Origin of the sequence: Flavobacterium gelidilacus DSM 15343, from assembly GCF_000422685.1 — a bacterium.
Taxonomy (GTDB): Bacteria; Bacteroidota; Bacteroidia; order Flavobacteriales; family Flavobacteriaceae; genus Flavobacterium; species Flavobacterium gelidilacus.
This window is the reverse complement of the sequence record NZ_KE383904.1, coordinates 183,271-240,941: the sequence shown is the minus strand read 5'-3', so window position 1 is coordinate 240,941 and position 57,671 is coordinate 183,271. Positions and strand designations below refer to the sequence as shown.

Annotated in this window: 65 protein-coding genes and 1 tRNA gene (1 of these 66 running past the window's edge); 32 read left to right on the top strand and 34 right to left on the bottom strand. The window is 29.3% G+C overall.

Annotated elements, in window-relative coordinates:
* The 3 genes in view from G507_RS0113665 to G507_RS0113655 are tightly spaced (at most 54 nt apart) and all read right to left on the bottom strand, a layout consistent with a single transcriptional unit that may run on beyond the window.
* On the bottom strand, positions 1-199 hold the beginning of the coding sequence (locus G507_RS0113665) for a hypothetical protein (RefSeq protein WP_026718014.1). Its footprint begins 1,400 nt before the window's first position; 199 of the gene's 1,599 nt are visible here — the first part of the coding sequence; the start codon lies at positions 197-199; its stop codon lies beyond the left edge, outside the window.
* Between the two features lie 54 nt (positions 200-253).
* Complete coding sequence (locus G507_RS0113660) at positions 254-568, bottom strand: hypothetical protein (protein WP_026718013.1); 315 nt, start codon at positions 566-568, stop codon at positions 254-256.
* A gap of 17 nt (positions 569-585) precedes the next feature.
* Positions 586-885 (bottom strand): thioredoxin family protein, encoded by a 300-nt coding sequence (locus G507_RS0113655; protein WP_035666293.1) that lies wholly within the window; start codon positions 883-885, stop codon positions 586-588.
* Between the two features lie 149 nt (positions 886-1,034).
* Between G507_RS0113655 and G507_RS17405 the strand changes: the two genes are divergently transcribed.
* Together G507_RS17405 and G507_RS0113645 are read left to right on the top strand one after the other, a co-directional pair.
* Positions 1,035-1,415, top strand: a complete 381-nt coding sequence (locus G507_RS17405; RefSeq protein ID WP_051191707.1) for a hypothetical protein — start codon at positions 1,035-1,037, stop codon at positions 1,413-1,415.
* Positions 1,416-1,461: 46 nt separating this feature from the next.
* The gene (locus G507_RS0113645) at positions 1,462-3,558 is read left to right on the top strand and encodes a TonB-dependent receptor domain-containing protein (RefSeq protein ID WP_026718011.1); all 2,097 of its coding nucleotides are present in this window, start codon (positions 1,462-1,464) and stop codon (positions 3,556-3,558) included.
* Positions 3,559-3,582: 24 nt separating this feature from the next.
* Here the strand turns inward: G507_RS0113645 and G507_RS0113640 are convergent, their stop codons facing one another.
* From G507_RS0113640 to G507_RS0113620, 5 genes are read right to left on the bottom strand one after another with little or no spacing between them, the layout of a single operon-like run.
* On the bottom strand, positions 3,583-4,047 hold the full coding sequence (locus G507_RS0113640) for a methyltransferase family protein (RefSeq protein ID WP_084518989.1): 465 nt from the start codon (positions 4,045-4,047) through the stop codon (positions 3,583-3,585).
* On the bottom strand, positions 4,044-4,643 hold the full coding sequence (locus tag G507_RS0113635; protein WP_026718009.1) for a class I SAM-dependent methyltransferase: 600 nt from the start codon (positions 4,641-4,643) through the stop codon (positions 4,044-4,046). The genes G507_RS0113640 and G507_RS0113635 overlap by 4 nt, the downstream gene beginning before the upstream one ends.
* Positions 4,643-4,846, bottom strand: coding sequence for a DUF6132 family protein (locus tag G507_RS0113630; protein ID WP_026718008.1), 204 nt, complete (start codon positions 4,844-4,846; stop codon positions 4,643-4,645). Before G507_RS0113630 ends, G507_RS0113635 begins: the two co-directional genes overlap by 1 nt.
* Positions 4,847-4,848: 2 nt before the next feature.
* The gene (locus tag G507_RS17005; RefSeq protein ID WP_035666291.1) at positions 4,849-5,226 is read right to left on the bottom strand and encodes a rhodanese-like domain-containing protein; all 378 of its coding nucleotides are present in this window, start codon (positions 5,224-5,226) and stop codon (positions 4,849-4,851) included.
* On the bottom strand, positions 5,226-6,209 hold the full coding sequence (locus tag G507_RS0113620; protein ID WP_026718007.1) for a c-type heme family protein: 984 nt from the start codon (positions 6,207-6,209) through the stop codon (positions 5,226-5,228). Before G507_RS0113620 ends, G507_RS17005 begins: the two co-directional genes overlap by 1 nt.
* 130 nt (positions 6,210-6,339) lie before the next feature.
* Between G507_RS0113620 and G507_RS0113615 the strand changes: the two genes are divergently transcribed.
* The 4 genes from G507_RS0113615 (at position 6,340) to G507_RS0113600 (ending at position 9,395) form a co-directional block, all read left to right on the top strand.
* Positions 6,340-6,936, top strand: a complete 597-nt coding sequence (locus G507_RS0113615) for a Crp/Fnr family transcriptional regulator (RefSeq protein WP_026718006.1) — start codon at positions 6,340-6,342, stop codon at positions 6,934-6,936.
* Positions 6,936-8,156 carry a hypothetical protein gene (locus tag G507_RS0113610; protein WP_035666289.1) on the top strand — a complete coding sequence of 407 codons (1,221 nt, stop codon included), beginning with the start codon at positions 6,936-6,938 and terminating at the stop codon, positions 8,154-8,156. The genes G507_RS0113615 and G507_RS0113610 overlap by 1 nt, the downstream gene beginning before the upstream one ends.
* A 74-nt stretch (positions 8,157-8,230) precedes the next feature.
* Positions 8,231-8,788, top strand: a complete 558-nt coding sequence (locus G507_RS0113605; protein ID WP_026718004.1) for a fasciclin domain-containing protein — start codon at positions 8,231-8,233, stop codon at positions 8,786-8,788.
* 166 nt (positions 8,789-8,954) lie between these two features.
* Complete coding sequence (locus G507_RS0113600) at positions 8,955-9,395, top strand: OsmC family protein (RefSeq protein ID WP_026718003.1); 441 nt, start codon at positions 8,955-8,957, stop codon at positions 9,393-9,395.
* 57 nt (positions 9,396-9,452) lie between these two features.
* On the opposite strand, the gene ric is transcribed toward G507_RS0113600, so the two are convergent.
* The 9 genes from ric to G507_RS0113555 form a co-directional block, all read right to left on the bottom strand.
* Positions 9,453-10,175: an iron-sulfur cluster repair di-iron protein gene (ric, locus tag G507_RS0113595; protein WP_026718002.1), complete on the bottom strand. Its 723-nt coding sequence runs from the start codon at positions 10,173-10,175 to the stop codon at positions 9,453-9,455.
* Positions 10,176-10,282: 107 nt separating this feature from the next.
* The gene (locus G507_RS0113590; protein WP_026718001.1) at positions 10,283-10,654 is read right to left on the bottom strand and encodes a group III truncated hemoglobin; all 372 of its coding nucleotides are present in this window, start codon (positions 10,652-10,654) and stop codon (positions 10,283-10,285) included.
* Between the two features lie 17 nt (positions 10,655-10,671).
* Positions 10,672-11,439: an ABC transporter permease subunit gene (locus tag G507_RS0113585; RefSeq protein WP_026718000.1), complete on the bottom strand. Its 768-nt coding sequence runs from the start codon at positions 11,437-11,439 to the stop codon at positions 10,672-10,674.
* Positions 11,440-11,566: 127 nt separating this feature from the next.
* Positions 11,567-12,286 (bottom strand): ABC transporter ATP-binding protein, encoded by a 720-nt coding sequence (locus G507_RS0113580; RefSeq protein ID WP_026717999.1) that lies wholly within the window; start codon positions 12,284-12,286, stop codon positions 11,567-11,569.
* Positions 12,283-13,512: a nitrous oxide reductase family maturation protein NosD gene (locus G507_RS0113575; protein WP_026717998.1), complete on the bottom strand. Its 1,230-nt coding sequence runs from the start codon at positions 13,510-13,512 to the stop codon at positions 12,283-12,285. Before G507_RS0113575 ends, G507_RS0113580 begins: the two co-directional genes overlap by 4 nt.
* Before the next feature lie 6 nt (positions 13,513-13,518).
* A complete protein-coding gene (locus G507_RS0113570) occupies positions 13,519-13,938 on the bottom strand; it encodes a nitrous oxide reductase accessory protein NosL (RefSeq protein WP_026717997.1) in 420 nt (139 codons plus the stop codon).
* Positions 13,938-14,522, bottom strand: coding sequence for a hypothetical protein (locus tag G507_RS0113565; RefSeq protein WP_026717996.1), 585 nt, complete (start codon positions 14,520-14,522; stop codon positions 13,938-13,940). The genes G507_RS0113570 and G507_RS0113565 overlap by 1 nt, the downstream gene beginning before the upstream one ends.
* A gap of 67 nt (positions 14,523-14,589) precedes the next feature.
* A complete protein-coding gene (gene nosZ / locus G507_RS0113560; RefSeq protein ID WP_026717995.1) occupies positions 14,590-16,572 on the bottom strand; it encodes a Sec-dependent nitrous-oxide reductase in 1,983 nt (660 codons plus the stop codon).
* Positions 16,573-16,593: 21 nt separating this feature from the next.
* Positions 16,594-17,073 carry a c-type cytochrome gene (locus G507_RS0113555; RefSeq protein ID WP_026717994.1) on the bottom strand — a complete coding sequence of 160 codons (480 nt, stop codon included), beginning with the start codon at positions 17,071-17,073 and terminating at the stop codon, positions 16,594-16,596.
* A gap of 259 nt (positions 17,074-17,332) precedes the next feature.
* Here G507_RS0113555 and G507_RS0113550 point away from each other — a divergent pair, with 259 nt between their 5' ends.
* From G507_RS0113550 to G507_RS0113540, 3 genes are all read left to right on the top strand, one after another.
* On the top strand, positions 17,333-17,701 hold the full coding sequence (locus G507_RS0113550) for a hypothetical protein (protein WP_051191702.1): 369 nt from the start codon (positions 17,333-17,335) through the stop codon (positions 17,699-17,701).
* A gap of 88 nt (positions 17,702-17,789) precedes the next feature.
* Positions 17,790-18,635 carry a hypothetical protein gene (locus tag G507_RS0113545; RefSeq protein WP_026717992.1) on the top strand — a complete coding sequence of 282 codons (846 nt, stop codon included), beginning with the start codon at positions 17,790-17,792 and terminating at the stop codon, positions 18,633-18,635.
* 106 nt (positions 18,636-18,741) lie between these two features.
* On the top strand, positions 18,742-20,736 hold the full coding sequence (locus G507_RS0113540; RefSeq protein ID WP_026717991.1) for a TonB-copper family protein: 1,995 nt from the start codon (positions 18,742-18,744) through the stop codon (positions 20,734-20,736).
* A 74-nt stretch (positions 20,737-20,810) separates the two neighbouring features.
* On the opposite strand, the gene G507_RS17000 is transcribed toward G507_RS0113540, so the two are convergent.
* Positions 20,811-21,608 carry a hypothetical protein gene (locus tag G507_RS17000; RefSeq protein WP_051191700.1) on the bottom strand — a complete coding sequence of 266 codons (798 nt, stop codon included), beginning with the start codon at positions 21,606-21,608 and terminating at the stop codon, positions 20,811-20,813.
* 312 nt (positions 21,609-21,920) lie between these two features.
* On the opposite strand from G507_RS17000, the gene G507_RS0113530 reads away from it, so the two are divergent.
* The gene (locus G507_RS0113530; RefSeq protein WP_026717990.1) at positions 21,921-22,628 is read left to right on the top strand and encodes a peroxiredoxin; all 708 of its coding nucleotides are present in this window, start codon (positions 21,921-21,923) and stop codon (positions 22,626-22,628) included.
* Positions 22,629-22,684: 56 nt separating this feature from the next.
* Here the strand turns inward: G507_RS0113530 and G507_RS0113525 are convergent, their stop codons facing one another.
* The 5 genes from G507_RS0113525 to G507_RS0113505 form a co-directional block, all read right to left on the bottom strand.
* Complete coding sequence (locus tag G507_RS0113525) at positions 22,685-24,199, bottom strand: MBOAT family O-acyltransferase (RefSeq protein ID WP_084518988.1); 1,515 nt, start codon at positions 24,197-24,199, stop codon at positions 22,685-22,687.
* A gap of 3 nt (positions 24,200-24,202) precedes the next feature.
* A complete protein-coding gene (locus tag G507_RS16995) occupies positions 24,203-25,732 on the bottom strand; it encodes a LysM peptidoglycan-binding domain-containing protein (RefSeq protein ID WP_051191698.1) in 1,530 nt (509 codons plus the stop codon).
* Complete coding sequence (locus tag G507_RS16990; protein ID WP_035666286.1) at positions 25,725-27,191, bottom strand: SGNH/GDSL hydrolase family protein; 1,467 nt, start codon at positions 27,189-27,191, stop codon at positions 25,725-25,727. The genes G507_RS16995 and G507_RS16990 overlap by 8 nt, the downstream gene beginning before the upstream one ends.
* A 14-nt stretch (positions 27,192-27,205) precedes the next feature.
* Positions 27,206-28,981, bottom strand: a complete 1,776-nt coding sequence (gene argS, locus G507_RS0113510; RefSeq protein WP_026717988.1) for an arginine--tRNA ligase — start codon at positions 28,979-28,981, stop codon at positions 27,206-27,208.
* Positions 28,982-29,165: 184 nt separating this feature from the next.
* A complete protein-coding gene (locus G507_RS0113505) occupies positions 29,166-30,173 on the bottom strand; it encodes a 3-oxoacyl-ACP synthase III family protein (RefSeq protein WP_026717987.1) in 1,008 nt (335 codons plus the stop codon).
* A gap of 179 nt (positions 30,174-30,352) precedes the next feature.
* On the opposite strand from G507_RS0113505, the gene G507_RS0113500 reads away from it, so the two are divergent.
* The 3 genes from G507_RS0113500 (at position 30,353) to G507_RS0113490 (ending at position 34,571) form a co-directional block, all read left to right on the top strand.
* Positions 30,353-32,761, top strand: coding sequence for an alpha/beta hydrolase family protein (locus G507_RS0113500; RefSeq protein WP_026717986.1), 2,409 nt, complete (start codon positions 30,353-30,355; stop codon positions 32,759-32,761).
* 109 nt (positions 32,762-32,870) lie between these two features.
* The gene (locus G507_RS0113495; RefSeq protein WP_026717985.1) at positions 32,871-34,166 is read left to right on the top strand and encodes a DUF389 domain-containing protein; all 1,296 of its coding nucleotides are present in this window, start codon (positions 32,871-32,873) and stop codon (positions 34,164-34,166) included.
* Between the two features lie 3 nt (positions 34,167-34,169).
* Complete coding sequence (locus tag G507_RS0113490; protein ID WP_026717984.1) at positions 34,170-34,571, top strand: DUF2721 domain-containing protein; 402 nt, start codon at positions 34,170-34,172, stop codon at positions 34,569-34,571.
* Here G507_RS0113490 and G507_RS0113485 read toward each other — a convergent pair whose 3' ends face one another.
* The 6 genes from G507_RS0113485 to G507_RS0113455 all read right to left on the bottom strand — a co-directional run bounded on the left by G507_RS0113485 (position 34,572) and on the right by G507_RS0113455 (position 40,094).
* Positions 34,572-35,195: a murein L,D-transpeptidase catalytic domain-containing protein gene (locus tag G507_RS0113485; RefSeq protein WP_026717983.1), complete on the bottom strand. Its 624-nt coding sequence runs from the start codon at positions 35,193-35,195 to the stop codon at positions 34,572-34,574.
* Between the two features lie 62 nt (positions 35,196-35,257).
* Positions 35,258-36,226, bottom strand: a complete 969-nt coding sequence (locus G507_RS0113480) for a sodium-dependent bicarbonate transport family permease (protein WP_026717982.1) — start codon at positions 36,224-36,226, stop codon at positions 35,258-35,260.
* A 10-nt stretch (positions 36,227-36,236) separates the two neighbouring features.
* Positions 36,237-37,199, bottom strand: coding sequence for an L-threonylcarbamoyladenylate synthase (locus tag G507_RS0113475; RefSeq protein ID WP_026717981.1), 963 nt, complete (start codon positions 37,197-37,199; stop codon positions 36,237-36,239).
* Positions 37,200-37,202: 3 nt separating this feature from the next.
* Positions 37,203-38,039: a DUF6671 family protein gene (locus G507_RS0113470; protein ID WP_026717980.1), complete on the bottom strand. Its 837-nt coding sequence runs from the start codon at positions 38,037-38,039 to the stop codon at positions 37,203-37,205.
* Positions 38,039-38,323, bottom strand: a complete 285-nt coding sequence (locus G507_RS0113465; protein WP_026717979.1) for a hypothetical protein — start codon at positions 38,321-38,323, stop codon at positions 38,039-38,041. The genes G507_RS0113470 and G507_RS0113465 overlap by 1 nt, the downstream gene beginning before the upstream one ends.
* A 334-nt stretch (positions 38,324-38,657) precedes the next feature.
* A complete protein-coding gene (locus tag G507_RS0113455) occupies positions 38,658-40,094 on the bottom strand; it encodes an NADP-dependent isocitrate dehydrogenase (protein ID WP_026717978.1) in 1,437 nt (478 codons plus the stop codon).
* Between the two features lie 182 nt (positions 40,095-40,276).
* On the opposite strand from G507_RS0113455, the gene G507_RS0113450 reads away from it, so the two are divergent.
* The gene (locus G507_RS0113450; RefSeq protein ID WP_026717977.1) at positions 40,277-41,203 is read left to right on the top strand and encodes a LysR family transcriptional regulator; all 927 of its coding nucleotides are present in this window, start codon (positions 40,277-40,279) and stop codon (positions 41,201-41,203) included.
* A gap of 33 nt (positions 41,204-41,236) precedes the next feature.
* On the top strand, positions 41,237-41,710 hold the full coding sequence (gene rlmH / locus G507_RS0113445) for a 23S rRNA (pseudouridine(1915)-N(3))-methyltransferase RlmH (RefSeq protein WP_026717976.1): 474 nt from the start codon (positions 41,237-41,239) through the stop codon (positions 41,708-41,710).
* A 46-nt stretch (positions 41,711-41,756) separates the two neighbouring features.
* Here the strand turns inward: rlmH and G507_RS16985 are convergent, their stop codons facing one another.
* Both G507_RS16985 and folP read right to left on the bottom strand, forming a co-directional pair.
* On the bottom strand, positions 41,757-42,473 hold the full coding sequence (locus tag G507_RS16985; RefSeq protein ID WP_051191696.1) for a hypothetical protein: 717 nt from the start codon (positions 42,471-42,473) through the stop codon (positions 41,757-41,759).
* 34 nt (positions 42,474-42,507) lie between these two features.
* Entirely contained in the window at positions 42,508-43,344 is an 837-nt protein-coding gene (gene folP, locus G507_RS0113435; protein WP_035666284.1) for a dihydropteroate synthase, read from the bottom strand.
* A gap of 113 nt (positions 43,345-43,457) precedes the next feature.
* Here folP and G507_RS0113430 point away from each other — a divergent pair, with 113 nt between their 5' ends.
* From G507_RS0113430 to G507_RS0113350, 17 genes are all read left to right on the top strand, one after another.
* Positions 43,458-43,997: a DUF1599 domain-containing protein gene (locus G507_RS0113430; RefSeq protein WP_026717974.1), complete on the top strand. Its 540-nt coding sequence runs from the start codon at positions 43,458-43,460 to the stop codon at positions 43,995-43,997.
* 107 nt (positions 43,998-44,104) lie between these two features.
* Complete coding sequence (locus tag G507_RS0113425) at positions 44,105-45,184, top strand: MauE/DoxX family redox-associated membrane protein (RefSeq protein WP_026717973.1); 1,080 nt, start codon at positions 44,105-44,107, stop codon at positions 45,182-45,184.
* A gap of 6 nt (positions 45,185-45,190) precedes the next feature.
* Positions 45,191-45,688 (top strand): TlpA disulfide reductase family protein, encoded by a 498-nt coding sequence (locus tag G507_RS0113420; RefSeq protein ID WP_026717972.1) that lies wholly within the window; start codon positions 45,191-45,193, stop codon positions 45,686-45,688.
* Positions 45,689-45,760: 72 nt separating this feature from the next.
* A complete protein-coding gene (gene tpiA / locus G507_RS0113415; protein ID WP_026717971.1) occupies positions 45,761-46,510 on the top strand; it encodes a triose-phosphate isomerase in 750 nt (249 codons plus the stop codon).
* 112 nt (positions 46,511-46,622) lie between these two features.
* A complete protein-coding gene (locus G507_RS0113410) occupies positions 46,623-47,522 on the top strand; it encodes an EamA family transporter (protein ID WP_026717970.1) in 900 nt (299 codons plus the stop codon).
* Positions 47,523-47,554: 32 nt separating this feature from the next.
* Positions 47,555-47,908, top strand: a complete 354-nt coding sequence (locus G507_RS0113405) for a DoxX family protein (protein ID WP_026717969.1) — start codon at positions 47,555-47,557, stop codon at positions 47,906-47,908.
* Positions 47,909-47,911: 3 nt separating this feature from the next.
* On the top strand, positions 47,912-48,514 hold the full coding sequence (locus tag G507_RS0113400; RefSeq protein WP_026717968.1) for an alpha-ketoglutarate-dependent dioxygenase AlkB family protein: 603 nt from the start codon (positions 47,912-47,914) through the stop codon (positions 48,512-48,514).
* A gap of 137 nt (positions 48,515-48,651) precedes the next feature.
* Positions 48,652-48,933 carry a DUF2805 domain-containing protein gene (locus G507_RS0113395; protein ID WP_026717967.1) on the top strand — a complete coding sequence of 94 codons (282 nt, stop codon included), beginning with the start codon at positions 48,652-48,654 and terminating at the stop codon, positions 48,931-48,933.
* 118 nt (positions 48,934-49,051) lie between these two features.
* Positions 49,052-49,324, top strand: coding sequence for a DUF2089 family protein (locus G507_RS0113390; protein ID WP_026717966.1), 273 nt, complete (start codon positions 49,052-49,054; stop codon positions 49,322-49,324).
* Between the two features lie 12 nt (positions 49,325-49,336).
* The gene (locus G507_RS0113385) at positions 49,337-49,816 is read left to right on the top strand and encodes a hypothetical protein (RefSeq protein WP_026717965.1); all 480 of its coding nucleotides are present in this window, start codon (positions 49,337-49,339) and stop codon (positions 49,814-49,816) included.
* Positions 49,809-50,393, top strand: a complete 585-nt coding sequence (locus tag G507_RS0113380; protein WP_026717964.1) for a YIP1 family protein — start codon at positions 49,809-49,811, stop codon at positions 50,391-50,393. Before G507_RS0113385 ends, G507_RS0113380 begins: the two co-directional genes overlap by 8 nt.
* A 2-nt stretch (positions 50,394-50,395) precedes the next feature.
* Positions 50,396-51,319 carry an alpha/beta hydrolase gene (locus tag G507_RS0113375; RefSeq protein ID WP_026717963.1) on the top strand — a complete coding sequence of 308 codons (924 nt, stop codon included), beginning with the start codon at positions 50,396-50,398 and terminating at the stop codon, positions 51,317-51,319.
* 53 nt (positions 51,320-51,372) lie between these two features.
* Positions 51,373-53,235 (top strand): M61 family metallopeptidase, encoded by a 1,863-nt coding sequence (locus G507_RS0113370; RefSeq protein WP_026717962.1) that lies wholly within the window; start codon positions 51,373-51,375, stop codon positions 53,233-53,235.
* Between the two features lie 131 nt (positions 53,236-53,366).
* A complete protein-coding gene (locus G507_RS0113365; RefSeq protein ID WP_026717961.1) occupies positions 53,367-53,579 on the top strand; it encodes a hypothetical protein in 213 nt (70 codons plus the stop codon).
* Positions 53,564-53,881 carry a type II toxin-antitoxin system RelE/ParE family toxin gene (locus G507_RS0113360; RefSeq protein ID WP_026717960.1) on the top strand — a complete coding sequence of 106 codons (318 nt, stop codon included), beginning with the start codon at positions 53,564-53,566 and terminating at the stop codon, positions 53,879-53,881. The genes G507_RS0113365 and G507_RS0113360 overlap by 16 nt, the downstream gene beginning before the upstream one ends.
* A 65-nt stretch (positions 53,882-53,946) precedes the next feature.
* Positions 53,947-55,251, top strand: a complete 1,305-nt coding sequence (locus G507_RS0113355) for a DUF819 family protein (RefSeq protein ID WP_026717959.1) — start codon at positions 53,947-53,949, stop codon at positions 55,249-55,251.
* Between the two features lie 111 nt (positions 55,252-55,362).
* Positions 55,363-56,079, top strand: coding sequence for a DUF4369 domain-containing protein (locus G507_RS0113350; RefSeq protein WP_026717958.1), 717 nt, complete (start codon positions 55,363-55,365; stop codon positions 56,077-56,079).
* Between the two features lie 152 nt (positions 56,080-56,231).
* On the opposite strand, the gene G507_RS0113345 is transcribed toward G507_RS0113350, so the two are convergent.
* The 3 genes from G507_RS0113345 to G507_RS0113335 all read right to left on the bottom strand — a co-directional run bounded on the left by G507_RS0113345 (position 56,232) and on the right by G507_RS0113335 (position 57,669).
* Positions 56,232-56,305 (bottom strand) — tRNA-Thr (locus G507_RS0113345).
* Between the two features lie 77 nt (positions 56,306-56,382).
* Entirely contained in the window at positions 56,383-56,652 is a 270-nt protein-coding gene (locus tag G507_RS0113340) for a hypothetical protein (protein ID WP_026717957.1), read from the bottom strand.
* A 57-nt stretch (positions 56,653-56,709) separates the two neighbouring features.
* Entirely contained in the window at positions 56,710-57,669 is a 960-nt protein-coding gene (locus G507_RS0113335; RefSeq protein ID WP_026717956.1) for a type I phosphomannose isomerase catalytic subunit, read from the bottom strand.
* Positions 57,670-57,671: the final 2 nt, after the last annotated feature.

The following is a 57,671-nucleotide window of genomic DNA, read 5'->3' as shown; positions in this document are numbered from 1 at the left end:
AAGGCTGACGAGCGTGAATTCCGTCTTTTCTTCCACCTATTATTAACCATTTTCCGTTGTGTTGTCCAAATGCGTATGAATGCAAACCCGGCAAACCTGAAACAGTCACAGGTGTTAAAACTACATCATATGGAAAATTGTTTTGTCCTTGAATTAGTTGTGTTAAAACCAAGACAAGAAAAAATATAAACTTTTTCATTTTGTTATAAGTTATGTTAACTGCAATTTATGCAGCATTAAATTTAAGTCGTTTTTACAACAAAAATTTTGGAGGATGCCAAATGGTAGTCTGATAAATTGAAACAAAAAAAGTTTCATAAAACGAAGTTTCTTTTGTCAATTTAAAATCTGAAATTATACTTTTAAGTGAATAATGAATTTCATGTATCACTTGTACAGGACTAAAATTCAACCCCATTACAAACTTATAATGTTCACATTCTTTTTCTTCAGAATCATCAAATGATTGTTCACAGTTACTCCCAAATTGAAGTTTAATGGCACGCACAGAAGGCAATGCCGTTAAAGCAATCAAGTAGATAAAAAGTATGTAAACTTTAAATTTCATGGTGTAAATATAAGATTTTAAACTATTGCTAATATTTTTTTTACGATTTGTTGTTTGGATAATATTTCAGTGGTTCTCCAAATTAATTTTTCACTTTGAAAACAAACTATTGTGGGAGCCGTATCAATTTTATAAATTTTCACGAATTCAGGCACTTCTTTCAAAGAAACAACATTAATTTCTACTCTTTTTCCAAGAGTATTTTTGACTTGTTGCAAAATTGGCTTATTCATTGCACAAGGTCCACAATTTGTATTAATAAATTCAATCAATACAATTTCTTCTGATTTTATAATTTGAAATAAATCCTTTTCCATGTAAAAAATAGTAAATAAATGTACAGCAATGAAGAATATACATTTTTATTAGTTTACGCTAATTTAAGAATTCTTTCTATGCTACTCTGTAACAATTATCACTTTCTACATAAAAGTTTATACTGAAATTTGAACAATTTTTAAAATGAATGAACAAATCGATTCAAAATAGTTTTATTTTTCTTATCACAATTAGCATTTTATGTTTTAATTTAAAAACTACTATTTTACAATTTGAATATTCTTTTTTTAATGATAGTTTTACAGAACAATTTTGCGAAAACAAAGCAAAACCAGAGCTTAAATGTAACGGTAAATGTCATTTAAAAAAGGTAAATAAAGAACAAGACACTCAAAACTCTTCAAAAAAAATAGTTACAGATAGTGAAGTTGTTTTTTTAAATGCAACTCAGAATTTTAATTTTTCTATTGTCACTGCTTTAAAGAAAAAAACAATATGTGTTAAAAAAGATTTATTTAAATCTGATACTTATTATCCCATAGAACATCCACCACAAAATTTGATTTAACATCTTATAAGCTAAATAGCTACAATGTTTAATCAAATTTATAAAAATGAAAAAAATAATTTGTGTCCTAACAATGATAGGCACGTTAGTTGGATACGCTCAAGAACCAACAAAAGCAATAGATACAACAAAAGTTACACTTTTAAATGAAGTAATTGTAACAGATTCTCAAATTAAAAATCCTGCCCAGATTATTGTTAAGCAAGATTTTATGGAAAAAGTAGTGCAGCCTAAAAATTCAGGGGAATTATTTAAAGACATCAATGGTTTTCATCTTATAAAAAGAGGAAATTATGCTGTTGACCCAGCCTTTAGAGCTTCACAATACGAACAATTAAATGTTCAAATTGATGGCGGAACGAAAGCTTTTCACGCGTGTCCAAACAGAATGGATCCAATTACAACATTAGTTAATCCTGAAGAAGTTAGTAAAATTGAAATTATAAAAGGTCCGTTTTCAGTTCGTTATGGAAATACTTTTGGCGGACTTATTAATCTCGTTTCAAAATCTCCAGCCAACAATACCAAACTTATTAGCGGAAGTGTTTCTTCTGGTTATGAAAGCAATGGAAACTCTGTTGTCAATATGATCACATTAGATAGTAAAATTAAAAAGTTTGACTTTTCTGGAAATATTAGCCATAGAGATTACGGAAACTATAAAGACGGAAATCAAAACGAAATACCTTCATCTTTTAGAAGTTTAGGTTATGGGTTAAAAACAGGTTATCAAATTTCAGACAAGCAACGTTTACAAGCTACTTTCCGTCAAAATTTTGGTCGTGATGTATTGCACGCAGGTTTACCAATGGATACGGATGAAGACAATAGCACATTGGCAAATTTGGATTACAAACTAGAGAAAAATGGTGATTATTTTAAAGGATTGACTGCAAAAGTATATTACTCGTTTGTAGATCATATTATGAGCAATACTAATAGAGCAACATTTGCAACATCAGAAGCTGTTTCTGCAGTAGAGGCTACAACTTATGGTGGAAAATTAGAAACCGAATGGCGTTTAGGCTCTAAAGTCAACCTTTTTACCGGAGTTGATATGGTAAATTTATCAAGAGAAGGTGATAGAGATAGGTTAGTAAAACGTAATATGATGGGAAATCCATTACCAACACCTTTAGCTTTTACTGATAAAGTTTGGCAAGATAGTTACTCCAATGACTTTGGATATTTTGCAGAAACTAAAATAAAAGCATCTAATAAATCTTGGTTAACTGTTGGTTCGCGTTTAGACTTTGTTACCTCAGATGCAACTGATTTAGATGCAACTTTTGCAACTTTATATCCAAATTTAGAAAAGAGAAATGAAACCGTTTATAGTGGAACTGTTTCCTACAAATATCTTTTTAATCCAAAGTACAAAATGGAAGCTTCTTTTGGTAGAGGTGCAAGACCTGCTAATATTGAAGAGCGTTATATTTCGTTTTTTAATATTGGAAGGGATGCTTATGAATATGTAGGAAATCCAAATTTAAAACCCGAAGTCAACAATCAATTTGAGGTAAGTTTTGATGGTAAGAATGACTTAAAAGGATTCTTTAATTCAGTTCAATATGGAACATCTGTCTTTTATTCTATTTATGAAAACTATATTTTAGGAGTTGTTGATGAAACATTAACTCGAAAATACAATGCAACCACACCACCTATTCATCCGAAGGTTTTTAGAAATATTGACAATGCTTTAAAAACAGGATTTGAAGTATATGGAAATGTGAAATTTTACAACAATTTCAATTTTGGAACAGAAGTATCGTACACTTATACAGAAAATAAAGATTTTAACGAAAGCTTACCTTTAACACCACCTTTAGTAACAAGGTTGAAGTTAGGTTATGATTACAAAAAGTTTTGGGCAAAAGCACTATATACTTTAACAGCCAAACAAGACAAAATTTCAACTAGTTATGATGAAATTGCAACAGCTGGTTATGAAGTAATGGATTTGAATATCGGTTATAAACCTGTAGAATCATTATCAATCGGAATGGGACTTTTAAATGTATTTGACCAATATTACAACAACCACTTAACTTTTGCTTTCAATAATGTGGCTGGTTATGGAAGAGTTCCTATCACAGAACCTGGAAGAAACTTTACTTTGTTTGTGAATTATAAGTTTTAAAACTCTCAAAAAAGCCTCAAGTTATTATGCTTGAGGCTTTTTTATTTTTGGGAAAAATCGGTTTACTTTTTTCTTGTAATCGTTATAATTTGAAAACTTTTGAAGTAATTTTTGCTCTTCATAATTGGTTTTGAAATAAAACAAAAGCAATAAAATTAAAGCAATTGCTATTTTAAAATAGGACGCTTTAAAAAAAGCATATCCAAGAGTAAATAAGATAAGTCCACTGTAAATCGGATGTCTACTGAATTTGTACATTCCAAAAGTGATTAATTCAGAATCCGTTTTAGGTGTTGGAAAAACAGTTAGATTTTTATTGAGTTGTAAAACCGAAAGTACAGAAATCACAACACCTAAAATTGAAATTACTAAAGCTATATATTTTAATAATTGCGGAATTTCAAATTTGGGTAAAAAATCAAAAGCATAGATTCCAAATAATAGAAATTGTATGCTTACAAATAGATAATCTTTCCAAGATTTCATCATTTTTTCTTTCCTGTAAATCGAACTACAGAACCTTTTCCTTTATGAAAAGCTCCTTCGCTTAATTCGATAATTTCTGTTTTTAAGAAATCGAAATCTACATGCTGAAATTCATCTTTTACTTCTTCTTCAGAAAAAAGCATTTCACTATCTTTTGGTCCACCTGATGTATATTGCAATTGCTCTTTACTAAATGCTTCAAAAATTATAATGCCGTTAGGTTTCACTAATCGCAAAATTTGTTTATGCATAGCTTTTCGAATGGCTTTTGGAAAATGAGCATAAATTAATACAACTCCATCAAATGAAGCTTCTTTATACTTTAAATCTTCTAAAACACCAACTTGATAATCAATAATAACGTCATTATCTTGAGCTAATTTGTCAGCTTTCTTTTTACCTTCACTACTCGTGTCAAAAGCTACAACTTTAAAACCACTCTTTGCGGCAAAAACAGCATTTCGACCTTCCCCTTCCGCAGGAAATAAAATTTTTCCGCTTTTAGGTAATTTAGAAATAGATGCTTCTAAAAATTGATTGGGCTGAATTCCGTAAGTATATTCTTTTTCAGCATATCGTTGATTCCAAAAATCGCTCATTATTTCTCTTTCTTTTTAGGTGAAGTTACAAACATATTGAACAACAATCCACCCATTAGTCCACCATATAATGTACTATTTAGAGGTTTTGATGTTATGGCACAAGTTCCTGAAGCACAACCCACATAATGATAATAAGCATAGCCTGCAATTAAGCCAACCACTACTCCAATTCCGGTTAAAATATATTGTTTTTTTGTCATAATTACTTACAATTTGAATGTTCCCCACAACATAATTTTTCTTGAACAATTGATTCTCCTTTAATTGGATATTCTTTTTGAGCCCATTTTGAAAGACCTTTTTTCATATTCAATAAATTGGTAAAACCATATTCATTTAAAAATTGAACTGCTCTTAGACTTCTTTCGCCAGTTAAACAAGCCAAAATAACTTTTTCATCTTTAGGAATTTCGTTCATTCTTTCAGTCAACTGACTCATTGGAATATTCAAAACTCGAGGCACATCAAATGAAAATTGATTGAATTCATTTTCTTCACGAACATCTAACAAAAGATAATTACGTTTTATTAATTCTAAAGTGCTTGTTGGGCAAACTTCTTTTATTTTTATAGTTTCCATTATTTCTTCTTATCAAAAGTGATACTCCAAATTCCTCTAACTTCATTTTCTCCATAACCCACGGCTAAATCTTTTGGATATAATTTTAAAATTTGTTTAGCAACTTCTGGTTTAATATTTTCAGGTTTTCCATGACATTGCAAACACATTGTGTTGGTTGGAATTGGATAATAAAAATGTACTTTATCTCCTTTATCAATGGTAACCGGTTTTGGTTCTCTTTTAGCTACTAAATCTTTTTTAAATTGTTCTATATAAACTAATTCTTCAGCATTTGCTTTATTATTTGGATTTCTATTTTTGTCGGAAACTCTTTTAATAGTTGCATTATATTTGACAGACATACTATCCGTTAATGGCATAGCCTGAATATTACAAAAAGCTAAGGCTTCTAATGTTCCTTTCTTTTGAATCGCTCCCATTAAGTTTTGACCTAACAATTTTTTGGTTGAAAGCGCATATTCCAATCCGATTTCTTCATAGGTTTTTTGTTTTTCAACTACAATTACTTTTTTTCCTGGTTGTGTCCAATCATCATTTCCGTGTCCTTGCCAATGTTCTTTGAACCAATTTGGTTCTTCAATTTGATAATCAAACATAAAATCGGCAATTTGAGCTACTGTATTTTCAGGGAAAACTTGTTTGGGCATTACCCCAAATTTTTTAACAGCACCGTGCATTTTAGTATTATCTTCTGTTGGATTTTCCACAAAATTAGAAATAGCTTTTATGAAATCTTCTTTTGAATCATAATCCATTAAATATCTCGCTTTTATCGCAATCATTGGTGGAGCAATTCTACCTTCATTTTCTTTAGCACTTGGACTATGGCACAAATAACAATGCGTTTCCATTAGTTTTTTACCGTTGTGTTCAATGGTGTCTAATTGAGCCGTTTCGTTTTGAATTGGTTTATACTTTTCCTTCTTTTCATTGCAAGAAAAAAGGAAAACTGAAAGTAAAAGTAAAAGCAGGTTTTTCATAAGATAGTATTTAAAGCAAATTTACATACTTCATTACTTTTTAATTGTAACGATTGTTACAAATATGACAATTATCATATTTTAATTCCCTGATAATTAGCATTTTTGTATAGTACAAATTAGGTGTGTTATGCAAATAGATGTAGATATCTTATTCACTTGGGGAGCAGTAGCTAAGAAATATTTAAAAGATGAAATTATCTTTTATGAAGATGATAGTGCTTTATTTTATTATCAAATAGTAGAAGGTGCGGTTAAGATGTTTTGCTCCAATGAGGATGGAAAAGAATTTACGCAAGGTGTCTTTGAAAAAGGATGTAGTTTTGGTGAACCACCCTTATTCATTGATGAAATTTACCCGTGTACTGCTATAGCTACACAAGATAGCGTAGTTATTAAAATATCAAAAGACAAATTTTTGACAATAATTGCAGAATATCCTGAAATTAATAAGAGCATTATGAAACTTTTAGCTTTGCGAATTTTTAAAAAATCGTTAACCAATAAAAATATTGTCAATCAAAAGCCTGAATATAGAATCCATGCTTTTTTAAGAGATTATAAACAAAAAAATGGTGTTTCAGATTCTGAAAAACTTCAAATACCCTATACAAGACAAGAAATTGCAGATTTTACAGGATTACGTGTAGAAACTGTAATTAGAACTCTATCTCTAATGAATAAATGCAATAAGGTCGAAATAAACAATCACAAATTATTTTATTAATGAAATTAAATTTTTCATGCTGGATTAAATTTTCCTTATTTAATTTATTGTTAGTCGCGTCATTAGGTCTTTTAATGCGTTATAAAATTGCCTTCGAGTTTCCATTTCTAAATCAAAAAAACATTCAACATTCGCATTCACATTTTGCCTTTGCGGGTTGGGTTTCTCAAACTTTAATTGTTTTGATGGTTCATTTCTTATCCAAACAAAATAGCGCTATAAATCTTGAAAAATATAAAAACGTTTTTATCGCTAATTTAATTTGTGCTTACATAATGCTTTTTAGTTTTATCTTTCAGGGTTATGGATTAATTTCAATATTATTCTCAACTTTATCTATATTCGTTTCATTTTGGTTTTCAATTTTATACTTCAAAGATTTAAAACAAATTCCAAAAGACAATTTATCAATAAACTGGTTTAAAGCCGCCTTAATTTTCAATGTTTTATCTTCTTTAGGAACTTTTGCATTAGCTTATATGATGGCTACTAAAAATATAACGCAAGACTTCTATTTATCATCCATTTATTTTTATTTACACTTTCAATATAATGGATGGTTTTGGTTTGCTTGTTTAGGTTTATTCATGAATCAACTCACACCAACCTTAGGTATTGAAAAAGCGAATAAAAATATTTTTCTTTGGTTTTTTATCAGTTGTATTCCAGCATATTTATTATCTGTCTTATGGCTTGAATTACCCATTTGGATTTATAGTATAGCGGTTATAAGTTCGGTTCTTCAGGGCTTGGCTTGGGTGAAATTCATACAAGTTATAGTTCCAAATTTCATTAAAACCTTTTCATTGGCTCCTTTCTTTAAATGGATTTATGTTAGTATAATAGTGTGTGTTTCTATTAAATTCATATTGCAATTCGGTTCAACCATTCCGATAATCGGAAAATTAGCTTTTGGATTTAGACCTATAGTTATTGCTTATTTGCATTTGGTTTTACTAGCCATTATTTCTGGATTTTTATTGGTTTACTTATTTACAAATCACTTAGTACTTCAAAATAACAGTATCAAAAAAGCATTAGCTCTATTTATTATTGGTATTTTTTTAAATGAATTGGTTCTAGCTATACAAGGAATTGCTTCTTTCAGCTATACATTAATTCCTTATGCAAACGAGATGCTTTTTGCAATAGCCATTATTCTATTTTCTGGAGCTTTTAGCATGCTTTATTTAAATGCAAAAAAGTTTAAAAAAGCATAGTTTTATGATTTGACTCATAAAATAAATTGTGGTTATGATGGTACTTTGTAGTATAATATTAAAGTATAACCATTATGAAAAAAACGATCTCATTTTTAGTCCTTACATCTTTATTCTTTTTAGGAAGTTGTAAAGAGAACAATGAAGCAACACAAGAAACAACAACTACAGAAACTAGTACTGATTTAAGTGTTGGACAAGAAGGTGTTCAAGATGATGCTTCAAACCCAAATATTGTGCAAGTTGCATCTGGCAGCAAAGATCATTCAACATTAGTTGCAGCATTAAAAGCAGCTGGACTTGTAACTTCGCTAAGTAATGCAGGACCATTTACCGTTTTTGCTCCAACAAATGCTGCTTTCGACAAATTACCAGCTGGAACTGTTGATGATTTATTAAAACCAGAGAAAAAAGGTGATTTAGAAAATATTTTAGGCTACCATACTTATGTTGGTGTTTTAAAAACTGAATACATGCAAGACGGTCAAGATTTTGATATGGTTTACGGTGGAAAAGTAAAAATCACTAAAAAAGATGATAAAACGTTTGTAAATGGTTCTGAAATTGTTGCTACAATTGAAACTTCAAACGGAATTATTCATGTAATTAATGACGTTTTATTACCCAAATAAAAGATAATTATTAATTCAAAAATTGTTCTTTTTAATTGAGAAAAGCATAGGCTGTCGTAACCTATGCTTTTTTTATATCTTGTAAAAAATGATGTAAAATGACTAATGTCATATAATTAATTAAAAATAAATAGTCTATTTGTGTATAAATTAAAACTTATTCATAATGGAAAATCACGTATACAATGTAAACTTAAAATGGACTAATGATAGAAAAGGAACTATATCTTCTCCTGAATTACCCATAAGTATTGAAGTTGCAACACCACCAGAATTTGACAAAGGAATGCCTAATATTTGGTCTCCTGAACATTTATTTACTGCTTCAGTTGTAAGTTGTTTTATGACGACTTTTTTAGCTATTGCTGAATATTCAAAATTTGATTTCATTTCATTTAAGTGTGATTCTGAAGGAATTTTAGAAAAAATAGAAGGTAAATATTTAATAACTAAAATTATATTGAAACCTGAAGTAGTAATTTCTGATCCAGAAAAAATAGAAAGAGCAAAACGTATTTTAGAAAAATCAGAAGCAGCTTGTTTAGTTTCTAATTCTATTAAAAGTGAAATAGTATTAAAATCAATAGTAACTATTGAAAATTATTAATCAAAAAAAAGCATAGTATTTTGAACTATGCTTTTTGTATGGATCACTTCTTAAGTTTTAGCTAAACTTCTTTTGCATTTCAATCGCTTTTGGAAATAAAATATTGTTTTCTAAATGAATGTGTTTGTGTAAATCTTGTTCAAATTCTTGCAACATAGAAAACGTAACTTTATAAGTATTACAAGCATCAGTTGGTGGCGTGTAATTTTTAGTTAATGCTGCAATTTTAACAAAACGATCTCCTTCATTTTCGTGTTCATGTTTCATCATGGCAATTGGATTTTCTACAGTTCCAAAATGAGGTTGCTCAATTAAATGTCCTGTTCTACTAGCAGATTCCAATTTTTTGATGAAAGGAAATAAAATCAATTCTTCTTTTTTCATATGTTGTGCTAAATCTCCTGCGCATCCATCAAACAATTCTTTTATTTCAAATAATTCAGGATGATTATGTCCATGAACTTTGCATAATTTATCTAAAAATGCGACTAAAACAGCTGATTTTTCTTCCACATAACGATGATGTGTTTTTTCGATATAATCAATTAATAAATCACTTGGCCATGATTTAAAATCTATTGCTCCATCTGATTTTGTTTCTAAAAGTTGCGTAACTTCATTTTCAATTTGAGAAAAATCCATTCCTTTTTTTTCACAAGCTTCTTCGATAGTTCTGTTTCCTTTGCAACAAAAATCAATTCCGTATTTTGAAAAAACTGCTGCAGTTCTGAAATCTTTGGCTACATATTCGCCTATTGTTGGTTGTTCTAAAACATTCATATAATTTGAATTTAAATTAAAAAACAGCTCGTAAACTTTTTACGAACTGTTCAAAATTATTGATAAAACAAATAAATTTTTATGCTTTAAATCATACTTAACAAAATTTAACTTAATGCTTTATCCATCATTGCTTTTGAAATATTCATAGCTCTATTTTTAATTTCTTCGGCTTTTTCTCCTTTAAATAATGCATCTACAGTTTCATTAAACAATGTGTTCCAACGGTTAAAATGTGTGAAATTCATTGGTGCTTTTTGATTTAACTCTTTGTGCGTTTTCATGGGATTTCCATCAAAATTTGCGGTAGAAAAAAGTATATTTTCCCAAAAATCATACATTCTTGGCAAATGTAATTCCCAATTAACATGGGCTACATTTGTAAAAATATGCCCAATTAAAGGATCGTTTTTAGTTTTATTATAAAAAGTATCTACTAATTTAATAATGTCTGCTCTATTTTGAATATCTTTCTTCATAACGCATTTTTTTAAGGTTATAAATCTTTGCTTTTAAACATTTTTAAGGAAATAGAAAAAGGAATAATTGCCCATAAACACAATAGTAGAAAAGAAACAATTAATCCTAATGAAGTACCAAAAAAGTCTTTAAAAATAGCTCCTGTGTAACCCATCATTGCAGAAACATCTAGATGTAATAAAATTTGAATTCTAGCTAAATCTATTGGACTTAATGCTGTTATTCCAACCATGGCTTTTTCTATTGGATAATCTGCAAATTGGAATAATAAAAACAAAACCAATCCGTCAAAAAGCAAAGCAAAAAACAACCAGATCATAATTGCAATTCCGATTCCTTTGGCTTTATCTCTTGTCACAATTGAACTTAAAAATGCCAAAGCCACAAAAACTATCGAAATAATACTTCCAACGCTAATCATCATAAAACCAACAGCATTTGGACTATAAATTAATAATGGAATTCCGGCCCCAAGTAAGAAAGCAATGACCATTGATGTGGATAATCCTATGAATAAACTCATCCAGATTTTGACTCTTTTTATGGGCTGACTTAATAAAAGTTCAATAAATTCAGAACTGTTATATAAATATATGGTTGCAAAAAGTATTGAAACTAAAGGAACTGTAAATAAAATTACATTCAATATAGTTAACAAACCTTTTGATGAATTATCTTCTAAGGCAAACGAACTCCAAGATAAAATAGCTAATATTAATGTAAAAGCTAAAACTATTTTGTTCTTTAAAATATCGGATAATATAATTTTTATAATTCTATTCATTTTTTTAATTAGTTTAAAACACATAGAAACATAGTTTCATTGATTGTGTTAAGATGCTTCACATTATATAGATTTCAGAGCTATGTAAAAACAGGAAGCTATTTAAAAATATTATAATTCTATGATTCTATGTGGTTAAATTCTTTTTTGATTTCAATATTGATGCAATAGCCTTAGAAATTTTAGTTTCATTAGTTTCTTCTAAAAGTGTAGCTACTTTTTTATGAAAATGAACTTCACCTTCTTGCATGAAAACAATTTCGGTAATTAAATCATCTAATTCACTCAATAAATGTGATGTAATTAGAATTAATTTTCCTTTTTCTTTTTCTTTGATGATTTTTTCTTTTAATACTTCTGATGCCAATGGATCTAGTCCAGCTGTTGGTTCATCTAAAATCAAAACATCTGGATTGAATAAAAAAGCTAATGTGGCACTTACTTTTTGCGTTGTTCCTCCAGAAAGCGTTCGCATTTGTTTGTCGAACATTTTTTCTAATTCAAAGGCTTTTATCAAATCTTCATCTAACACTTCATTTGAACTTCTAATGGTTTTAATCATTTCAATTACTTGTCCGATTGTCATTGTATCCGGATAACGGCCAATTTGTGGCATATATCCAATATTATTTCGGTACAAATATTCGTTTTTTATTGATTTTTCGTTAAAAATAATGGTTCCATTATCAGGTAAAACCATTCCTAAAATAGATTTTATTAAAGTGGTTTTTCCGCAACCGTTTGGACCAATTAGCGCAATACATTCTCCTTTTTTACAAGTAAGATTAACGTTTTTTAATACTTCTAATTTTCCAAATTTTTTGTTTACTTGGCTTACTTCAATCATAGTGGCAATGGCTTCATTAATGGTTTATTATCTACAAAATTATCGGGTGTTATACTGGGTAACACTTTTTCAGATTTATCTAAAAGAGTAATCATAAAACTCCTATATAACAACATAGTTGATGGGTTACTTTCGACCAAAACTGCAAATAAGCTTAATGGGTGATAAGGTACATCGCCAACTCCATCTCTATTTAAATCATATCCTTCATATTTATCCCAATAGTTATTGTTAAAAGTATTTAGAACAAGACTTCCGTTGGTGCTTATATCGAAAGTATTTTTTAAAAAATTATTATTTACAATTTCATTATCCATACAATTAGCCTGAATTTTCATTCCCCAACCGTTTGAAATGAATTGGTTTTTCTCAATTTTATTACGACTTCCACCTTCTAAATAAATTCCAGAAGTGTTGGATATAAATTTATTATTAAAAATATAACTGTCTGAAATGTCTTTTAAAAGTAGTCCATAAGCAGAATCACCCCAATTTTGTTCGAAGGTATTATTAAACATTTTAACACCTTTAGTGTACATAACCGATACTCCTGCTCCATTATTTCTAAAAATATTTGTTATATAAGTATCGCTGTGAGAAAACATAAAATGCAATCCATATCTAACGTTATTTGTACTGATGTTTCTCCAAATTAAAGAGTCAAAAACAAATTCAAAATAAATACCATCTCTATGGCCATCTATTCTATTTGCAATTATTAAGATATCGTTTGATTTCCAACAGTGTATTCCGTTTCCAAGTTGTTGTTCTTCCTTACCATATGCTTTTAAACGATTATTTTTTATGGTACACTTCTGGCAATTCTGAAGGTAAATACCAAAAAAATTATCATCTAAAACATTATTCTGAATTATAACATACTTAGCGTTATATACTTTGATGCCGCACGGATCTGTTATAGTTGCATAAGCCGATTTGATTACTTTAAAACCATCTACTACGACACTATCTGATTTTATCGATAAGACTTCATGTTTCTTTTCACCGTCTAAAACGGGTAAACCTTTGCCTATAAACACAATCTTTTTATCAATTATTATATTTCCTTCTTTGTACCATCCTCCATGAACCATTAATGTATCACCATCTTTTGTTAAAGCGATTCCTTCTTTTACCGACTTTATAGGATAATTTTTTCCTACGTGAATTGTGGTTGCATTCAGAGAAAATGAAAAAAGAAGCAGTATAATTAAAAAATATTTCATTTACTTTTATTTAATAATTTCGGTCCAAGAAATAGGACTTGCATTATATTTTTCAGCCATTTGTTTGGCTTCTTCATTAGTTTGAACAGCAATAGTATTGCCATGCATTGGGCTATTAATATTGCCTCCTTTTACATAAAAAGCAGTTTCTGCAGGAATAAGTATATTGTTCTGATTAAAATCGTGAATGTAAAAAGATTGAATCTTTGGATTTGGATTTTCTTTTTGATAATTCACCATACAATGTATATCATCAAATTTATAAATTCTTCCTTTAGTGGTAATTAACTCAGCACCAAATTTTCCATCAGCGATTTTCATTTTACAAAATTCGCATCCATCTGTATTTAATTTGATTACTTCTGCTTCTTTTTTAGCGCATGAGAAAATCAAGGTTAGTAATAAGAAGTAAGATACTATTTTCATTATGTCGTTTTTTTATATTTGTATTCTACCCATACAATTGTTGCTAATAATAATCCAGCACCTGTAAGCAACCAACCTCCAACATCTGGAATTGAGTAAGCACCAAAGTTTAATAATTGTTTGAATCCTAACAACGGAGGTTGATAAGCCATTCCTGGAACAATAATAGCTGCATTTGGATCTAAATTATGTCCGTATTCGTAATTCCATCTGTAAAAATCAACTGCTGAAAGCGCTATAAAAAGTACAAAAGTGATTAAAAAAACCAAAACAGCTTTTCTACGATTTATAAAAATCAAAGCAAATGCAATTAAGCCAAAAGCTCCAAAAATATAAGGTAAAATTTTAAACTCAAAAAAGTTTTCTGTGTGCAATGTTGCCATACCAATGTAATGATTTAATCCATTGATAATATTAACATCACCAGCAATTTTATTGGCATGTAATTGTAATGTTAATCCTTCAGGATATTGAGGTGCATCTAATTCGATTCTCCATAAGGGTAAAAATAAAGACGCTATAAAAAGTATTCCTACAATCAAAAGCATAACTTTTGAAACTAAAGACAAATTTGTTGTTTTCATTTTAATGTTTTTTAAAAAAAATAAGGGAGCATTTTTAAGTTGCTCCCTCGTTTTTTTTTGTTTATTATTATTTTGAAGAAGCTGGTAAATTAGTACCTAAACTATATGAAATTGGAACATTACTTCCTGCTGGTGATACTCTTAAGTAACCTGACATTTCTTGGTGTAAGGCACTACAGAAGTCTGTACAATAGAAAGGTACAATACCTACTTTAGTTGGTTTCCAATATAGAGTTGATGTTTCACCTGGCATAATTAATAATTCGGCCGCGTTAGCTCTTCTAATTGAGAATCCATGAGGTACATCCCAATCTTGTTCAAGATTTGTTACATGGAAATATACTTCATCACCCACTTTAATTCCTTCAATATTATCTGGAGCAAAGTGTGAGCGTATCATTGTCATATAAACATGTACTTTGTTCCCTTCTCTTACTACTTTAGTATCTTTTTCACCTTTTGAAACTCTTGGGTGATTATTTTTCTTAATATCGTAAATTTTTAATTGACCATTATTACGAATTAAGTCTGCTGGAGCTGATTGTGCATAGTGAGGTTCCCCAATTGTAGGGTAATCTAATAATAATTGCATTTTATCTCCACTAATATCAAATAATTGTGCAGATTGCGTTAATTCTGGACCAGTTGGTAAATATCTGTCTTTGGTAATTTTATTATAAACTACCATATATTTTCCAAAAGGTTTTTTACTATCTCCACCTGGAATAGAAAGGTGACCTGGAGAATAGTAAGTTGGATGTCTATCTAACACCTTAAGTGTTTTAATATCCCATTTTACTACTTCAGATGAAACGAACATCGTTGAATATGCATTTCCTTTTCCATCAAATTCAGTATGTAATGGTCCTAAACCTGGTTTTTGAACTTCTCCATGTAAAACAGAGTTGTATTTTAATACAGGAATTCCTTCATAATCTCCTTCGAAATCTTTTTTGTCAATTGCTGCTAACATTTTAGTGTAGCTAAATACAGGGATTAAAGCTGCTAATTTTCCAGAACCTACAATGTATTCTCCCGTTGGATCAACATCACAACCGTGAGGTGATTTTGGACATGGCATTAAATAAACAATATCTTTCAATGCTGTAGCATCTAATACTAAAACTTCTTCTTTGATAACTGATTTCCCAGTATGAGTTTCGTCATCCCAAGTATTATGTGCATATCTTGCTTTTTCGATTTTACCTTTACCAGCTTTAATATACTCTTCAGCTTTTTTCCAGTTAACTGCCATGATAAAATCTTTATCATTTTGAGAAGCATTTACTTCTAAAAGCGTATTAGCTAATTCGGAGTTGTAACAAGTAAAGAAGAACCAACCGTGCGATTTTCCTTTTCCTGCGTGAGAAAGGTCAAAGTTAACACCTGGTAAACGCAATTGGAAAGATAGATCCATTTCACCCGATTCTTTGTCTACTTTAATAAAACTGATGTGAGCCTTAAAGTTTTTCTTATATGTATTAATTGGCACATCACCATCTTCATAATCACCTGGTACACCAAAACGTGTTCCTGCAACTACATATTCTGTGTTTTCTGTAATAAATGGTGATGAGTGATTACCTGCTGAATTAGGCAATTCTAAAATTTCTGCTGTTTTAAAACGTTTTAAATCTACTCTCGCAATACGAGGTGTATTGTTGGCGTTTGCAAAAATCCATCTTCCGTCTACTTCTCCGTTAGTTTGAGATAGTTCCAAGTGATGTTGATCATCCCACGGGATATATCCTTCTGAAGTATTTAACATTGGTTTTGTTTCTTCACTATATCCCCATCCACTTTCAGGATCTTGAGAGAAAATAGGAATAACTTTTAACATTCTACCACTTGGAAGTCCGTAAATACTCATTTGACCACTAAATCCACCAGAAACGAAGTTGTAAAATTCATCATACTTTCCTGGTGCAACATATACTCTTTGAGCAGCGTCACCTACTGCAACGTCACTTGTGTTTTTTGGCTTACATGAAACAAAATATGCTCCAATTAAAACGATAGCAAAAGTTGCTTTTAAAAATCTATTTTTCATATACTTTCGATTTTAAATTACTTATTTTACACCATCATTTTTACGCATGAATTCCAAAATCTCGCGAGCTTCTGTGTCGTTTAGCGATTGGTTTGGCATACGTACTAAACACAATTCTAATTGCGCTTGTAATTCTGGATCTTTGTCGATCATTGGATCTGGATTTGTAATGAAGTTCATAATCCATTCTGGTTTTTTGCGTTCTGTTACGCCTTTCCATCCTGGCCCTACTAAACGTTCATCGGTCATTTTGTGGCATGAAGTACATTTTACACCAGCTACTTCTTCTCCTTTTGAGGCCATAGCTCCATCTAAAGCTGCACCCAATTCAATGTTACTGTGTTTTCCTTCTCCTCTGTTTGGATCGTAAGAAGAAGCATCAGTCGCTGCAGATTCTTCAGACGCTGCTGGTGCTGAAAAATCTTCTCCTGATTCTGATTTGCTTTTTCCACAAGAAAGGAATAAAACAAATACTACTACTAATAAAGATAATTTGTTCATAAACTTTGTTTTTAATTTATGATACAAATTTCTGATTTATTTAACATTTGCTTTATGACTCAAATCATACATTAAAAATTATTATTATTATTAGTTTTAATACTCAACTTAATAAAATTAATTTCTATTTTTGCAAGCGAATTATTTTTTCTTCGTCTAAAGAAAGAGAAATTAAATTCTACTTATTTATGATTACAATCATATTGATTTTATAAATCAAGTATTAATTTTGTGCTGTAAATTATTTCATACTATAAAATTGAAAATTATAACCTTCATAGTAGTTGCTTTTATGTTAATCAAACCGGTTTTTCCTGTTGTTGATTACATAATTAACTATGATTATATTTCAACTCAATTATGTGAAAACATTGAAAAACCAGAATTAGAATGTAATGGTAAATGTCATTTGAAAAAAGAATTGGCTAATGAAGCTAAAAAAGACAATTCAAAATCAAATGAACAAAGAAGTAATACTATAATTTTTGAAATTTTGTATTGTGAAAGCATTACTTCTTTTGTTTTTAACCCTAAAATTTATATCGATAAAAAGGTTCAACCTTTATACACTTGCATATATTTTCGATTAAATAGTACTTCTATTTTTCATCCTCCCATTTTAGCATAAACATCCTCTTTTATTGATATTTCTATCAAATCATTGGTTATTCTATAGCCAACACATTCAACTTATGTCTAAAATAAATTAAACCAAAATGAAAATTTTAAAATATACTTTCCTATTCTTATTAGGAACAATGCTTTCTTGCTCTTCTGATGATGATACTACGATAGAACAAATTGTTACAGAACTTGATGGATTAAACAAAGTTCAAGAAATTGCTAACGATACACATGTTATCGAATTATATAGTTCTACCGGAACTTTAGAACAAGGTTTTAATGGTATTTCATTACGTATCAAAAATAAAACTACAAACGAATACGAAAAAAACGCAACTATTACATGGACGCCAGTAATGCACATGGCTATGATGATGCATTCTTGTCCAAAATCTGAAATTGCAAAAATAGCTTCAAAAGAAACATTATACAATGGATATATCGTTTTTCAAATGGCTCAAAATGATACTGAATACTGGGATTTACAAGTAGATTATACAATTGCTGATGTTGCATATACTGCAACTGCTGTAGTAAATGTTCCTGCTTCTGCAAAACAAAGAGTAACTTCTTTTACGGGTTCTGATAATGTAAGATACGTTATAGCTATGATTGAACCTACTACTCCTAAAGTTGCTACTAATGATGTTACATTTGGGTTATACAAAATGGAAAGTATGATGAGTTTTCCTGTAGTTGATAATTTTAAAATCAAAATCGACCCAAGAATGCCAAGTATGGGAAATCATGGTTCTCCAAACAATGTAGATTTAACACAATCTGCTGATAAATTATATAGAGGAAAACTATCTTTAACCATGACGGGTTATTGGAAAATCAACCTTCAATTATTAAACAATATAGACGAAGTTTTAAAAGGAGAAACAATTACTGAAACTACTACAGCAAGTAGTATTTATTTAGAACTAGAGTTCTAATAATACATCTTTAAAAAGGTTAAAAAACAACTTTTTAACCTTTTTAATTTTTTCAAATCTTACAATAATTGATTTTTATTTCATAGAAAATCTTTATATCAAAAAAATGAAAAATTTATATTTCATCGCTATTTTATTTTTTAGCATGACTTCTCTTTTTGCCCAAGATATCGAAGTTGACACTTTAAAAAAAATTAATTTAAAAGAAGTTATCCTCATTGGTAAACAAGCACAATTAGAACAAAAACAATTTAAACCATTAGCTACAATTGACGAATACCTACAACAAGCAGGAACCGTTGAAATGATAAAAAGAGGTGGTTATGCTTGGGAACCAAACATCAATAATATGAGTACAGAACGAACTGTAATCACAATTGATGGAATGCGAATTTTTGGCGCTTGTACAGACAAAATGGATCCCATTACTTCTTATGTAGAGGTTTCAAATCTTTCTGAAGCTGAAATTTCTTCTGGTCAAAGTGGAAGTTGCCACGGTCCAACAATTGGTGGTTCTTTAGATTTAAAAAGAAGTAAAAGTACATTCGCTAAAAAAGGAATTAACGGTTATATCAACTCGGGTTATGAGTTTAACAACCAACAAAAAATTATTGGTGCAGCTTTAAATTATGTAGGTAATTCGTTTTTTATTGACAACAACATCATGTTTAGAGATGCCGAAAATTACAAAGCAGGCAATAACAATGAAGTTTCATTTTCGCAATTTAGAAAGCTAAACATGTCAAGTACGGCTGGTTATTTGTTTAACAAAAATAAATATATTGAAGGAGCAGTTATTTATGATAAAGCTACAGATGTTGGTTATCCTGCTCTACCTATGGATGTTTCTTTGGCTGAAGCTTTAATTACATCTTTAAAATTTGAGTATTTACCTTTAAATTCAATTGTAAGTAAATTTGAAACTAAAGTATATTACAATACGATAACTCACACTATGGATGATACAAAACGACCAAACGTTGCTATTCACATGGACATGCCTGGTTGGAGTGATACTTACGGAATGTATTTAAACTTGAATGGGAAAGTTAAAAAAAATTCGTTTTTAGCTGCTTTCAATTCGTTTTATAATCTTTCAAAAGCTGAAATGACTATGTATCCAAGTGATCCAAATGAAAATATAATGTTTATGTTGACTTGGCCTGATGTTGTTACGTTTTATAACGGAATTTATTTAGATAATACGTATGTTTTCAATCCTAATTCAAACTTAAAAGTATCAGCAAGTTTGGGAAATCACTTTAATGAAATTAAAAGTACCTTCGGATTAGAAAGTTTACAGATTTTTTACCCAGATATGGAAGCTGATAAAAGTAGAATGCTTAAAAGTTTAGCTTCAAATTACAATTGGAAAAAAGGAAACTTTGGTTTTAATTTCGGATTAGCTTATGGAGAAAGAGCTCCATCAATTTCTGAAGCTTATGGATTTTATTTATTCAATAGTTTTGATAGATATGATTATGTTGGGAATCCTGATTTAAAAAACGAACAATCAGTTGAAGGCTCTTTTGCTATTAGTTACAAGCCTTCAAAATTTAAAACTTCTTTGACTACTTCTTATTTTCATATTTCAAATTACATAATTGGAACGCCAGACGCTTCTATTTTACCTATGACAATTGGAGCAAGTGGTGTTAAGATTTACAGTGCTTTAGACTACGCTACGTTAATAAAATCAGTGTTAGATTTTGAAACTTATTTTACTAATGATTTAAAATGGGTAAATCAATTTACATATAGCTACGGAAAAGGAAGTGATGATGAAAACTTACCTTTCATTAGTCCATTAGCTTATAATTCTAAATTTCAATTCAAGAAAAGAAAATTTGCTTCTGAAATAGGTCTTCAAGGAAATTTGATTCATACTAATTATGCTCCAACTTACGGAGAAATTAAAAAACCAGATTATGCAATTCTTAACTTTGCTTCAAATTATACTTTTGATTTAAATCAAAACAAATTAAACCTTAAAGCCGGAGTTGAAAACATCTTAGATAGCGAATATTCAACTTTTGCCGATTGGAATACAATCCCAAGAATGGGTAGAAATGTGTTTTTGAATGTAAATTATGGTTTTTAATAACTCTAAAACTATTACAAATAAAAAAGGGATAACTTATACGTTATCCCTTTTTTTATATATTAAAATATGAATTATTGTATCGAATCTAATGAAAGTGTCGCTGCATTTTCAGATTCTGTAACTGGTTGTACAATTTCGTCATTTGCTTTTTTAGCTCTGTTTTCACATCTATCACATAAGTCCGTAATGTTTTTCATTTCATGAGCTTTTGCAACAGTTCCTTCAAAGATTTCTGTAGTTCTGTCACCATTAATATATCCACAATCGTTATATAAATGATAACTTTTTCCTGATTTTGTCCAAAACACATTATTTGAACCACCAGTTAAATCCTCAACCTGTCTTGTTTGTTCTGTGTATTGTTCCACTGAAGCCATGTTTGATTCAAAACCACCGATGCCTGCAATCAATAAAGCAACTCCAGCTATACTTCCTAAAATAGCTTTACTTTTTCCATCAACTTTTTTATTCGTTAAAATAAAAATAATTAAAGGTAAGAAAGCTACAAAAGCCATAATTACTCCTAATTGATTTTGCATATAGAATAAAAACTTGTTCTTCTCTGAAGGAGGATCTAATCTGTTTGATTTTTTCCATAAAATTGAACCTGCAAAAACAAGAATTAAATCTAAAACAATAAGTCCAATTACCCAAACATTGATAGGTGATTCTCCAGTATTAACAGCTTTTAGAAACATTCTAATAGCAAAAACTTGAGCCACTATTGCGCCAAGCCATAATAAGACAGCAAACATTCTAAATTGATTGGCTTGAGACTTACTTTCCGCTGTAGGAACAAAAGTATAGTCAGAATTACCAGTTGGTTTATTTTCACTATTAACTTTTGTGATTTTTTTATTTGTACTCATACATTTATTTTTTTTCAAAAGTATTATTTTTTTTTGTACAATACTTTTTTTCAATAATTTTTTATTAACCTATTTTATCCAATAAATGTTAATATCTGATTGTCAATACAATATCATTTTAAAAAAGATTTTAAACGAATAAAAACACCGATAATCGGTTTAAATAAGGAAATACTATTTAGCTATAACTAAATACTATTACGATTAATTATACGATAAATAAAATCAATACACAAGCACATGCGTAACATATTTACATTTTATATTATAGGAAATTTGTATCAGAAATAATAACACAAAAAACATATAATTATGGAAGATCAAGTAATAAACGTAATGCCGAGAATTGGAGATAAAGCTCCAGAATTTACAGCTGTAAGTACACAAGGACCAATTAATTTCCCTAAAGATTATGAAGGAAAATGGGTAATTTTCTTTAGTCATCCAGCTGATTTTACACCTGTTTGTACATCTGAGTTTATGACATTTGCTAATATGGAACAACAATTTAATGATGCAAATTGTGAATTATTAGGATTATCAATCGATGGATTATATAGTCACATTGCATGGTTAAGAACCATTAAAGAAAAAATTGAATATAAAGGAATGAAAAACATAGAAGTGAAATTTCCTTTAATTGAAGATATTTCTATGAAAGTATCTAATAAATATGGTATGATTCAACCTGGTGAAAGTAGTACACAAGCAGTTAGAGCGGTTTTCTTTGTAGATCCAAAAGGAATAATTAGAACTATTTTATATTATCCTTTAAGTATTGGTAGAAACTTTCAAGAAATATATAGAGCCTTACTTGCTTTACAGACTGCTGATGCGTTTCAAGTTGCTTGTCCAGCAGATTGGCAACCAGGTGACGAAGTAATAGTTCCAACAGCTGGTTCTTGTGGAGTGGCTCAAGACAGAATGGAAGATACTGAAAACTTAGATTGTAAAGATTGGTTCTTCTGTACCAAAAAATTAGACAAAGATTTAGTGCTAAATACCATTTTAAAAAAATAATACATAGTATGTAAAATTAAAAATGGCAAGTGAAATACTTGCCATTTTTTTTATTTTTAAAACTGAAAATATATAAAGGGTTGTGGTCCTGCAGAAGCAGTAGCATAAATTAACCAAAAGATTAATCCAAATAAAACTGCTTTTAAAGGTAATGGTGTTTTGTTGAAAGCTATTCTTAATCCATCAATAACTTTCGTTGGTAAAAAGTGCCAAACAAAACCTATGGCTAAAAGAATAAATACATTTTTATAACCTAAAATTATAGTTTGCCATTTGTTCAAATCAAAAGTTAAATTACTAATATTTTCTGCAATTTGAAAAGCTGTTGTAAAATCTTTGGCTCTAAAAAACAACCAAGCAAAAACAACAAAATGGAATGTTAAAACCACTTGAATAAAACGAACAAAGTAATTTTTAGGTAATTTAATAAATTTACTAAAGAATTTTTCTACAACTAAAGCAGTTCCATGTAAAACTCCCCAAAAAACAAATTTCCAATTTGCACCATGCCATAAACCTCCTAATAACATAGTCAAGAATAAGTTAATATATGTTCTAAAATTTCCTTTTCTATTTCCTCCTAATGAAATGTATAAATAATCTCTCAACCAAGTTGACAATGAAATGTGCCATCTTCTCCAAAATTCTGTTATAGAACCTGACTGATATGGAGTTCTAAAATTGGCTGGCAACCAAAATCCCATTAATAAAGCTAAACCAATAGCAATATCTGAATATCCAGAGAAATCACAATAAATTTGAATAGCATAACCATAAGAAGCCATTAAATTTTCAAAGGCTGAATAACTGTTTGGTGCATCAAAAACTCTATCTACAAAATTGATGGAAATGTAATCTGAAATAACAGCTTTCTTCAATAAACCACCAATAATTAAGAACAAAGCGTTATTAAAATCTTCTTTAGAAAGTCTTAATTTTTCATAAATCTGTGGAATAAAATCTTTCGCTCTAACAATTGGTCCAGCCACTAATTGTGGAAAGAAGGAAACGAAAAACAAGAAGTCAATAAAACTTTTGGTAGGCTCTAATTCTTTTCTATAAACATCAATAGTGTAACTTAGTGTTTGAAAGGTATAAAACGAAATTCCGACAGGAAGAATAATATCATAAAAAGCAAAATTTCTATCTAAAATAGTATTGATATTATCAATGAAAAAATTGGTGTATTTGAAATAGGCTAACAATCCTAAATTTACCAAAAGGCTGACTATCAAATAAAATTTTCTATAGCCTTTGCTTTTCTCTTCATGAATTAACTTAGCTAAAGAGTAATCTAAAATAGAAGAAAATATCAATAACCCAAAGTAAATTCCACTACATTTATAATAAAAAAACAATGAAAACAAAACCACATAAGTGATTCTGAAATAATGTGTTTTCTTAGTCAGAATGTAGATAAGATAGAAAACAATAAAAAATCCTAAAAACAAGGCACTATTAAATAATAATGGTCGTTCTGGATTATAAATAAACCAACTATTAATAGTTTCAGCATCCAAAACGCCAATGTTTTGAATAATCCAATCGTTAATGTTTTGAATTGTTTTCAAGAATTATTTTGCTGATTTATAAAATTGATAAGTTTGCATCAACGCTTCATAAAAATCGTCTGCTTGTTTTTTGTAGCCTTTGTAAGTATAATGCACTTTATCAGAAGTAATTAAACCATTTCTATAGTTTGTATTCACGTCTTTTGCACCACCTAAATCATTATACATATCCCAAACAGCATAATTCTTTATTTCAGCTTGGTCAATGATGCTTTTAGAATATTGTTCCACTAAATAATTTTTACTTTTTCTACCAAATTGCGAAGGTTGTGGTGTTGTAACTAAAATTTCAGCCTCATAATTAAACAATCTAATATTATCAATTAATTGATTTAACCTTTCAATAAATACATCATTATCTAATTTGTCAAAACTCTCATTAGTCCCAAAAGAAATGACAATTAAATTAGGTTCTAAAGCAGTTAATTGCTGAAAAAACATATCATATTTGTTAAAATCTGAACATTTTGCCCCATTAACACCAATTGAACTATAAATTACTCCAGGTTTGTCGTTTTCTAGTATAATTCCGTTTAAAGCAAAAGCAGTATAATCAGAATTTGGAATGATAAAAATTTTATCCATGGCAGTTTGACTATAATAATCATGCGACATTGGATAGGAAATTTGATTTAAAGGAAGGAATTTTTTAGTAGCTACTTCTTTAGTCACAATTTCATATTCAACAGAAGCTATATCATTTGTATCTGGTTCTTCAATTGGAATTCTTTGTGTAACTATTGTTGGAATTTTTAATGTTTTGCCATAATTAATGTTATCCGACTTTAAGTGATTAGCTTTCTTAATTTCGGAAACACTTACATCATATTTGTTGGCAATAATTGATAAAACTTCACCTTTTTTAATTTTGTGATTTATTGTTTTATTAATTTTTCTAGTAGTATAACCTGTAATTTTCTTTGGAATTTCTTTAGGAACTTCTGTTTGAATAATTTCGTTTTTAACTTCAAATGTATTGGCTACAAAAAAAGAATTTTGATTATTTGGTGTTATAATTCTTATCGAATTGAATTTATAGTCTTCTTTTACATTCAACTCTATTGAAAAATCTTTTTTGTCTGTATAAATAGCAATTCCACTCAATCCAACGGGTAAAGTATCAATAGCTTTTATATTTCTATAAGAATCAAATGAAATATCTGAAGTTAATTTAGCTAGATAAGAACCATTCGTTTTTGCCATTTTATAAGGAAAAGCAAAACCTAAACCTGCATTACCAAATTTTTTTTGAAGATTTTGTCTCATATAATCTGTCATAATATCTGCCTGAATATGAGAATCTCCTATATGAACAATGCGTAACTTTTTATATTGTTTATTTTCAATAGCATCTAAAGCGTAAAGCGATTTACTTATAGCTTTATCGTTGATAATTCTATTTGAATATTCCGGAAAAACAACAGAATCAGTTGCAACTTGAATAGAGTCAACTTTGGTGTATAATGAATCCACATCTTGCGAAAAACAAAATTGAAAAGTCAACACCAAAATAAAAATTAGGGCTTTATTCATTTGTACTATCAATTTTGGTGTAAACACTGTCATTTTTTCGTTTGGGAACAATATATCCTTTATTTAGAGTTTTAAAAAGTGAATAGCCGTTAAATATTTCATTATAAATCAATTGCGCTATTTCTTTTGAACCTGTGTAATTAAAATGTGTATAATCTTTATTGGCTTTTGACGGAACTCCTTCAACCCATTGAACCATAGAACCATCGCCACCCATTAATGTATATAAATTTACAAATCCAGCTTCAGATTTTACGGCATATTTCTTTTGAGCCATAGCTAGAGGAACAACTGCCGAATCGGTTTTCATTTCTAAATCATATTTAGTTGATTTATCCGCTGTTGACACAATTAAAACGGCAACTCCAGGAAAACATTGTTTAATATGATTCACAACTTTTGTCATTCGTTTTTCGTACCATGAGTAATCATAAGTACCATAATTTAGCACATTTGTACCATAATGCAGTACTACTAAATCATAATTTAATTTGCTATCAAAAGCTTGCATCATTCCAACATTAAAAATTGAAATAGGCAATCCTGAATTTCCTCTATTAGAAAAATTATCTACATGAACTCCTTTTCCATCATCAAAATTGAAGCCATAAATTGGCACATTTTCTGCGTTAATGAAATTGACTTTCACACTTTTTAAATTATCGGCTAATTTTAAAGTGTTCAATTGACTTTCTCCATTCAGCTTCTTATAAATAGTATCTTTTCCAATAACATAAGAAACCATTGCTTCTTTGTTGGTTGAATTTCCATAATACAACGTTGGATTATTTAATTGTGTTAAATGCTTATAATTGTTGGCTTTGAACTTTACCCAAGTTGTATGCAAAGTATCATTTGCAAAAAAGACATGTCCGTTTACTCCAAAAGAACGTATTGGCTTTTTAGTTTTTAAATAAGATTGTGTTTTCCAATTTGTTGAAAATTCATGCTTAATTGTAGCTCTTGAACTTGCCGATTCGGAAGTAATATTTACAAAACCAACTCCTTGACCACCAAATTGATCCTGAAAAAGCTTTCGAATATCTTGCACAATCATATCGCCATCATTCATGGAATCTCCAAAATAAGCAATTCTAACACTTCCTGTTTTTGTAGCTTCTAATTGTTGTAATTTTTCGTAAAAAGGAATTACATGTTGATATCCTTTGTAATTATCAAATTTTTCTGAAGCATATTTTACACCAGATTTTGGATTAGCTTTAAAAGTAATTACTTTCTTGATTAATGAATCCTTTTCATCTACTAATTCATTGCTTTCAGCATTAGTATCTTCTTCAATTGCATCTAAAAGCAAACTATCAATGACTACATTTTTTGATTCTAGTTTACTTTGTTCTAATAATTTTTTTGGTAAAACTGTTTTAAATGCAATAAAAGCTCCTGCTGAAATGATCAGCAACAAAAAAGCTTGAAAGAAATAGTTCTTGTTAGTTTCCACGTTTAGAAAATGAATTACATTCGTTCAGGAACCTGAATTCCTAATAGTTGAAAGGCTGATTTTATAGTATTTCCAACTGTTCTAGACAATTGAACTCTGAATATCTTTTTAGCTTCATCGGTTTCTCCTAAAATAGAAACATTTTGATAAAACGAATTGAATTCTTTTACTAACTCATACGTATAATTTGCAATTAAAGCTGGACTATAATTTGTAGCCGCACTCTGAATTACATCAGGATACATTTGAATTTGTTTGATTAATTCTTTTTCTTTTTCATGCAATTCAACACTTACTTCTTTAGAACAATCAAAATCAGCTTTACGTAAAATTGATTGAATACGAGCATAAGTATATTGAATAAAAGGCCCAGTATTTCCAGCAAAATCAACCGATTCTTCCGGATTGAACAACATTTGTTTCTTAGGATCAACTTTTAACATGTAATATTTTAAAGCACCCATCCCAATTGTTTCATATAAACAAGATTTTTCTTCTTCCGAATAACCATCTAATTTTCCTAAATCTTCAGAAATAGTTTGAGCTGTTGTAATCATTTCTTGCATTAAATCATCTGCATCTACAACTGTTCCTTCACGAGATTTCATTTTTCCTGAAGGTAATTCAACCATTCCATATGATAAATGAAATAAGCTTTCTGCCCATTCAAAACCTAATTTCTTTAGGATTAAGAATAATACTTTAAAATGATAATCTTGCTCATTTCCAACCGTATAAACCATTCCACCAATATCTGGATTATCTTTTACACGTTGAATAGCTGTTCCAATATCTTGCGTCATATAAACTGCTGTTCCATCAGAACGCAATACAATTTTTCTATCTAAACCATCTTCCGTTAAGTCAATCCAAACTGAACCATCAGGATCTTTTTCAAAAATCCCTTTTTCTAATCCAAATTGAACTACTTCTTTACCTAATAAATACGTGTTGCTTTCGTAATAATAACTATCAAAATTTACTCCTAAGTTTTTATATGTTTGTTCAAAACCATCATAAACCCATTGGTTCATAGTTTTCCAAAGCGTTACCACATCTTCATCACCAGCTTCCCATTTTAACAACATTTGTTGCGCTTCAACAATTGATGGTGCTAATTTTTTAGCTTCATCTTCAGTTTTTCCTTCAGCCATCAATACAGCAATTTCTTTTTTGTAGTTCTTATCGAATTCTACATAGAAATTCCCAACTAATTTATCCCCTTTTAAACCTGTTGATGCTGGAGTTTGTCCTTCACCATATTTTTGCCAAGCTAACATTGACTTACAAATATGAATTCCTCTATCGTTAATAATTTGAGTTTTATAAGCTTTTTTTCCGGATGCTTTTATGATTTCAGCTACAGAATAGCCTAATAAAATATTACGAATATGTCCTAAGTGCAAAGGTTTATTTGTATTTGGCGAAGAATATTCAACCATAATGGCTTTAGCATCTTCATCTATTTTTACGAATCCAAAATCTTCTTTATTCTTAATTGAATTGAAGAATTTTACATAAAAATCATCTGAAATTACTAAATTTAAAAAACCACCCACAACATTAAAACGACTTACGATGTCATTTTTATCTGCTAAAAAAGTTCCGATTTTAGTTCCAATTTCAACAGGATTTCCTTTCAAAATTTTTACTAATGGAAAAACAACCATCGTTACATCACCTTCAAAATCCTTCCTAGTCGCTTGAAATTCAATTGTTTCAATAGTTAAATTGAAAAGTTCTTGAATTGCGTCTTGTATCTGCTCGGTAAGAATTTGATGTAAAGTCATTTAATGTGTTTTTTGAAGGTGCAAATGTAGTAAATTTAGGCAATAGATTTTGAAATATTTTTGCAAAAAAAAATGCAATTCGGATGAACTGCATTTATTATAGGTTTTACTCTGTATTTCTTTTTTTTTGGATGAAATTAAATTAATCTGAAAATCTAGTATCTGAAAATCAGAAAATCAATTTTTACCATCTAATAATTACACTTCCCCAAGTAAAACCACTTCCAAAAGCTGCTAAAACAACTAAATCTCCTTCTTTAATTTTTCCTTGTTCCCAAGCTTCTGTTAAAGCAATTGGAATAGAAGCTGCTGTTGTATTTCCGTATTTTTGAATGTTATTGAAAACTTGGTCGTCATTTAACCCAAATTTCTTTTGAATAAATTGAGAAATCCTCAAATTTGCTTGATGAGGAATCAACATATTAATGTCTGAAACCTCTAGATTATTAGCCTGTAATCCTTCGTTAATAACTTCACTGAAACGAACTACTGCATTTTTAAATACAAATTGACCATTCATATAAGGATAATAACTTTCGTCATCTGGATCGTTATCGGCAATAATATCTGTCACCCATCTTTTTCCCATACCTGGTGCTATTAAAGCTAATTCCTCAGCATGTTGACCTTCTGAATGTAAATGGGTTGATAAAATTCCTTTTGACAAATCTTCTTCTCTAGATAAAATGGCTGCTCCAGCTCCATCTCCAAAAATCACAGAAACGCCTCTTCCACGAGTTGTCATATCTAAACCAGTTGAATGTAATTCAGAACCGATTACTAAAATATTCTTATACATTCCAGTTTTAATATATTGATCAGCAACTGAAATGGCATAGACAAATCCAGAACATTGGTTACGAACATCTAAAGCTCCAACCGTTCTTAACCCCAAATCTCTTTGCACTAAAACTCCTGGGCCAGGAAAATAATAATCCGGACTTAAAGTTGCAAACACAACAAAATCTATATCTTCTTTGGCTATTTTTGCTCTTTCAATGGCAATCTCAGCAGCTTTTACACCCATTGAAGTAGTTGTATCTTCTCCTCTTATGACATGTCTTCTTTCTTGAATTCCTGTTCGTTCTTGAATCCATTCGTCATTGGTGTCTATTTTTTTAGACAAATCATCATTAGTGACAATATTATTAGGTACATAAAAACCCAATCCTGTTATTTTTGAATGATACATAAATAGTAAATTTGAAATATTTAAGCAACAAATTTACCAAATTATCAAATTAGTAAATGATTTTATTACCAAAATTTTTAAATTAATAAAATTTAGCCTTTTTTTTATCATTTATTTTTGCTTTTTTATTAAAAAAACTACGTATTTTAGAGCCTTCAAAAAACAAAATCAATCAACTTATGAAATTAAAATTTTTACACTTACTTTTCCTATTTATAGGATTTTTGGGTTTTTCGCAAGAAAATGTTTCTTACCAAACACCTCCAAAAGAGATTTTGGCTTTAGCGGATTATGAAAGAGCACCTTCAATATCTATGGATAAAGAGCGTCAATATATTTTATTTAGTTATAGAAATACATACAAAAATCTTGAAGATTTAAATCAAGATGAAATGAAATTAGGTGGTTTACGAATTAACCCAATTACCAACATTTCAAGTTCAGTAACTTACATCAACAATTTAAAAATCAGAAAATTTTCTGATAAAAATCTTACTCAAGTTTCAGGTTTACCAAAAAATCCTCGAATTACAAATATTTCTTGGTCACCAAACTATAAGAAAATTTCATTTACACAAACCACTCAAAAAGGAGTTGAATTATGGGTTATTGATGTTACCTCTGCTTCAGCTAAAAAACTAACCGAAGGAATTATAAATGCAAATATTGGAAATCCAGCAAGTTGGTTTAATGACAGTGAAAACATCTTAATTAGAACTTTACCTGCAAACAAACCTGCTTTAATTGATACGTTGAAAGATATTCCAACTGGACCAACTGTTTCAACTAGTGATGGTTCAAAATCTCAGAATAGAACCTATCAAGATTTATTAAAAAACAAAACTGACGAGGCTAATTTTGAAAGTTTAATTACTTCAGAATTATATAAGGTTTCTTTAAATGGAACTAAATCATTATTCAAAGAAGCTGCTATGTATGCTGGTGAAAGTTTTTCTCCTGATGGAAATTTCATTATGATAAACACAGTTGAGAAACCATTTTCTTATATAGTTTCTGTAAGTCGTTTCCCTATAACATCTACAATTTATGATGCAAGTGGAAAGTCCGTAAAAGTTGTAAATGAAGTTCCCTTAGACGAAATTAGACCAAAAGGTTTTATGGCAACACGTAAAGGAATAAGAAGTATGGGTTGGAGAAATGATTTACCCGCAACTTTATCTTATGTAGAAGCATTAGACGAAGGTGACCCAGCAAATGAAGTAGAATTTAGAGATGAAGTTTTTTCTTGGGATGCTCCTTTTACTTCAAAACCTACTTCAATTTTAAAAACAAAACAGCGTTATGCTGGAATTACTTGGGGAACAAAAAACATAGCAATTGCTTATGATAGTTGGTATGACACCAGAAATGCAAAAACATATCTTTTTGATCCATCAAATAGCGCTGTAACTCCAAAAATTATTTCAGATAGAAATTCGCAAGATGTCTACGCTGATCCTGGGAATTTTGAAACCCATAAAAACGAATTTGGACAAAATGTATTATTAGTAGAAAATAATAATTTATATTTAATCGGTAATGGTTATACAAAAGATGGTCAATTTCCTTTTATTGATGAATTTAGTTTAAAATCATTAACTCCAAAACGTTTATACCAATCAGCTTATAAAGACAAAAAAGAAGATTTACTTTCGTTAGAAGATGTAAAAAAAGGTGAAGTTATGATTATGCTTCAATCTAAAAATGAGTATCCAAATTATTATATGCGAAGCTTAAAAAGCAAAAAAGTAACGCCAATTACGCAATTTGCTAATCCTTTTGAAAGCATTAAAAATGTTTATAAAGAAGTTATCAATTACAAAAGAAAAGATGGTGTAGATTTATCTGGAACTTTATACTTGCCAGCAGGTTATGATATGAAGAAAAAAGAAAAATTACCTTTATTAATTTGGGCTTATCCTAGAGAGTATAAAGACAAAAACAGTGCTGGACAAAGCACACAAAATCCTAATGAATTCACTTTCCCATATTATGGTTCATTTGTTTATTGGGTAACTAGAGGTTATGCGGTTTTGGATGATGCTTCTTTTCCAATTGTAGGAGAAGGAGAAACAGAACCAAACGATACTTTTATCCAACAATTAGTTGGAAATGCTGAAGCTGCAATTGATGCTGTTGACAAATTAGGTTATATCAACAAAGCAAAAGTGGCTGTTGGTGGACATAGTTATGGTGCGTTTATGACTGCAAATTTACTAACACACTCTAATTTATTTGCTTGTGGAATTGCACGAAGTGGAGCTTACAACAGAACATTAACTCCATTTGGTTTTCAGAGTGAACAACGTAATTATTGGGATGTTCCTGCTATTTATAACACAATGTCACCATTTATGAATGCACAAAAAATGAAAACACCTCTGTTATTAGTTCATGGCGAAGCAGATAACAATCCTGGCACATTTACTTTGCAAACGGAACGTTATTTTCAAGCTTTAAAAGGATTAGGTGCTCCAGTAAGAATGGTTCTTTTGCCAAAAGAAAGTCATGGTTATGTTGCTCAAGAAAATATTTTTCATTTATTGTGGGAACAAGACCAGTTTTTAGAGAAGTATTTAAAAAATTAAATAAAATATAAATAGGGAATCAAAAATCCGATATGAACTTCATATCGGATTTTTTATGAAAAAAAATCAAAAAAGAAAATGTATTTTTACACTATAGAAATAAGCCTACATGAATATATTAGACAATTTTAAATTAAACAGAGAAAAAGAAAGTTTCAAAAATGTTATTGAATCTATCTATAATGGTGTTGATTTTCAAGGAACCAATCTTTGGGTTTTAGTATTTGCTATTTTTATTGCATCATTGGGTTTAAATATAAATTCTCCTGCTGTAGTTATTGGAGCCATGTTAATTTCTCCTTTAATGGGACCAATTATGGGGTTAGGTTTAGGAATGGCTATTAATGATTTAACATTGCTTAAAAAAGCTGGTTATAATTATCTTTTTGCTGCTGCTGTTGGTTTGGTTACTTCAACTTTATACTTTGCAATTTCACCAATAAATGATGCTCATACTGAAATATTAGCCAGAACTTCTCCAACAATTTATGATGTATTAATTGCTTTTGTTGGTGGTTTAGCTGGAATTTTAGCTACTTCAAGTAAACTAAAAGGAAACGTCATTCCTGGTGTAGCTATTGCAACTGCATTGATGCCTCCATTATGTACTGCTGGGTATGGTTTAGCAACTTTACGATGGGAATATTTTTTAGGTGCTTTCTATTTATTCTTAATTAATACCGTTTTTATTGCTTTGGCGACCTTAATTACTGCTCGACTTTTAAAATTTCCTTTTAAAGTTCATCCTGATGAAAAAGAAAAAGCCAGAGTAAATAGAATTGTTTGGATAATAGTAATCATAACTTTAATTCCAAGTATTTATTTTGGATATGACATTGTGCAAAAAAATAAATTTGAAAAAAAAGCCAACGAATTTATTAACAATGAAGCTAACTTACCAGACAATTATTTATTAAAAAAAACTATAAATGCTGATGGCAAGGAGATTGTATTAACTTATGGAGGATTATTAATAAAGGATAGTGCTGTCAATGTGTTAAAAGCTAAACTAAATAAATATTATCTTCAAGACTGTATTTTAAAAATTCAACAAGGTTTTTCATATTTAAATGAAAGCAACAATAACGATCAAGAAAAATTATTAACTAATGCTATTAGTGAAAAAGCCATTCTTATTGAAAATCTTTCTAATCAATTAGACAGTATTAATAAACAAAAAACATTGACTACTCAAATTTACAAAGAATTAAAAGCACAATATCCTTCTATTGAAAATTTTGTTTTGCAGCCATCTACTTTAGTAAATGATTCCCTACAGAAAAATATTTGGATTTCTAATCTAAAATCTATTGAAAAAATAAATTCGAAAGAAAGAAATCAAATAAAAGAATGGTTAAAAGTTAGGTTAAATACAGATGAAATTATAATAAACTACGAAAATTAGATCATGACATTAAACATAGAAACTCCAGCACTACTTTTTTCTGCAACTTCTCTAATTTTATTGGCTTATACCAATCGCTTTTTAACTATTGCTCAAATAGTTAGAAGCTTAAAAAAAACGTATGACCAAGAACAAACAAAAAGTATCTTACTGCAAATTAAAAACTTAAATCTTCGCATTACATTAATCAGATACATGCAACTTTTTGGTGTAATGTGTTTGTTCTTATCTGTTTTTGCGATGCTTTTGTTATTCATTGAACAACAAATGATTGGTATATTTCTTTTCGGAGCTAGTATGCTTTCTTTGCTGGCTTCTCTAGCTTTATCATTTTGGGAAATTAGTATTTCAGTGACAGCTTTGAGAGTTCATTTAAGTGATTTAATAGAAGAAAAAACAGAATAATTATTCTATAATCCAAAGTAAAACAGGCTTTTCTGATATTTTTAATTTTTCATCTAAAACTTTCATAAATTCATTAGAAACAGCAGGACAACCCCAACTTAAAGGTGAATATTTAGGATAAATTTCTTTATTTTTAACAGCATTCCAAGAATGAAGCACCACTACTCTTTCAACAGCACTATTGTTTGAAGGTTCTAAACCATGTAGCCAATATTTTACATTAATTCCCCAACTACTATAATCGCGTTTACCAATTTTAAACTTCCCTTTTGATGAACAATGACTATTTTTTGCATTACTAAATTTTGCTTTTTCCCATTTGGTTTCATTATCTTCAAATTTATCGCAACTTCCATGGGTTACAAGATTTTTATCTGTAATAGTTTCTGAAATAAAATCGTAAACAAAAAATCTATTTTTACCTGAATGAATACTCATATCAACTAAAAAATAATAGTTTTCGTTAAAACCATTATCTTCACAATAAGTTAAAGCTTCTTGATGTTTTTTAGAATAGTCTTTAGCTGACTTTTCCTTATTAACTATTTCGGAAAGAAATTTTTCCGAAGAAACTTCTTTACAACTAAAGACTACTATAAAAACTACTAAAAAAAGGTATTTCATTTTATGATGTTATTTTAGAATAACTTAAAAATACCTTAGTTAGTATAAATTAATTTAATTTTTTAACAAGACATAATCACAAACATATAAATCGGCATTCCTATAGTAATATTGACAGGAAAAGTAATTGCTAAAGCCATTGGAATAAAAATTCCCGGATTTGCTTTAGGCACTGCAATCTTCATGGCAGCAGGAACAGCTATATATGAAGCACTTGCTGCCAAAACGGCTAACATGAATCTATCACCAATATTTTGAGTAAAAAAACCACTTAAGCAAGCAAATATAATTCCGTTTATCAATGGAACTACTATGGCAAAAACTGTTGTAAAAGCTCCATTCTTTAAAAAATCTTTTAATTTTTTACCACAAACGATTCCCATATCTAATAGAAAAATTGCTAAAAACCCTTTAAACAAATCGTTTGTAAAAGGTTTAATACCTAACGCTTGTTCGTCACTTGCCAAAAATCCAATTACTAAACTTCCTAAAATTAGAAGAACACTTCCGTTGGTAAAAGAATGTTTTATAATTGATCCTAAAGATTGAGATGCATCCGTTTCTTTTTTAGATGAAAACATGCGAATTAAAACAACTCCTACGATAATTGCAGGTGCTTCCATCAAAGCCATCACAGCTACCATGTGTCCATTAAAAGTGATGTCTTGTAATTCTAGAAAAGAAATGGCTGTTACAAAAGTTACAGCGCTTACAGAACCATAGGCTGCAGCAATAGCACCAGCATTAGAAACTGAAAGCTTTTTCTTTAGTATAAAAAAGGTAATAATAGGAATCAAAACAGCTGTTGAAAGTCCAAAAATAATACAGTAAATAATTTCCATTGAAAATTCACTGTGCGCTAATTCTTGACCACCTTTAAAACCAATTGCAAACAAAAGATATAGAGAAATAAACTTGGAAGAATTCTCTGGAATAGTCAAATCACTTTTCAAGCGTACAGCAATTATTCCTAAAATAAAAAATAATAAAGCTGGGTTTTTTAAGTTGTCGATCAGTAAATCTAAATTCATAGTTGGGTTTTTAATTTATTTTAAATGCAGCTCTTGAAAGTCTGTCGTTTATAGATTTTCCTAAATCTATTTCGGGTAAATATTGGGTTACTATTAAATCGAAATTTTTTGAATCTATTTCGATTAAGGTTTTATATAAATTGGTTGCAGCTTCATCATAATTTCCCTCTGCAGACAAAAGATAATTTTGAGTAATTTTTGAATGACTTAAAGACTTATCAAATCCTAAAAAAGCAATATTTGTTGTATTGTTTTCTGTTAAAAATGTTTCTAAATCATTAGTAATATACAAAGGTGTTTTTGGAGCATAATGCTTAGAAAACATACCTGGTGCGTCTGGACTTTGAGTAGCGTTATTTCTTATTTCAACTTTTCCTATCACTCTCTCTATATGTTCAATGGATAAAGCTCCTAACCTATAAATAATTGGTTCTCCTTTTTCAAATCCTACAATTGTAGACTCTAATCCTTTTGCACACGAACCACCATCTAAAATAAAAGGCAATTTATCTCCAAAATAATCCAAAACATGTTGAGCAGTAGTTGAACTCACACTATTCGAAGGATTTGCACTTGGAGCTGCTAAAGGAAAAAGCAAACTTTCCAATAATTTTAAAGTGGCTGGATGAGCAGGAACTCTTATTGCAACTGTATCTTTATTAGAGGTTATATAATCTGGAATATGAGCTGCTTTTTTTAACACTAATGTCAATGGTCCTGGCCAAAAATACTTTGCTAATAAACTTGCTTTAACTGGAATATTTTCGACATATTTATACAATTCACGCGTTGATTTTATATGAACAATTAAAGGATTATTGGAAGGCCTATTTTTAATTTTATAGATAGAATTTACAGCTGCTTCATTATAAATATTTGCAGCCAATCCATACACTGTTTCGGTCGGAATTGCCACTACTTTATTTTGACTTAACCAAAAAGCAGCTTCATTAATATCGTTACTTATTTTCATAACTTAAGGATTACAATAATCACAATACATTGGATCTTCTATTTTTTTATCAAGAGGGAAATACTTTTCTTCTTTATAATCACATTTTGCACAACCAAAAGTGTAACTTAAAGTTGATTTTGTTTTCAAACCACAAAAACCACAAGGTAAACCAGCATTTATTTGTTTTACTTCAAAACCAGGAAATTGACAGGAAGGGCATAATGTGGTAATTTTTTTAACTAGTTTTTCTGTTGCTCGTTTAATAACTTGCATTCGTGTTGGATTTCTATGTGCTCGCATATCTGTTTCTGCAAATACAAATTCATGACTTTTATTTAATTTTTTGAAGGCAATAATCAATTCAGAAAGTGAAAGAAAATCTTTTATAATTATTTCTGGGTTATTTTCTGAAGATTTAAGAATGATTCCATGTGAAGGGAATTTTACTTTTGAGGCAAAATCCTCGATTGCTTTTGTATTGTTCACGAGGATGCCTTCAAAATTAGTTTCAACTGAAATATGTCTTGCAATTATTTCGATGTCATTTTTTATGTCTTTAAACATCAGCAATTCATCATCAGCTTGAGCAAAAAAAAGTGTTGGATGTGCTCCAAATGAACCTTCACTAGCTATTACTAGATCAAAAGATGTGTTTTTAAGAGCTAACAAGCATTTTTGTCTTAAAGTTTCAATTACATCTAATTTTCGTTCTATTTCTCCAGAAAAAGTACCTAATAAATCTGTATCAAATTCACTAGCTACAAAACATTCTACTTGTAGATGTTTTTCAAAAAAAGGAACGATTACTACTTCCTTTTTGTGTTTAGTTGCAATTAGTAGTTTTCTACCTTGAAACATTAAAACTTATCTATGAACTCTAAAACAATTGTACCATCAATCTTAATGAATTTGTTTTCTTTTTGAGCCAGGTTAATTTGATTTTCTATTTGATTTTTAGAAGATTCTAACTGATGAATTCTTTCTTCAGAATAATTTACATCACCCGCATTTCGCTCAGCCAAACTAAACTTTTCCAATTGATGATACTTAATTTTACTGTTAACCAACTTAAACAACACTTCTTTAGCATCTTCTGGCGAAAAAACACCTTTTACTAATTTAAATTCTTTCTGATTTTCCATTTTAATTGTTTTTAGTTATTTTCTGATTATTAATTAAAATTGACATGGAATACAACCCGTAAAAAAGAGTTGACCCAACCATTAAACTATCTGATATTAAAGTTGATTGTGGCTTAATAAAAGCCATATATAACAAACTCAGATAAATAACTGTTGCAAAAATTAATTTAGTTTTCTTAAGGGTATTGTTTTTCATCAGGCAAAACTCCATAAACTTATTCATATATTTTTATTTATATTTTTAATGAGTTTCATAAACATTATTTATATAAAAACTAAACAACAACATAAATCATTGTTGTTTAGCTGATAATGTCAATTTTAAAATTCTCTTTTATTGTCCTTGACCTAAAGAATATCCAGATTTTCCATCAAATTCATATAAATTTTCAGTTTTAATGACATCTATTTTAGCTTCCAGAGCTCTAGTTAATAACGTAATTATCTGATTTTTATACATTATTTTTCCGTTTGTAGGCTTAAATCTACATCTCCAATGATCTGTACAATAAGTTTCGTTGAATCCTTCAGGCCAAACCTTAATCCCTCTATTAGTAATCATCGTCAATTCTTTATTTTCTGTATTTATACTTTGGAGAATTTCAGCTATTTCATCTGGATTCGTCCCATTCCAATGTACAAATAAGTCTACACCAACTAATTCTTTGTTTTTTGGTGTTTTCTTCTCATATTTTGGTAAGGTTAAAACGGCATCTTTTGAGAAATTAACTACTTTTAATATAGAGGGTTTTTGCCCTAAATTTTCTATTACTGCTTCCGCAAATTCTTTGGTCCCAACTTTTACTTTACTAATATTTTCTTTATAAATATCATAAGTATGAATTCCGTCTTCAATCGTTTTTAACCAAGCATTTTGAACTTTTTCTGCAACTTCTGTTTGTCCAATATGATTTAGCATCATGACAGCTCCTTCCAATAAACCTGAAGGATTAGCCATGTTTTGACCAGCTCTTCTGGGAGCAGATCCATGAATAGCTTCAAACATAGCGCATTCTTCGCCTATGTTAGCTGATCCAGCTAAACCAACCGAACCTGCAATTTGAGCTGCAATATCAGAAATCACATCACCATAAAGATTTAAAGTAACAATTACATCAAAAATTTCTGGCGTATCTGCCATTTTTGCAGCACCTATGTCGATAATCCAATGTTCGTTTTCAATTTCTGGATATTCTAAAGCAATTTCGTCAAAAACCTCGTGAAACAATCCGTCAGTTTGCTTCATGATATTGTCTTTTGTGAAACAAGTTACTTTTTTTCTTCCGTAAACTTTTGCATATTCAAATGCGTATCGAATGATCTTTTCGCAACCAGGTCTGCTTATTAATTTTAAACATTGAACTACTTCATCAGTTTGTTGGTGTTCAATACCTGCATATAAATCTTCTTCATTTTCTCTAACAATTACTATATCCATATTAGGATGTTTGGTCTCTACAAAAGGATGTAAGCTCATACAAGGCCTAACATTAGAATATAAACCTAAAAATTTTCTTGTCGTTACATTTAAACTTTTATATCCACCACCTTGAGGCGTTGTGATTGGTGCTTTTAAGAAAATTTTGTTTCTTCTAATTATATCCCAAGATTCATTGGCTATTCCTGAAGTATTACCCGATAAATATACTTTTTCTCCAACTTCAATTTCATCAATTTCAATTTTTGCACCTGCTGCTTTGATAATTTTCAATGTTGCATCCATAATTTCTGGACCAATTCCATCTCCTTTTGCTACTGTAATTCGTGTCATAATTATTTGTATTTATTGATTAGTAATTATTTAATAAAATTATTTTTGGATTCTTTTAAAAAATTCATATTTATAATTTATATTTATGCATTATTATTTTATCATAAATTCTTTTGCAAATATTATATTTTATTGTCATTAGTTTTTATTTATATATTATATACTTTACATAAACATATTTTATGAATTACACATTACACCAATTGCAAGTGTTTTTAAAAATTGTAGAAACTAAGAGCGTTACTAAAGCTGCTGAAGAATTACATTTAACTCAACCTGCAGTTTCCATTCAATTGAGAAATTTTCAAGACCAATTTGAAATTCCTTTAACCGAAATTATTGGTAGACAATTATATGTAACCGAATTTGGAGATGAAATTGCAGAAATTGCCAGAAGAATAAATAATGAAGTACAAGAAATTCAATTCAAAACTTTAGCTTTCAAAGGACACTTGACAGGAACTTTAAAAATTTCTGTAGTTTCTACAGCTAAATATATTATACCCTATTTTCTATCAGATTTTTTAAAAAAACATCAAGGCATAGACCTTCAACTAGATGTGACCAATAAATCAAAGGTTATTAGAAGTTTAGAAAAAAATGAAGTTGATTTTGCTTTAGTTTCAATTTTACCCGAAAACTTGAGAGTATTCAATGAAGAATTGATGCAAAACAAACTTTTCTTAGTCGCTAACCGCGATTTTGAAATGCCAAAAAATATAATTTTGCCTAAAAAAATTACTGAATTTCCTATTATATATAGAGAAAATGGATCAGGAACTCGTTTTAAGATGGAACGCTTTTTTGAAACTAACCATTTAAAAATTAAAAACAAACTAGAATTGACGTCTAACGAAGCTGTAAAACAAGCTGTAATTGCTGGTTTAGGTCTTTCTATTATGCCGTTGATTGGAATAAAAAATGAATTGCAAAAAGGAGATTTAAAAATTATCCCTGTAAAAGGATTGCCTACTAAAACAGATTGGAACCTAATTTGGCAATCACAAAAATCACTTTCTCCTATTGCAAAAGCTTATCTTAATTTCATAAGAGAACATAAAAAAGAGATTATAGAAAACAATTTTAATTGGTATGAAGATTATCAATAAATAAAGAATTGTACATTTGCAAAAAGTTTTAAAATGAACATTAAACTAATCGCAATTGGCAAAACTGACAACAAAAATCTTCAAACATTGATTGAAGAATATACCAAGCGTTTGTCTTTTTATGTAAAGTTTGATTTAGAAATTATTCCTGATATAAAAAACGTCAAAAACCTTTCGGAAGCACAACAAAAAGAAAAAGAAGGTGAGTTAATTCTATCTAAAATTACACCAACCGACAATCTTATACTATTAGATGAAAATGGCAAAACGTTTTCAAGTTTAGGATTTTCGGAGTTTTTACAAAAGAAAATGAATGCTGGAATTAAAACATTAGTATTTGTAATTGGTGGTCCTTATGGTTTTAGTGAAACCGTTTATCAAAAAGCCAACGGAAAAGTTTCTTTATCGGAAATGACTTTCTCCCATCAAATGGTAAGGTTGTTTGTAATTGAACAGCTTTATCGTGGTTTTACGATTTTAAAAAATGAACCTTATCATCATCAATAATGAATTTAGAATTCAGAAGTTAGAAAAGGCTTCTGAATTCTAAATTTTAAAGCTTACAACCACATTCGGGTAATTTTTTGGTATCGTAAATGAATTCTATTGGAGAAAATGCAATACTATCTGAGAGGACTTCATTAAGCATAACTTTATTTTGTATGTATTGCTCATAAGTTAAACTGACTTCAAAATTTAAATGCAATAAGGCTGTTTTACCTTGACTTACAAAAGGGGTATAATCTTTTATAAAGGATACAAATTCTTCTCTTCCAACATCATTTCCATCAACTGTAATTTTATTATCTTTATTAAAATTGATGCTGAAATTTTGAAAACCTATATATACTTTACTGTTATCAATAATATAAAATTTTGAAAATTCTTTGTCATATTTATAAACAACATTCGTAAAAGGCAAAAAGGCCAAATTTTTTCCAATAGAATCGGCATAAGAGTAAACATTAATTGCTCCTTCTTTTGTATGAGATGAGTTTTTCTTTTTTTCTTGCAATTTCATCACTTCTGGAATAACAAATTTTAATGGCAAACGTTTGTCAATATTATAAATCCAATTGGTTGTGCTAATTGTATTTTGGCGATTAAGTTCAACTGTTGTATCTTTTTCTGTAACTTTAAAAAACATATAAACAGGAGAATGATCCTGAATATCTTTTAAAATTGTTTTATTGGATTTTGGCAATTGAACGTCTTGCTTTTTACAAGAAATGAACAAAAATATAGTTGTTATAAAAAGTATTTTTTTCATGTTTTCCTTTGTTATTCTGAACTTGATTCAGAATCTAATTTAATTTATTGATTAATTTAACACATTCTACAGCTTCTTTTACATCATGAACACGTAGAATTTTTGCTCCTTTTTGTAAAGCAATTGTATTTAAAACGGTTGTTCCGTTTAAAGCTTCTTCTGCTGTACTTTCCAACGTTTTATAAATCATAGATTTTCTTGAAATTCCAGCTAGCAAAGGTAACTCTAACATTGAAAATAATTCTAATTTTTGAAGTGCTTCATAATTCTGATCCAAGGTTTTTGCAAAACCAAATCCTGGATCAATGATGATGTCATTCATCCCAAAACTCCTGGCTGTTTTAATTCTTTCGGAAAAATAATAGATCATTTCTTTTACAATATCTTCATAATTCGTCAGACTTTGCATCGTTTGAGGATTTCCTCTCATGTGCATCATTATATAAGGAACTTGCAATTTCGAAACAGTTTCAATCATTTTATCATCTAACATTCCTGCTGAAATATCGTTTACCATTGCAACGCCATTTTCAATAGCAATTTTTGCAACTTGACTTCTAAAAGTATCGACGGAAAGTAAAATGTCAGGAAACTTTTCAACTAATAATTCAACAATTGGAATCAATCGACTAATTTCTTCTTCTTCAGAAACAAAATCAGCATTAGGCTTACTTGAATAAGCACCAACATCGATAAAAGTCGCACCATCTTGCAACATTTTTTCAACTTGATGTATAACTTCAACTGTATTTTTATATTTTCCACCATCATAAAATGAATTTGGTGTCAAATTTAAAATTCCCATTACTTTGGGTTGCGATAAATCAATCAAGTTTCCTTTGCAGTTAATAGTTTGTTTCAAAGTTTTCATTATTTGTTTAGTTTCTTTTAGTTTCAGGTTTGTCTGAAAATCTATTATCCGAAAATCCGAAAATCTAAAAAAAAACTCTATTTTTGAAAATTATATACAAAGATACAATTCTAATGAAGAATACATCAAAACAATATGATTCAATTATTGCAATTTGCAGGGAATTATATTCAAAGAAAATGAAAGATTACGGTAGTGCTTGGAGAATTTTGCGTTTGCCATCGCTAACCGATCAAATTTTTATAAAAGCCCAAAGAATTAGAAGTTTACAAGAAAATGAAGTCCGAAAAGTAGACGAAGATGAAACCTCTGAATTTATCGGAATCATCAATTATTGCATCATGGCTTTAATTCAAATAGATAAAGGAATTGCCGATCAACCTGACTTAGGTTTTGAAGAAGGCGTAAAATTATATGATGAAAAAGTGACGCTAACCAAAGAATTAATGGAAAATAAAAACCACGATTATGGGGAAGCTTGGAGAGAAATGCGTGTGAGTAGTTTAACGGATTTAATTCTTCAAAAATTACTTCGCGTAAAGCAGATTGAAGATAACAAAGGTAAAACTCTAGTTTCTGAAGGAATTGATGCTAACTATCAAGATATGATTAACTATTCGATTTTTGCCTTGATATTAATGGGAAAAGATTAGCAATAACAACAGAATAACATACTATTAACAAAATTTAATTTTAGAAATTGTAGTTTTACTAACTATAAGAATTAAGATTTTAGTATTAAGAATTAAGCCTTTTAAAAATGAATAAATATGCCCTTTCTTGGATTATCAGAATAATAATTGCTGGTCTTTTTATACTCTCAGCAGTTGCAAAAATATATCCATCACCTTATTTTGCCATTTCAACTTTTGAAGTAAAACAACTTTATCCTTTGGGATTTTCTGAAAACATAGCTCCTTTCTTTTCTAGATTTTTAATCGGAATTGAATTAGCTTTAGGATTATTATTCTTATTACCAGTCAAAATCAGAAAAGTAATTACACCTGTTTCAATCTTAATGTTAGCTGTTTTTACAATTCATTTAGCCTACGAAACGTTTAAAACTGGTGGAAATTCAGGAAGTTGTGGTTGTTTTGGTGAATTAATTCCCATGACGCCCATTGAAGCAATGATTAAAAACATTATTGCAATTGGATTATTGATTTGGTTACTAATGTTGAAAATTACTGATACAGCAAAAAGTCGTTTGTGGTTTACATCAACAATAACTTTAGCTTCAATTTTAGGATTATTTATGTTGGCTCCAATTCGACCAATTGAAACAATTCTTGAAAACCCAACAACAGAAGAAATTAACGCTATTGTTCCAATTGAAATAGATTCTACTTTTATAAATGCTGAACCTGTTATTTCTGAAATAAATAAAGATACTGTCAAAAAAACAGAAGAAATTAAAGAAGTTGTAGATGAACCAAAAGCAACAAAATCGGGTTATGCCAAATTTTATGCTGATATAGATAAAGAGAAAAAAATACTTTGCTTTTTTGCACCAGGTTGTGACCATTGTCAAGATGCTGCCAAAGAATTAACAGCTATGCGAAAAAAAGATAAAAATTTTCCTGAAGTGAAAATCATTTTCATGAATGAAGAAGCTTTTAAAATTCCTGAATTCTTTAAAATCGCACAAGCTACTTATCCTTATAAAGTGATTGAAATTATTCCGTTTTGGAATGAATTAGGTGACAATAGAAATACTCCAGGAGTTTTATACTTATGGAATGGAAATAAGATTAAAATGTATGACGGAATTGATGCAAATCACTTTGATGGAAAAGCATTAGCAATAATGGTAAAACAACCTTATTCAAAAATTAAATAAAACACAATGAAAAAAATATTCTCAATACTAGCAATTGCTCTAAGTACTTTCTCTTGTTCACAAGCCCAACAAACTGAATTTAAGGCTGAAGCTTTGTCTAACACAATGAAAACTGTAGAAAACACAGATATCACATTTCAAGAAATTCTTAAAAAATATGAAGGAAAAACAATCGTTATTGATGTTTGGGCTTCTTGGTGTCCAGATTGTATCAAAGGAATGCCTAAAGTAAAAACTTTACAAGAAAATTATCCTGACGTAACTTATTTATTCCTTTCAGTAGATAAAAAACATGATGCATGGATCAAAGGAATTGAAAAATATGACGTTCAAGGTGAACATTATTTAATTGCTGACGGAATGAAAGGTGTTTTTGGAAAATCAATCAATTTAGATTGGATTCCAAGATATATGATTGTAGATAAAACAGGTAAAATTGCTTTATTTAAAGTAATTGAAGCTGATGATAATAAGTTAATTGAAACTTTAGAAAAATTGAAATAAGATAATAGATATTCAGATTTTGGATCTTCAGAAAAGATAAATTTGAAAATCTGTGGCTAAAACAAATATAAAATGAGAAAACACATCGTTGCAGGAAATTGGAAAATGCACAAAAACAATCAAGAAACAGTTACACTTCTTGAAGAAATTATAGCTAAAAAAGCTAAAAATGAAACTGAAATAGTTGTTGCTCCTACTTTTGTTAACCTTTTAACAGCTGTTGAAAAAACAAATGGAAAAGGAATAACAGTAGCTGCTCAAAATATGCATCAAGCAGAAGGTGGTGCTTTTACAGGTGAAATTTCGGCTGATATGTTAACATCAATTGGTGTAAACACAGTAATTTTAGGTCACAGTGAAAGACGTGCTTATTTTCATGAAACTGATGCTTTATTAGCGCTTAAAGTTGATACGGCATTAAAACATGAAATGAGAATCATTTTTTGCTTTGGTGAAGAACTGAAAGACAGACAAATAGACAATCATTTTAATGTGGTTGAATATCAATTGCGTGATGCTTTATTTCATTTAGAAAAAAGCGATTGGTCTAAAATAGTTTTAGCCTACGAACCTGTTTGGGCAATTGGAACTGGTGAAACTGCATCTCCAGCACAAGCTCAGGAAATGCATAAATTCATCCGTACTTTAATCGAAAAAGTATATGGATACGAAGTAGCTGAAAATGTTTCCATTCTTTATGGCGGAAGTGTAAAACCTGATAATGCAAAAGAGATTTTCTCAAATCCAGATGTTGATGGTGGTTTAATTGGAGGAGCAGCTTTAAAAGCAGATGATTTTTTGGCTATTGTAAACGCTTTTTAATAGAAATTTTATAACATTTAAAAGGATTTACTTTAACTAGTAAATCCTTTTTTTATTTTAAGTTATCTATAAAAAGAAAAACTATCTTTGCAGGCTTTTTAATATTTAGAATATGTCGAATAACAATATCATAAAAGGAGTTTTTTTAGTAGGATTAGGTGCAACGAGCTACGGAATGTTAGCTACGTTTGTTAAATTAGCTTACAAAGAAGATTTCACAACTGCAGAAGTTACTTCAGCACAATTTATATATGGAATTATTGGAATTTTAATTATCAATTTATTTCAAAAACAACAAGCTAAAACGGTTGTAATTAAAGCTACAAAAAAGAATATTTTTCAGTTAATGTTAGCTGGAACTTCATTAGGAATGACAAGTGTTTTCTATTATTTATGTGTAAAATATATTGACGTTTCTATTGCTATTGTTTTGTTAATGCAAACCGTTTGGATTGGCGTTTTATTAGAATGGTTTTTAGATAAAAAAGCTCCTTCAACTCAAAAAATCATAGCAGTTGTAATTGTACTTATTGGAACATTATTAGCTACAAACCTATTAAACTCAACTGTTGAAATTGATTGGAGAGGTTTAATTTTTGGAATGTTAGCGGCTTGTTCTTTTACAACAACAATGTTTACGGCTAATAAAGTGGCTTTAAGAATTTCATCAGCTCAAAGAAGTTTATACATGCTTCTTGGTGGAGCAGTTACTGTGGCTGGTTTTGCTTTATTTACGCAAACGACACCTTTTAACACGGAAATTTTCATGAAATGGGGAATTGTTTTGGCTCTTTTTGGAACCATAATTCCACCAATGTTAATGAATTCTGGATTTCCCCATATAGGTTTAGGTTTAGGAAGTATTGTTTCTTCGTTAGAATTACCAGTTTCTGTTATGATGGCTTATTTTATATTAAATGAAACAGTTGTTGTTTCACAATGGCTTGGAGTTCTTTTAATTATTTTTGCTATCGTGATTATGAATATTAACTTTTCTAAAATTCGTAAATAATCATTTGATTTCCTTAAATTCGTAAAAAAACCATGAATTTACCTTGGCATCAATATCTAATGGCTGGTATTTATATCATTGCTGGTATAAACCATTTTAGAGTTCCCAAATTATATCTTAAGATTATTCCTCCTTACCTTCCTAATGCTTCATTAATCAATAAAGCAAGTGGTATTTTAGAAATTGTATTTGGAATAATACTTCTCTTTAAATCATTAGCTCCAATTGCTTCAGTGGGAATAATAATTTTATTAATTGGCTTTTTTGCTACTCATTTTTATATGTTGCAAAATGAAAAAGCCAGTTTACGAATGCCTAAATGGGTTTTAATTTTAAGACTTCCATTACAGTTTTTATTAATTTATTGGGCAATTCAATATCTTTAAACTATGTTAAACCTATTTCCAGAAGAAAAAATTATTTTAGAATTGCCCGATGCAATTTTTGAGTATTACCCCAACTTTTTAACCAAAGAAAAGGCAGATGAGTTTTTTAAATTATTAAACGAAAAAACACCTTGGCAACAAGACACAATCACTGTTTATGGAAAAAACCATTTGCAACCACGATTAACTGCTTTATATGGAAATGAAGGAAAACCCTATAAATACTCTAATATTATTATGAATCCTCATCCATGGAATGCAACGCTAATACATTTAAAAGAGTTAGTTGAAGAAAAAGCAAAACATAAATTTACTACTGTTCTACTCAATTTATATAGAAACGAAAGAGATAGTAACGGTTGGCATGCCGATAATGAAAAAGAATTAGGTAGAAATCCTATTATTGCTTCGATTAGTTTAGGAGAAGAACGTACTTTTCAACTGAAACACAATACTATAAAAGAAGCAAAGCAACATGTAATTTTAAAACATGGTAGTTTGATTTTGATGAAAGAAGGTAGTCAAATTCATTACAAACATCAAATCCCAAAAACAACAAGTAGTAAAAATCCAAGAATAAATTTAACTTTTAGGACTATTTTATAAATATTTTTTAAAAAATTAATAAATTGACGTTTATATTTTATTAAATTGTTAAAAATTAAATGAATATTGAAAAACTGCTCTTTTTTTGTTAATATTGTAAATAATAACCTTAAAAAATGTGAAGTAATTTTCATAAAATGAAAAAAAGAAAAATTTCAGAATTAGACAATGAAACTTTAGAGCGAATTGTCAATATGGCTCAAGAAGAGAAAAAACCTTACGAAGTCATAAAAGAAGAATTTGGTATTGTAGAAAATGATGTCAATGACTTTATGCGAAAAAAACTCAATAAAGAAAATTTTGAGTTATGGAAAAAGAAAGCTATTGCAAGTAAACCTAAACCTAAACCTTTAAAGTTCAACACTATTGAAGATGACGATTTAGATGCAAAATACTACATAAAAAATAAATTTGATTAAAACTTAACGCTTGTTCATCAAGCGTTTTTTTTACACTTTTTTAAACAAAATTAAAAAATACTTTAACTTTGTTTATTTTTTATTAAATAATATTTATCTTTGTATGAATATATTTGATATGAAACCTAAATTCCCTAAAAATTGTCCAAGTTGTGAAAGCACTCTTATTGTAACACAATTGAGTTGTCAAAACTGTGAAACGAAAGTTTCTGGCAATTATCCTCTTCCTATATTATCACAACTTTCAGAAGAAGAGCAAAATTTTATTCTTCAATTTTTTCTAACCAGCGGAAGTTTAAAAGAAATGGCAACCCAAATGGGAAATAGCTACCCTACTGTGCGTAATAAATTGGATGATATGATTGAGAAGATTAAAAAATTGAATGATTGAAAATTTAAAATTATGGAAGAAAAAATCTTATTTGAAGAAAAACAGCAATTTCGTCAATGGTGGTTGTGGTTGTTAATTTTAGGCTTAAATGCATTTATATTTTACAAAATATTTATTGAAAAAAACTACGGAAATGGTTCAAAAAGTTTAGCCATCATTCCGATTGTAATAATGCTTTTAGTATTCTTACTTTTTTATATTATGAGTCTAAAAACTAAAGTTTATCAAGATAAAATTGAAATTAAGTTTTTTCCTTTTGGGATTCATAAATCATATAAATTTCAAAATATTGAAAAAATGGAAGTTCTAAAATACAATCCCATAATGGATTATGGCGGTTGGGGAATTCGTTTGGGAGCTTATAATATTTCTGGCAATAAAGGATTAAAAATCCATTACACTAATAAAAATTCTTTCAAAAATTCTATTTTAATAGGAACTCAAAAACCAGAAGAATTATCAAAAATCATAAAATCAATACAAAATGATTAAAGCACTTTTAAATCCGTTTGAAAAATATTCTGAGAAACAATTGTTAATTTTCGGAATACTATTCTTGCTTTTTGGCTCTTTTTTGGGTTATCAATTTAATGCACTATTTGACAGTATTTTACATATTTCATTTCCAGATAGCATTAGCTTTATCAATCATTTACTTCAAAATATAGCCTTAACGCTGATTTTGACATTTTTTTTGTTTGCCTTGGGAAAGTATTTTAACTCAAAAACTAGATTCATAGACATTTTAAATAGTAGCTTGATTGCAAGAATTCCGTTTTACTTAACAACTCTCGCAAATATTAATGATGCATCTTCAACTATTTCAAACAAACTCTTAGAAAGTCTAAATGATTTAAAAAATATAACTATTTCAACCCAAGACTATTTTGTTTTATTTCTAACTTCGATACTAAGTTTGGTTGGAATAATAGGGCTTTCCATCTTATTGTGGAATGGTTTCAAAACAGCTACAAATGCAAAAACCACCAAACAGATTGTATTATTTATTCTTGTAATTCTTATTGCAAATTTCGCTTCATCTTACACTTATCAACTTTTAAATTTATAAAAATGAAAAAAATCATATGCTTACTACTATTTCCACTAGTTGTTTTCGCTCAAGAAATAAAAACAGAAGAAATTGAAGTCAATTCTCTGATAAAAGGTACACTTTTTTCAATTGAAAATACTATTTCCTCAAAACCAAATTTAGTAATTATAATTGCTGGTTCTGGTCCAACAAACAGAAATGGAAACCAACTTGGAATGCAAAATAATTCCTTAAAATATTTAGCTGAAGCCATTGCAAAAGATGGAAATGTTGCTTTTAGTTTTGACAAAAGAATCATTACCCAAATGAAAGAAGGAAATTTAGACGAAAAATCACTTCGTTTTGATGATTTTATTACTGATGTAAAAGATATTATTACTTATTTCAAAAAACAAAACAAATACAACAAAATCATCATTGCTGGTCACAGTGAAGGCTCTTTAATAGGAATGATTGCAGCCAAAGACAATGCAGATGCTTATATTTCTTTAGCTGGTGCAGGAAGAACTATTGATTTAATTATTACAGAACAAATTGAAAAACAAGCACCTTTTTTGAAAGCTAAAACCGAGGAAAACTTCAAAATTTTAAAAGAAGGAAAAACTTTTAAGTTAGAAAATCAAATGTTAGCTTCTATTTTTAGAGAAAGCGTTCAGCCTTATATGATTTCTTGGATGAAATACAATCCTCAAGTAGAAGTTAAAAAATTAAATATTCCAATTCTCATCATAAATGGCACAAAAGATATTCAAGTTGCAGAAAGCGAAGCAAAATTATTATACGAAGCCAACCCAAAATCACAATTAAAAATTATTGACAAAATGAATCATATTTTTAAAGAAATAAATGAAGATGAAGAAAATATAAAATCTTATTCTAATCCAGATTTACCAATCATGAATGAATTATCTGAAACTATTAATTCATTCATAAAATCACTTTAAATTGTAACATTTTTCAATAAAAAACTACTTATTGGTAATTCAATAAATAAAAAATGAAAAAAATAATTCTAACGCTTGCACTAGCAAGTTTCTTATTTAGTTGTAAAACAGCAACTACAACTGCTTCAAAACAAAATGATGTAGATGTAACTATTGATTTAGTTAACGTAAAAGAAGACAAAGTAATGGTAAGCATTATGGCGCCAACTTTTACAACCGAAACGGCTACATTTAACATTCCTAAAATCGTTCCAGGAACTTATTCTGATGATGATTACGGAAAATATATTGACGATTTAAAAGCTTTTGATGCTAAAGGAAACCCTTTAAGAGTTACTAAATTAGATGTCAATTCTTATACAATTAGTGATGCTACTAAATTATCAAAAGTTTCATATTTAGTAAATGACACTTATGATATTGAAAAAGGTGGTGGATTTGGAAACTCTTCCGATGTGTTTTCTCCTGCAGGAACAAACATTGATGCTGGAAAAAACTTCATGTTAAACTTACACGGATTTGTAGGTTACTTTACAACAAAAGAAGAAGTTGCCTATAAATTAACGGTTAATCATCCAGCTACTTTATTAGGAGTTTCTGCTATGAATGATTTAGATGCTTCTGACGCAAAAGATGTGTTTGTAGCTTCAAAATATGCTTCTTTAGTTGAAATGCCAATCATGTATGCAAAACCAGATTTTACATCATTTATGGTTGATGATATGGAAATTATCATTTCTGTTTATTCTCCAACAGGAAAATATACAGCAAAAGAAATTACACCTTACATGGAAAACATGATGCGTGCTCAAAAGAAATTCTTAGGAAAATTTGACGCCACAAAAAAATACGCAATCTTATTATACCTTTCTAGCATGACTCCAACGGATGCAAAAGGATTTGGAGCTTTAGAACATCCAACTTCTACAACTGTTGTTATGCCAGAAGTTATGGGACTAGAAATGCTTCAAGAACAATTAAAAGATGTAGTTTCTCATGAATTTTTTCATATTGTAACGCCATTAACGGTTCATTCTAACGAAATTCAATATTTTGATTTCAATAAACCTCAAATGTCTGAACATTTATGGATGTATGAAGGTGTGACTGAATATTTCGCCAATTTATTTCAAGTTAACCAAGGTTTAATTGAAGAAGATGCATTTTTTGAAAGAATGTCAGAAAAAATTGCTCAAGCTTCTAGCATGAATGACAAAATGAGTTTTACTAAAATGAGTAAAAACGTTTTAAAAGACCCTTACAAAGATCAATATATAAATGTTTATCAAAAAGGAGCTTTAATTGCTATGTGTTTAGATATTGAAATTAGAGAAAAAAGTAACGGTCAAAAAGGTATTTTGCAATTAATGCAAGATTTATCGAATGAATATGGAACTAAAAAAGCATTTAAAGATGAAGAATTATTTAGTAAAATCACTGAATTAACGTACCCATCAGTTGGCGCTTTCTTAAACAAATATGTAGCTGGCGAAACTCCAATTCCTTACGCAGACTATTTTGCCAAAATGGGAGTAACTGAAGCAAAAGTAGAAGCAACTGGAAATCCATTTTTAGTAGGTGGAAATCAACCAATTATTTCATACAATCCTGAAACTAAAGAATTTTTCTACTTACCAGAAATTGAAATAAATGCTTTCATGAAAGAATTAGGATTGAAAAACAATGATGTAATTTTAGATATTAATGGCGAAAAACAAGATCTAAACAACATAAATCAAACTGTTGGTGCTTCATTTGGATGGAAAGATGGTGATGCAATTACTATGAAAATCAAACGTGATGGAAAAGAAATGGACATCAAAGGAAAAATTGTTATGCCTAAAGAAATCAAAGAAGGTTATATGGCAACTGATGATAGCAAAAAAGCTTTACGCGAAGCTTGGTTAAAAGGTTAATCATTCTATTTTGTCATCCTAAACTTGATTCAGGATATAGACAAACTACTACAATCAAAACAGAATCCTCAATTTACATAGTATTTTGAGGATTTTTTTTTATATTTACCTTTTAAAATTAAAATATTATCATGAATTCACTTGACCTAAAACAAGAACTTCATAATTACATAAACAAAGGAGATGACAAATTTGTAAAAATATTTTATGAAATGGCAAAGGCTTATTTAGACCAAACTTCAAAAGACAAAATGATTGAAGAGTCTGAAGAAGATATTTTGAAAGGTAATCTTTTTACTCAAAATCAAGTTCAAGAAACTATTGAAAGTTGGAAAAAACAATAAGACCTGTAAAATGGACTTCAAGAGCAGTAAATGATTTAGAAAAGAACTTTCGTTTTAACATAAATATTTATGGCTCGGAAAAAGCTATTGAAATTGCTACCAAAATCAGAAAACATACAGAAATCTTAGAAAATTCTGACTTTAAAGGAATTGGATCTATTGATGAAGATTTTTTACATTTAAAATTTGAATATAGAAAAATTATTTATAAACATTGTAAAATTACTTATAGAATAGGAAATGAATACATTTATATAAATAGAATTTTTGACCCACGACAAAATCCAATTAAAAACAAATAGAGAATCCTCAATTTACATAGTATTTTGAGGATTTTTTGTTTATTTTCGTCACTTAAACAATTTACATGAGAAACGCACCTTTTTTTACAGATGATACTATAGTTTTTGGAATTTTGATGCTTTTATTAGGCCTTGTGTTTTATACTTCCTCTAAAGAAGAAGGTTTTTGGAAAAAGTTCTACGGTGTTGTTCCAGCATTATTAATGTGTTATTTATTACCAGCTATATTAAATTCTTTCAACATTATTTCTCCAGAATGGATTACACTAAATGATGCTGGTGAAGAAGTTGAAAAGAGTTCAAACATCTACTTTATCGCAAGTCGCTATTTATTGCCAGCTGCTTTAGTTTTAATGACATTAAGCATTGATTTAAAAGCGTTATTAAATTTAGGACCAAAAGCATTAATCATATTTTTAGCAGGAACTGTAGGAATTATTTTAGGAGGTCCAATTGCAATTCTATTAATATCTATCGTTTCACCTGAAACAGTTGGAGGAGCTGGTCCAGATGCCGTTTGGAGAGGGCTTTCAACCATAGCGGGAAGTTGGATTGGTGGTGGAGCAAATCAGGCAGCTATGTTGGAAATTTTCAAATACAACTCACAAAAATATGGAGCCATGGTCTTGGTTGATATTGTTGTGGCAAATCTTGGAATGGCTTTTCTTTTATACGGAATTGGTAAAAAGGAAATCATCAATAAATGGTTAAAAGCTGATAATTCATCGGTACAAGAATTACAAGACAAAGTTTCTAATTATCAAGAAAGTGTTAAACGAAATCCTTCTTTAAATGATTATATGATCATATTAGCAATTGCTTTTTTTGCCGTCGCCTTATCCCATTATGGAGCAAATATTCTAAGTACACTTTTCAAAAACAATTTTGAAAGTGTAAATGATGTTAAAAGCTTCGCTTCTACTTTTGGAGGTGAATTCTTTTGGATGATAACACTTGCAACAATAATCGGAATTTCATTATCATTTACCCCATTAAAATCTTATGATGGTGCTGGAGCAGGAAAAATCGGAAGTATTTTTATTTACATATTAGTAGCTTCAATCGGAATGAAAATGGATTTAGGTTCAGTAATGGATAATCCAGGATTAATTGCTATTGGAATTGTTTGGATGCTAATTCATTTTATCATCATTTTTGGAGTAGCTAAATTAATTAGAGCTCCTTATTTCTTCATTGCCGTAGGAAGTCAAGCTAATGTTGGTGGAGCAGCTTCTGCACCTGTAGTCGCTTCCGCTTTTCATCCTTCACTAGCCAGTGTTGGCGTGTTATTAGCTATTTTTGGTTATGTAGTAGGAACTTATGGTGCAATATTTTGTGCATATCTTATGGAAGTTGCATCTCCTAAATAAAATTAAAGGATTAAAAGGTTATGAGGTTAAAAGGGTTTGTGAAAATCTAATAGCTGAAAATCCTAAAATCAAAAAAAATAATTACTTTTGAAAAATAAATTAAACATTAAAATGTCAAAAAAAATAATTGCTTTAGCTCTAGTCATCATTAGTCTTGTTTCATGTAATAAAAAAGATAGCGATGGCAAAAACTTACACTTAACCGGAAATATTAAAGGTCTAAGTCAAGGAAAATTATACATTCAACAAGTACAAGATTCGAGCTTAGTTGTTTTAGATAGTATTATGATAAAAGGTGATTCAAAATTTGACACATATTTGAATATTGAAAGTCCAGAAATGTTGTATTTGTTTTTAGATAGAGGACAAACCAATTCAATTGACAACAATTTACCCTTTTTTGCTGAACCTGGTGAAATGAAAATTGAAACCACATTAAATTCATTTTTTGCTGATGCCAAAATAACAGGTTCTAAGAATCAGGTTTTGTATGATGAGTTTAAACAAATGATGGCTAAATTTAATGACAAGAACATGGGTTTAGTTGAAAAAGAACTAGAAAACTATAAAACAAAGAACAAAAATAGTATGGATAGTATTTCTTCTGAAGCTAATAAATTGACCCGAAAGAAATATTTATACATTGCTAATTTCGCAACAGTACATGCAGATAGAGAAATTGCCCCTTTTTTAGCGCTTTCAGAGATAGCTGATATCAATGTAAGGTATTTAGATAGCATTGATTCAAAAATGAATCCAGAGGTAGCTAAATCAAAATATGGCAAGATGTTAAAATCTTATATTGAAGAAAGAAAAAAAGTAGAATAAAAAATAAAATTCAACTTAAAAGATTAAACCATTTATAAATTAAGAATATTTAGCAAAAGCTTTATAAAACTTAATTTATAAATGGTTTTTTTTATCTCTAAATAGTAGTAAAACGAAAAAGAGGAAAGCTTTCACTTTCCTCTTTACATTTGAGCCGGCGGAGGGACTCGAACCCACGACCTGCTGATTACAAATCAGCTGCTCTAGCCAGCTGAGCTACGCTGGCAACTCAAATTTCGAGTGCAAATATATGTTTGTATTTTTAATTTCCAAACAAAAATCGCACTTTTTTTAATGATTTTTTTAATTTAATTCATTCAATTTTGCAACAAACTGATTAGCAGCTGCTTCGTACTCTGAACGAATTTGTTTAAAGTGACCTTTTTTGTCTTCTACTTTCTTAATATTTGTTTTTGACATTAATCCATCAAATGTTTCGTAAATTTCATCTACTAATTTATCTGATTCTTCTGTTGGTTTTCCTCCATTAGTCATTTCCCAAACGTAAACGATGTTTACAATATCTCCTAAAACGTAGTTGATTTCTTTTTTCAAGTTCTTAACGCTTGCCATTTTTTCTTATTTTAAAATTTGATGCAAAATTACACAATATATTTGTCAAACAACAAATTAAATAGAAATTTCTAACAGTGTTGCATTTCCTCTTAGCAAAACTTCATCTAAAATAGCTGGAATCAAAACTGTATCACCCTTTTTATATTTTGAAATAGTAGTGTTATATTCCAATTCAAATTCACCTTGAGTACACATTAAAACCGTAAAAGCTTCTTTAGTTTTTTTCCAAATATAAATTTCTTCTAACGGAATAATATTAGTTTTAAAATACTTGCAATCAACTACTTTGTTGCTTTTATTTATTTTAGAATCATACTGAACATGAGCTTCCGTTGTATTATAATTTAAAGCATCTAAAGCTAATTCTGTATGTAATTCTCTTTGGTTTCCATTAACATCTACTCTATCAAAGTCATAAACCCTATAAGTTACATCACTAGTTTGTTGAATTTCTGCAATTACAATTCCAGCACCAATTGCATGAATAGTTCCAGTTTCTAAAAAGAAAACATCTCCAGCTTTGACCTCAACTTCGTTTAAGATAGTAACCAAATTTTTATTTTCTAAAGCTTTTTTATATTCCTCTGGATTTGAATTTTCTTTGAAACCAACAATTAAACGAGCATTTTCATCAGCTTGCATAACATACCACATTTCTGTTTTTCCAAAAGAATTATGACGCTTTTTGGCTAATTCATCATTTGGATGTAGTTGAATAGATAAATCTTGTTTGGCATCAATAAATTTAAACAACAATGGAAATTCAGTTCCAAATCGCGCTAAAACTTCTGCCCCTAAAAACTCATTAGGATATAATTCAATCAGTTGATTAACATTTTTCCCTTTTAAAAAACCATTATTTACAACACTAATATCATTTGTAACTGTAGATAATTCCCAACTTTCTCCAGTAATATCAGAAGAAATAGGTTTATTTAAATATGTTTTTAATTTTGTTCCACCCCAAATACGTTCTTTAAGAATGGGTTCGAATGTTAATGGATATAGTTTCATAT

Bases quoted from the DNA above. Each gene is read 5' to 3' on its own strand.
- G507_RS17005 (WP_035666291.1), bottom strand. From the start codon at position 5,226: ATGGAAACTATAAAAATAAAAGAAGTTTGCCCAACAAGCACTTTAGAA.
- G507_RS0113375 (WP_026717963.1), top strand. From the start codon at position 50,396: ATGAAAAAAATCATATGCTTACTACTATTTCCACTAGTTGTTTTCGCT.
- G507_RS0113485 (WP_026717983.1), bottom strand. From the start codon at position 35,195: ATGAAATACCTTTTTTTAGTAGTTTTTATAGTAGTCTTTAGTTGTAAA.
- G507_RS0113395 (WP_026717967.1), top strand. From the start codon at position 48,652: ATGAAAAAAAGAAAAATTTCAGAATTAGACAATGAAACTTTAGAGCGA.
- G507_RS0113410 (WP_026717970.1), top strand. From the start codon at position 46,623: ATGTCGAATAACAATATCATAAAAGGAGTTTTTTTAGTAGGATTAGGT.
- G507_RS0113495 (WP_026717985.1), top strand. From the start codon at position 32,871: ATGAATATATTAGACAATTTTAAATTAAACAGAGAAAAAGAAAGTTTC.
- G507_RS0113630 (WP_026718008.1), bottom strand. From the start codon at position 4,846: ATGACAAAAAAACAATATATTTTAACCGGAATTGGAGTAGTGGTTGGC.
- G507_RS0113350 (WP_026717958.1), top strand. From the start codon at position 55,363: ATGTCAAAAAAAATAATTGCTTTAGCTCTAGTCATCATTAGTCTTGTT.
- G507_RS0113400 (WP_026717968.1), top strand. From the start codon at position 47,912: ATGTTAAACCTATTTCCAGAAGAAAAAATTATTTTAGAATTGCCCGAT.
- nosZ (WP_026717995.1), bottom strand. From the start codon at position 16,572: ATGAAAAATAGATTTTTAAAAGCAACTTTTGCTATCGTTTTAATTGGA.
- rlmH (WP_026717976.1), top strand. From the start codon at position 41,237: ATGAACATTAAACTAATCGCAATTGGCAAAACTGACAACAAAAATCTT.
- G507_RS0113420 (WP_026717972.1), top strand. From the start codon at position 45,191: ATGAAAAAAATATTCTCAATACTAGCAATTGCTCTAAGTACTTTCTCT.
- G507_RS0113425 (WP_026717973.1), top strand. From the start codon at position 44,105: ATGAATAAATATGCCCTTTCTTGGATTATCAGAATAATAATTGCTGGT.
- G507_RS0113565 (WP_026717996.1), bottom strand. From the start codon at position 14,522: ATGAAAACAACAAATTTGTCTTTAGTTTCAAAAGTTATGCTTTTGATT.
- G507_RS0113365 (WP_026717961.1), top strand. From the start codon at position 53,367: ATGAATTCACTTGACCTAAAACAAGAACTTCATAATTACATAAACAAA.
- G507_RS0113580 (WP_026717999.1), bottom strand. From the start codon at position 12,286: ATGATTGAAGTAAGCCAAGTAAACAAAAAATTTGGAAAATTAGAAGTA.
- ric (WP_026718002.1), bottom strand. From the start codon at position 10,175: ATGAATGTTTTAGAACAACCAACAATAGGCGAATATGTAGCCAAAGAT.
- G507_RS0113480 (WP_026717982.1), bottom strand. From the start codon at position 36,226: ATGAATTTAGATTTACTGATCGACAACTTAAAAAACCCAGCTTTATTA.
- G507_RS0113545 (WP_026717992.1), top strand. From the start codon at position 17,790: ATGAAAATTTTAAAATATACTTTCCTATTCTTATTAGGAACAATGCTT.
- G507_RS0113385 (WP_026717965.1), top strand. From the start codon at position 49,337: ATGGAAGAAAAAATCTTATTTGAAGAAAAACAGCAATTTCGTCAATGG.
- G507_RS17000 (WP_051191700.1), bottom strand. From the start codon at position 21,608: ATGAGTACAAATAAAAAAATCACAAAAGTTAATAGTGAAAATAAACCA.
- G507_RS0113645 (WP_026718011.1), top strand. From the start codon at position 1,462: ATGAAAAAAATAATTTGTGTCCTAACAATGATAGGCACGTTAGTTGGA.
- G507_RS0113450 (WP_026717977.1), top strand. From the start codon at position 40,277: ATGAATTACACATTACACCAATTGCAAGTGTTTTTAAAAATTGTAGAA.
- G507_RS0113635 (WP_026718009.1), bottom strand. From the start codon at position 4,643: ATGAGCGATTTTTGGAATCAACGATATGCTGAAAAAGAATATACTTAC.
- G507_RS0113335 (WP_026717956.1), bottom strand. From the start codon at position 57,669: ATGAAACTATATCCATTAACATTCGAACCCATTCTTAAAGAACGTATT.
- G507_RS0113655 (WP_035666293.1), bottom strand. From the start codon at position 885: ATGGAAAAGGATTTATTTCAAATTATAAAATCAGAAGAAATTGTATTG.
- G507_RS0113355 (WP_026717959.1), top strand. From the start codon at position 53,947: ATGAGAAACGCACCTTTTTTTACAGATGATACTATAGTTTTTGGAATT.
- G507_RS0113640 (WP_084518989.1), bottom strand. From the start codon at position 4,047: ATGATGAAATCTTGGAAAGATTATCTATTTGTAAGCATACAATTTCTA.
- G507_RS0113430 (WP_026717974.1), top strand. From the start codon at position 43,458: ATGAAGAATACATCAAAACAATATGATTCAATTATTGCAATTTGCAGG.
- G507_RS16985 (WP_051191696.1), bottom strand. From the start codon at position 42,473: ATGAAAAAAATACTTTTTATAACAACTATATTTTTGTTCATTTCTTGT.
- G507_RS0113575 (WP_026717998.1), bottom strand. From the start codon at position 13,512: ATGAAATATTTTTTAATTATACTGCTTCTTTTTTCATTTTCTCTGAAT.
- G507_RS0113455 (WP_026717978.1), bottom strand. From the start codon at position 40,094: ATGACACGAATTACAGTAGCAAAAGGAGATGGAATTGGTCCAGAAATT.
- G507_RS0113555 (WP_026717994.1), bottom strand. From the start codon at position 17,073: ATGAACAAATTATCTTTATTAGTAGTAGTATTTGTTTTATTCCTTTCT.
- G507_RS0113605 (WP_026718004.1), top strand. From the start codon at position 8,231: ATGAAAAAAACGATCTCATTTTTAGTCCTTACATCTTTATTCTTTTTA.
- G507_RS0113370 (WP_026717962.1), top strand. From the start codon at position 51,373: ATGAAAAAAATAATTCTAACGCTTGCACTAGCAAGTTTCTTATTTAGT.
- folP (WP_035666284.1), bottom strand. From the start codon at position 43,344: ATGAAAACTTTGAAACAAACTATTAACTGCAAAGGAAACTTGATTGAT.
- G507_RS0113600 (WP_026718003.1), top strand. From the start codon at position 8,955: ATGGAAAATCACGTATACAATGTAAACTTAAAATGGACTAATGATAGA.
- G507_RS0113540 (WP_026717991.1), top strand. From the start codon at position 18,742: ATGAAAAATTTATATTTCATCGCTATTTTATTTTTTAGCATGACTTCT.
- G507_RS0113380 (WP_026717964.1), top strand. From the start codon at position 49,809: ATGATTAAAGCACTTTTAAATCCGTTTGAAAAATATTCTGAGAAACAA.
- G507_RS0113660 (WP_026718013.1), bottom strand. From the start codon at position 568: ATGAAATTTAAAGTTTACATACTTTTTATCTACTTGATTGCTTTAACG.
- G507_RS0113570 (WP_026717997.1), bottom strand. From the start codon at position 13,938: ATGAAAATAGTATCTTACTTCTTATTACTAACCTTGATTTTCTCATGC.
- argS (WP_026717988.1), bottom strand. From the start codon at position 28,981: ATGACTTTACATCAAATTCTTACCGAGCAGATACAAGACGCAATTCAA.
- G507_RS0113610 (WP_035666289.1), top strand. From the start codon at position 6,936: ATGAAATTAAATTTTTCATGCTGGATTAAATTTTCCTTATTTAATTTA.
- G507_RS0113505 (WP_026717987.1), bottom strand. From the start codon at position 30,173: ATGTATCATTCAAAAATAACAGGATTGGGTTTTTATGTACCTAATAAT.
- G507_RS0113405 (WP_026717969.1), top strand. From the start codon at position 47,555: ATGAATTTACCTTGGCATCAATATCTAATGGCTGGTATTTATATCATT.
- G507_RS0113615 (WP_026718006.1), top strand. From the start codon at position 6,340: ATGCAAATAGATGTAGATATCTTATTCACTTGGGGAGCAGTAGCTAAG.
- G507_RS0113465 (WP_026717979.1), bottom strand. From the start codon at position 38,323: ATGGAAAATCAGAAAGAATTTAAATTAGTAAAAGGTGTTTTTTCGCCA.
- G507_RS0113390 (WP_026717966.1), top strand. From the start codon at position 49,052: ATGAAACCTAAATTCCCTAAAAATTGTCCAAGTTGTGAAAGCACTCTT.
- G507_RS0113490 (WP_026717984.1), top strand. From the start codon at position 34,170: ATGACATTAAACATAGAAACTCCAGCACTACTTTTTTCTGCAACTTCT.
- G507_RS0113475 (WP_026717981.1), bottom strand. From the start codon at position 37,199: ATGAAAATAAGTAACGATATTAATGAAGCTGCTTTTTGGTTAAGTCAA.
- tpiA (WP_026717971.1), top strand. From the start codon at position 45,761: ATGAGAAAACACATCGTTGCAGGAAATTGGAAAATGCACAAAAACAAT.
- G507_RS0113470 (WP_026717980.1), bottom strand. From the start codon at position 38,039: ATGTTTCAAGGTAGAAAACTACTAATTGCAACTAAACACAAAAAGGAA.
- G507_RS0113590 (WP_026718001.1), bottom strand. From the start codon at position 10,654: ATGAAGAAAGATATTCAAAATAGAGCAGACATTATTAAATTAGTAGAT.
- G507_RS0113620 (WP_026718007.1), bottom strand. From the start codon at position 6,209: ATGAAAAACCTGCTTTTACTTTTACTTTCAGTTTTCCTTTTTTCTTGC.
- G507_RS0113585 (WP_026718000.1), bottom strand. From the start codon at position 11,439: ATGAATAGAATTATAAAAATTATATTATCCGATATTTTAAAGAACAAA.
- G507_RS16995 (WP_051191698.1), bottom strand. From the start codon at position 25,732: ATGAATAAAGCCCTAATTTTTATTTTGGTGTTGACTTTTCAATTTTGT.
- G507_RS17405 (WP_051191707.1), top strand. From the start codon at position 1,035: ATGAACAAATCGATTCAAAATAGTTTTATTTTTCTTATCACAATTAGC.
- G507_RS0113500 (WP_026717986.1), top strand. From the start codon at position 30,353: ATGAAATTAAAATTTTTACACTTACTTTTCCTATTTATAGGATTTTTG.
- G507_RS0113340 (WP_026717957.1), bottom strand. From the start codon at position 56,652: ATGGCAAGCGTTAAGAACTTGAAAAAAGAAATCAACTACGTTTTAGGA.
- G507_RS0113530 (WP_026717990.1), top strand. From the start codon at position 21,921: ATGGAAGATCAAGTAATAAACGTAATGCCGAGAATTGGAGATAAAGCT.